Raw genomic sequence first — 54,172 nt, forward strand, 5'->3', positions numbered from 1 at the left:
CAGCGGCGGTGCAGATGCCCCTGGTAGGGGGCGAGGATGCCGATCCGGCGGGGCCAGAGCGGGGCGACCTGCTGCCAGGTGGCGGCGCGGGCGTAGCGGCGGACCGCGTTGCGGTCCAGGTCGAGGTGGCGTCCGATCGCGCGCAGGGCCATCCCTTCCTGGAGCAGGGCGTGGACGGTGGTGTGAAGGCGGCGGGTGCGGGCGGCCGTGAGGCCGCCGGGGGTTCGGGGCGCGGTCGTCTCGTCGTCGGGTTCGGGCAGGCAGTCGCGGTGCGCGGCGACCACTTCGTAGATCTTGCGGCCGAGATTCTGCCACAGGTGGAAGCGGTCGCTGACCTGGACGGCCTGTGGCGCGCCGGTGGTGATGGCACTGCGGTAGGTCATCGAGCCGTCGCGGCAGACCACCTCGATGTCCGGGTGGGCGCGCAGCCAGGCGGCGGTGGATTCGGCGTCGCGGGTGTCCCAGGCGTCGACCGGCAGGCGGGTCTCCGCGTCGATGATGAGGGTGGCGTAGCGGCGGGAGCGGCGCAAAGCGAAGTCGTCCACGGCGATCACCCGCAACGTCGGTGTCGGCGGGTCGGGGATCTTCATCAGGCAGGTGAGCAGGCTTGCCCAGCTCAGGGCGTGGTGCAGGTGGAGCAGCAGTCGCGAACCCGCCTTCCCGGCCAGTGCCGTGGCAACCGCCGCCACGATCGCCTGCAGCCCGGCGGTGCGGCGCTGGTAACGCACCGTCAGCCCCGCGATCTGCTCGGCGAAAGTGACCTTCGCGCAAGCAGGGTTCTCGCAGTACAGGCGGCGAACCGACAGATCGATCCGCACCGGACGGCCGCCGACCGCCTCGTCGGCGACATGCCGCTCGTACCGGCTGTGCTCCCAGGCGGAAGAGCGGCCACAGCCCGTGCACACGGCCGGTCCCGCCCGGGACCGCGCGGAGATCACCACCACCGCCCCGCAGTCCTCGACCGACCCGACCTCCACAGCCATGAGCTGCGGCAACAGCGTCAACACATCGTCACACATCGACAGCATCGCGCCGGAACAGGGAAATGTCACGGCTCAGCCGAATCGATCAACGACTACGAAAATCTTGTATGAGCCCGGAACCGCACCCACCGGGGGCTCGGCCCGACCGCCGCCGACACCATCACCGGGGTGCCGGATGATGAAGTTCCGTAGCCCGGAAATGGGTACCGGCCGTGTCGTATGGAGCGGGACTAGCGACGCTTGGGGTGGTCGCGGCCAGGACGTAGCCGATGCGCTCGGCTGTCGCGGCGAGATGGGTGACCTCGGTGATGGGTTCGTTCCATGACCACCAGAACAGCCATTGGTCGTGTTTCGGTGCTGCGGAGATGATTTCGGACATGGTGGTGGCTTCGGGGTTGATCACGCGCAGGCGCGGTAGCCGGTCGTCTTGGGTGAGCAGGCGAGTGTGCAGGCCGAGGTGTTGCAGCGCCTTTTGCAGGTTGTCGAGGTGAGTGGCGGCTTCGGCGGCCATAGCGGGATCGATGGGGTCGGGCATGGTGGACTCCGAAAGGTGGTGGATGGCGGCTGGGACCGTCGCTCACGGGCTGGGCGCGGAGGGCCGCTGCGGGTGTTCGGGATGTGGCCGGTTGCGGTGGGCGGCTCGCTGCTCCAGGGAAACCGCCCGCAGGGGGCCGCGAGGCCGGCGATCCAGCGGTCCCGCGACGCAGCCGGTTAGACCGGGGCGCTGAACAGCTCCTCCAGTTGCGCCGGGGTGGGCTGGCGGTCGAGGTGACACCAGACCAGGCGCAGCCCTCTTGGCGGTTTCTGGTGGCTTCCCCACCGTCCGCGCGATAGGCGTTCCACGATTGCCAGTCCGCGCCCATGCTCGGAGTACAAATTCGCGGTCTGAGGCGGAATGTTCGTCGGGACCGTGCACACCGATCCGGGATCGGTTACCGCTAGCCGGAGGTAGTTCGGTGCCTGCGACAGCTCGAGCGTGATCGCATCAGCATCGTCACCACTGCTGGAGACGTTGGAGTATCGGACGGCGTTGGTGACCAGCTCTGAGGCCGCCAGGGTCACGATCTCCAGGGCGGGATGTTCGGCGGTGAGCCGCTCGGTGATCGCTTCGCGAGCCAGATACGGGGCCCGGTCGCTGAGCGCGAGCCGGAAAGCGCCAAGTTCGTGCAGATCGACCCGTGGAGATGGGACGTAGATCACCGTATCCTCCTCGCTCGCAACGGGAGCGCGCAGCAGCTTCGACATTTCAGGTCTCCATCCGTGTGCATGGCACGGCGTATTCGTTCCAGGGATGCGCGAGCAAGATTCGCGGGACGTTTATGCCGTTCAGCAGTAGCGTGGCCAGCGCGGGGAGTCGAAGTCCATATTCCGCGTTGGACGCACGTTCCCCGCCATTTCCCCGGGCTGCGGGGAAAAGCAGGGAAAACTATCTCGGGCGCACGGAGGCGACGGTGGGCGAAGAGACCTTCGGGCAGGTCCTACGTGATCTACGCGGCAACCGCACCCTCGAAGCGGTGGCACATGCGGCGGGCATCTCCACCAGCTACGTCTACAAACTGGAAAACGATCAAAGGAAGCCAACCCGTACAGTGGTCGAAGCGCTGGAAGTCGCGACCAATGCACAAGGCGCGCTTATCGAGGCATCTGGCAGAAGTGGTAAGAAACACGCTCCAAATGCGGATACTTTCCCTCCTGTCGCCACCACGAGCCCAGTGCGTACTCTGGATATAAACGACCATTGCGGGGAAACCGGGGAGGACGCCACGGAACGCCGACGGCTGTTCGGACTGGCCGCCAGTGCGGGAATCGTCGGCTTCGACGAGATCGTCCGACAGGAACTCGACCACACGACCGATCGGCCTCGCAGTGCCGAGGACTGGGACATCACGCGGGCCGATCACCTGCACGCCCTGCGCACACGGCCACCCGCCCAGGTCATCAAGGACCTGTCGATCGACCTGTACGCCCTACGGCAGCAGATGCACATAACGTCTGGCGACGAGCTGACCGAGCTGTACCGAGTAGCGGCCTTGCTGGCCGTCATCCAGGCCAACGCGCTGACCCGAGTCAGCGACCACGGGGCTGCCATCCGCTGGTGGAGCACCGCCCGTAAGACCGCTGACGCTTCCAGAGACCTTGAGCTCCGTCTTCTGGTTCGCAGCGAAGAGGCAATTCACGGTCTGTACGGGCAGCGAGAACCTGAGACCGTCCTACGGCTGATCGAGAACGCTCGCCGGATCAGCCGTCGTCCATGGCCGCGGCTCATGACCGCCAGAGCAAAGGCGCTGGCGCTGCTGCATCGCTCCACGGAAGCGGCCGATACTCTGCGCGATCTCCATGATCACATGGACAAGGGGATCGTCGGAGATCGCTGGGACTTCTTCAAGCCGGATCAGATCCCGTTCGCCGAAAGCTGGGTAGCCGCCTACTCGCACAACGAGGCAGCGGCGGACGCTGCCCGCGACCGGGTTCTTCAGATCATTCCCGAGCGGTCCTACCAGTACCGCATGAACGCCGTACTCCATGAGGCGATCAGCACCGCGGCGCTTGGCGGCGCGGACGAGGGCGCCAGACTCGCAGCCGAGCTGATCGCCTCACTGCCCGCCGGCTTCCGGACCAACCACATCCGGGAGACGGCGCGCATGGTCTTGCGCGCGGTACCGCTTGAGCAGCGGGAACGTCCAGCAGTAGGGGAGTTGCGCTCACTGCTGACCATCGAGGCCTGACCGGCGGTGGCGTCGCGAAACCCTTCCCCAGACCGACTCGGCAGATCTCGCGCCGGGAAGATCGTCGCCCGTTACGGTGCTGGCATGCTGGTGCGTTTGCTGTGGGAGCCTCTGCCCGAGTCGTGGCCCGTTGCGGAGGCTCCGCGGCCAGCGGGGCTGCGAGGGATGATCGCTTGGGCGCGGAAGGTCGCTGAGGGCTTGCCGCAGCACGACGACCTTGAGCGGCGAGTGCGGCGGGCAGCGATACAGGCGATCGTCCGCGAGGCTTTCCAGCAGACGGTAGCTGAGCAAGATAGCGAGCATCGGGGCCCGGCCGAGTTCGCCGACGCCTGGAAAGTTCGTCTGGCCGCGCTCCTGGCGCAGACGAGCGTCGAGATAACGGGCTGGGGCGAGATCACCATCGCTGAGCTGGATATCAACCTGGGATGGAGTCTGCACGCCGCGGCCAGCCGCGCCCGAGCGGAAACGATCGCGCGGGCGGCTGCGACGCCCAGCCGCCTTCGCGGGGCAGATGACGGGTCAACCTCATCGTTTGATTTCTCAATCGCCGCCGATGGGGCAGGTTCGCTCGGGCGCGTCCAGTATGCGACCTGCGAACCCTGCTGTATCGGCCTGCTGAGGAAAATCAGCTTTTCGCCCGAGTGGCACTGCTGCGGGTTGGGCACGCTGGCCCTGCGCGAGTTGGAGACCCGTCACCCGGCCCTGACCTGGTACACCACCGGGCAGTACGCGCATGCCCGGGGCTTTTACGACCGCTACCGTGACGGCAGCAGCAGCCCGTGGACGGCGAGCCAGCACCCCTGTCCGCACTTTTGACTGCTCGATTCGGTGTGAGTCGGTGGGCCATACTCTGGCGGAAGCGTCCACCTCATCCTCACGGTCAATCGGTGCTCGTGGCCGCCGTGCGGGAGAAAGAGGGCTTATCCCAGGTAGCCGGAGCGGGATACCCATACGGAGGGACGGCAGGTGCCGAAGGTACGTCCCTGGCACAATTTGAAGACGGTGATACGGCTGATCATGGTGGAGTCGGTCCCGCAGCCCCAACGGGCTCCGTTGGTGTCAACAACGGTCCATTTCTGCAGGTAGTTGGTCGCGTACTCGACTCGCACGGCCTGCCCGTCATCATGCAAATCGCACACTTCGATGTGCTGACGATCGGCCGAGACGGTGACCGATCCCCAACCCGCGTCATCCTGCCAACCACCTGCTGGTTGCGCAGAAGCGGGTGAGGGGGCGACAGCGATGATGGCGAAGGCGACGGCCGCCAGGGAAAGGCGAGTGGACATGAGCGAACCGTTCCGGTGAAGAGGCTAGGCGACGGTGTCACTCTGGACCTCACGATGCGCTGAGATCTCGCACGTCGACCGGGCTGACGACATAGTTTGATCAACACTTGGTCGCCACCTCAACAATTGCGTGAGGCCGGCGGCGGACCTGGTCTTCCAGCTACTGCGGCGCCGACTCCCCGGTGCTCAGCGGGTGTTCTGTGAGCTGGGTTCAAGGTAAGTGCTCATGCCGGTTCGGCGATTCCAGCCTCGCTCATGCTCTCGATTGCGGTCAGCGCCTCCTCCACGTGTTCGTGGGTGCGGATGGCGACCATGGCGCCGGTGATCTCCAGGATGCGGGCCACCCTTGGTTGCAGTCCAGCCAGGTGTACGGCGCCGCCGCGGGCTTGGGCGAGCACCGCGGCGGCGAGCAGGACGGCCAGGCCGGAGCTGTCCAGGAAGGACAGGTTGCCGGCATCGATGATCAGATGGTCGTCCAGGCTGCGGCGTACCAGGTCGAGGTAGGTTTCCAGGTCACGCGAGGTGGTGACGTCCACCTCGCCGGCGATCGTGATCACGCACGCGCCGGACTGGTAGCGGTGGGTCAGTTTCATGGCAGCCTCCGCAGGTGCGGCGACGGTGCAGGGGGACGGAGCAGGGCCGTGATCGCGGCTTGCGCGCTGGGGTGGATGTCGAGCGCATCCCACACTTCGGTGATCTGTAGGAGGCGGGCGGGCAGATCTTGTACGGCGGCCAGGTGTAAGGTGCCGCCTTGCCGGCGTACGTCGCCGTGCACGCGGAGCAGGACGTGCAGGCCGGTGCTGTCCATGAAGGTGAGCTCGCCCAAGTCGAGGACAACGGGTCGGCCGGGCTGCCGTATCCGGCCGATGTAGGTTTCCAGGTCGTCAGAGTTGGTGGCGTCCAGTTCCCCGGCCACGATGATGACCACGCCTAGAGTGAATGGCTGGCAGTCAAGGCTCAAGGGCGGCATCATGGCCTCGCCGAAGTTCGGGGCGTAGAAGGCGGAGCGATGGAGATCATCACCGTCTTGGGGGAGTCGGCTGGAGTAATGCGGCGGCCACAGGCCGTCACCGTCGAGCCTAGAGCTGAACTCGGATGCAGGAAAGCCAGATCGCCACAGGGGCTTGGGGTAGGCAGTTGTATCCGAATCGACGGTGAGCGCATCGAGAGATCAGCCGCTTACGTAGATCTTCCTCACGCTCTTGGGTGCGGCCGTCTAATGCAGAAAAGTCCAGATAGAGGCGGGCAGTAGGTGAGCGGTGCCGCTTGTCTGCGTACACACACTTACCGATCACTGGTAGGCATTCATCCAAAGCCGGGCTGGATTGCCGGAGGTCTGCCAATTGCCCACGCTGAGATCACCGCAGGACTGCGGCGGGTATGAGGTTGTCGGATCAGGCCGGTGGGGCGTTACCGGTCGGACGGTCGGTGCCGGCAGCCAGGGCCAGGGCCGTCTTGCGTTCACGTTCGGCCGCCCGGCGGTGCCAGGCGGCCCGCCGGCGGTGCTTGTCGATGTCGCCGATGCCGCGCTCGGCGCAGGCGTCGTGCTGCCGGGCGGTGCTTTGGTGCGTGTCCGCGGCGGCCTCATGAGCCAGGGCCCGCCATCGGGCGGCCTCGGCGGCCCAGGCGGCGTCGTGCACGATGACGGGTGGTGATGTCAGGCCGGGAGCCGGGGTGTTGCTTGTGCGGCGGGCGAGGTGCTGCAGCCGGTCGCGGAGCTCGGCTAGGCATTCGGCCGCCAGCATGGCCCCCTGTCCGGCCGCGTGGGCGAGGAGACGGTGTCGATCGTCGGTGTCCATGCTGCACCCCGGTGCACGGTCAGGTTGAGGGTGGCTCTCACGCTAGCGCCGGGCAGGGCTCGACGGGAGGTCGCCCCTGCTCTGGTGTCATGGGTACGGTCAACTGGCCGCGGACCGGTGGATCACATCCTGCGGCGCGCTCGGCTTGGCGCTGCAGCTGGCTCCGCACCGGCTCGTACAACGATGACCGGCTGGACGGTTCGGCTGGGCCGTGCTGTGGTGCGGGCTGGATAAGCCGGGGTGCCGGGGGCCAGGGAACACGCAGCAGCGTCAGCAGCAGAACTTGAGGTAGTTCTGCAGGTCGCCGAGGATGTGGGCGACGCTGTCGCGGTCGCCGCGATACAGCACTTCCTTGCCGTCGCGGCGGGAGGTGACGATGCCGCCGCGGCGGAGCAGGGCGAGTTGCTGGGAGGCGGCGGACTGGCTGATGCCGGCATGTTCGGCGATCTGGTTGACCGACAGCTCGGCGCCCTGGGCGAACAGCAGCATGATCTGCTGGCGTCCCGGGTTGGCCAGGGCCTTGAGGAAGTCCTGGGCGGCCTGCGGCAGCTGTGGAACGCACGTGGCACCCGTCGTCGTGGTTGGCGGTGTCGTGGCCTCGGCCATGTTTGCTCCCTCCTGTCCCTGCACCTTACTCTCATACCAACTTATTGACATATTATAAAATGACGGTACGTTCTGCGACATGTCCATTGACAGCGACTCCGTCCTGATCGTCGGGGCCGGGCAGTCCGGCCTGGCCGCCGCGCACGCCTCCCTGCAGCAAGGGCTACGGCCTGTACTGCTGGAGGCTTCAGACCGGCCGGCCGGGTCTTGGCCGCGCTACTACGACAGCCTCGCCTTGTTCTCGCCCGCCTGCTACAGCAGCCTGCCCGGCATGCCCTTCGGTGGCGACCCTGAGCGCTACCCGCGCCGCGACGAGGTCGTCGCCTACCTCGAACGCTACGCCGCCGCCCTGATCGAGCGCGGCGCCGAACTGCGTAGCGACACCCGCGTCGAAGCTGTCCGCCCCGTCGGCGAGTCCGGCACGAGCGGCTTCCTTGTACGCCTGGCCGACGGGCGGGAACTGACCGCCTCGGCCGTTATCGCAGCCAGTGGCTCCTTCGACCTTCCGCACCGGCCCGCCCTACCTGGCCTGGACGCCTTCGCCGGCCCGGTGCTGCACGTCGCCGACTACCGCTCGCCGGACTCGCTGCCGGGCGAGCACGTTGTCGTGGTCGGGGCGGGCAACTCGGCGGTCCAGGTCGCGCACGAGCTGGCCGCCGAGCGGCGGGTGACGCTGGCCAGCCGGGCGCCGATCCGCTTCGTCGAGCAGCGCCCACTCGGCCGGGACCTGCACTTTTGGTTCCGCCTGACCGGGTTCGACCGGCTGCCGCTGGCCCGCGCGGAGACTCCGCCCGCCTCGCCGGTGCTCGATGACGGTCGCTACCGCCGGGCGCTGCGCGAGGGCCGCTACACGCGCAAGGCGATGTTCGCCCGGCTCGACGACGATCACGCGGTCTGGCCCGACGGCCGGAGCGAGCGCGTCGATGCGGTGTTGCTAGCCACCGGCTACCGGCCGAACCTGCCCTACCTTGCTGGCCTGGGCGCACTCGACGCTGATGGGCATCCTCGCCAGCGCCGTGGCCTGTCCGTGACCCATCCCGGTCTCGGCTACTTGGGCCTGGAGTGGCAGCGCACCCCGTCCTCCAACACGCTGCGCGGGGTCGGTGTCGACGCCCGCCGTGTTGTCGCCACACTCGCCCGCCACCTGCGCGGAAGTCGCCGGCATGCCCGCGTGTGATCGGCATCACCTCACACCCGGTGATTAGATACTGCTCTAATTTGACATGCCTCTAAGCTGTCGGGCATCCTGCCGACAAGGCTACTTAGATAGCCTTCAAAACAACGCGGGGCGGCACAGCTCCGCGCAACTACGAGGAGATGCGTCATGAGCGGATGCTGCGGTCCTACCGCCGTCGAACTGGAGCCCAGCCGCCAGGCCGCACAGCCCGGTGACCTGCCCGTCGTGGTCATCGGCGCCGGTCCGATCGGCCTGGCCGCCGCGGCCCACCTCGCGGAACGGGGTCTCGACTTCGCGGTACTCGAGGCCGGGGAACAGGCGGGCGCGTCGGTGGCCCAATGGGGCCACGTGCGGGTGTTCAGCCCGTGGAAGTACAACATCGACGCCGCCGCCCGCCGCCTGCTCGAAGCCGACGGCTGGAGCTCCCCCGATCCGGAGTGGCTGCCGACCGGCGCTGAGCTCATTGGCGATTACCTGGCGCCGCTGGCCAAGCTGTTCGGCGACCGGGTCCGCACCGGCACGAAGGTAAGCGCGATCAGCCGCCTCGGCTACGACCGGGTGCGCACCGCGGGCCGCGATGCGGCGCCGTTCCTGATCCGGCTGGCCGACGGGAGTGAGCTGCACGCCCGCGCGATCATCGATGCCTCCGGCACCTACACCACCCCGAACGTGCTCGGCGCGTCGGGTTTGCCCGCCCACGGCGAGGCCGATGCGGCGGAGCTGGTCGACCACGCGCTGCCCGATCTGCTCGGCGCCGACCGCGACCGTTACTCCGGCAAGCATGTGCTGGTCGTCGGCGCCGGTCACTCGGCCGCCACCACGCTGCTCGCCCTCGCCCAGCTCGAGGACACCCCGATCACCTGGGCGATTCGCGCGGGCAACGCCAGCCGCGCCTACGGCGGCGGTGAGGCGGACGCGCTGCCCGCGCGCGGCGCGCTTGGCACCCGTCTGCACGCCCACGTCGAAAGCGGCCGAATCCGCCTGGTGACCGGCTTCTTCACGCACGCCATCGAACGCGACGGCGAGCAGGTACGGGTGATCAGCCGCGACCCGTCCGGCCACGAGCAGAGCGTGACCGTGGACCAGATCGTCAGCGCGACCGGTTACCGCCCCGACCACTCCATCGCCGGCGAGCTGCGCCTCGACCTCGACCCGATCCTCGGCTCCACTCGCGCGCTGGCGCCGTTGATCGACCCGAACGCGCACTCCTGTGGCACCGTCCCGGCGCACGGCGCCGAGGAGCTCGCGCACCCCGAGGACGGCTACTACGCCGTCGGGGTCAAGAGCTACGGCCGCGCCCCGACCTTCCTGCTGGCCACCGGCTATGAGCAGGCCCGCTCGGTGGTCGCGGCGCTGGCCGGCGACTGGGAGGCCGCCCGCGACGTGCAACTGGACCTGCCGGAGACCGGCGTGTGCTCCTCCAGCCTGGCCGAGGCCCAGGAGCAGCGGGTCGGCCTGGCCACCGGCATCAGCGGCGGCCTGCTCGGCACCCCGCTGCCGCTGGCTACCGCCGGGGCCGCCCAGGGCGGCGGCTGCTGCGGCTGACCTGCGCACCCCTTGCCCGCCGCCTCATCCGCTTGAAGGAGCGCCTCATGCCCGCCGCCGATTCTCTCGCCGCCTCGATCGGCGGCGAGAGCGGCCCTCTTACCCTGCCGGGCCGCCCTTCAGACAGCGATTGGCGGCTGGTGACGGCGCTGGCCGTCACTCAGACCATCGGCTTCGGCGTGCTGTACTACAGCTTCTCGGTACTGCTCACGCCCATGAGCCGCGACCTGGGCGCGAGCGCCTCGCAGGTGTCGCTGGCGCTGACGACCTCGGTGCTCATCGCGGCGCTGGGCGCACCATTGGCGGGCCGCTGGCTGGACGCGCGCGGCGGGCGCGCCCTCATGACGGCGGGCTCGGTACTCGGCACGCTGGCGCTGCTGGCCTGGTCGCAGGTGCACACCGTGGCCCAGCTGTACGCGGTGTTCGTGGCCGTCGGCGTCGCGTCGGCGATGGTGCTGTACGAGGCGGCCTTCGCCGTCATCGTCGCCCGCTTCGCCGCCCCGACCCGCGCCACCGCGCTGCTCGCCCTCACCGCGGTGGCCGGGTTCGCCTCCACCATCTTCATGCCGCTGACCGGAGCGCTGACGGCGACGTACGGCTGGCGCCAGGCTCTGATCATCCTCGCCCTGCTCTACGGTACGGCCGCCATCCCGCTGCACGCCCTGGCCGTCCGCCGGCCCCTCGCGGGCCGGATCATGCCGTCGGCACCGACTCCTACCTCGGCCGCCACCTCCGTTCCCGCTCCACTCCGGAGTGGAGCGGGCGAGCGGGCGGCGCTGGTGCGCACCGCCACCCGCCAGGCGGCCTTCTGGCTGCTGGCCGCCGCCTTCACCCTGCACGGCATCGGCGTATCCACCATCTCGGTCCTGCTCATCACCTGCCTGATCCACCTCGGCCACCCGCCGCTGCTGGCTGCGAGCGTGGCCGGGCTGCTCGGCATACTGTCGGTCACCGGCCGGCTGATCACCACCGGCCTGCAGCGCCGCCTGCCCGCCGCGCTGCTCGCCGCCGCCATCTTCGCCCTGCAGGCCGTGGCCGCCGCCGCGCTGCCGCTGGTCGGGGCCACCACCACCGGCGCGGTCGCCGCGGTGCTGCTGTTCGGGCTCGGTTTCGGCGTGGGCACCATTACCAAGCCGCACCTGCTGACCGAACGCTGGGGTACCACCGCCTACGCCAGCCTGTCCGGCCGCCTGGCCCTGCCCGCCACCGTGGCCAAGGCCGTCAGCCCGGCCGCCGCGCTGGCCGTCGCGCAGGTGGCCGGGTACGGCTGGGTGATGGCCGCCGTCACGCTGGCCTGCCTGGTCGCCGCCGCCGCGCTGGTCGGCTACCACCGCCTATCATTTAGACGAACGTCGAATCATCCGTCAGTCTCGGAGGCTCCCGCATGACCGCCACCAGCCTGCCCCTCGTCCCGAAGAGCAAGGACGCGCAGGACGCGGTGTGCTGCGCGCCGATCACCCGCCAGCCGCTCGGCGAAGCTGAGGCGGCCGAACTGGCCGTGCTGCTCAAGGCGGTGGCCGACCCGGTCCGGCTGCGGCTGCTGTCCATGATCGGCTCCCATGCCGGTGGCGAGGTGTGCGTGTGCGACCTGACCGGCGCTTTCGACCTGACCGCCCCGACGATCTCCCATCACCTGAAGATCTTGCGCGCCGCCGGGCTGATCAACGGCGACCGCCGAGGCACCTGGGTCTACTACCGCATCATCCCGGAGACGGTGAACAAGCTCGGCGCTCTGTTCACGCCGCTGGCCGGGGCCGGTCCGACGCCTGCTCCCGGCCGGGGGACAGGGAGCTCATCACCACCTGAGGTGGGCCGGAGGTCGCGCGAGGATCACCGGTAGGAGATGCCGCGCTCCTGGAATAGCTGGAAGCCCCGCTCGATCACGAGCGTGGCCGCCACGGTGCACCAGAACAGGCTGCTGATCGAGCCGGTGACGCGCACGAGCGCGATGTCGTCGTTGCGGGCGACGATCTCCTTGTCCAGCATGGACATCGTGCCGAAGGTGTCGCCATGGGCCAGAGCGCTGCAGCCGCTCCACACCGCCTGCGCGACATCGCCGCCGAGCCGGGGAGTGAGCTCCCCGGCCTCGCGCACGATGGCTGTGTAGGTGGCCGCCACGGTCTTCAACGTCTTGGCGGCCTCCTCGGCCGGATGCCCGGCCGAGGCGAGCAGGTCGACCAGACGCTGCTGCCGCTCCTGCAGCGTCTTGGACGCCGGGTTGTTGAGCAGTTCGCGCATCCGCTCGGCGTCCTTGGTCTCCTTGAACTGCAGCGCCAGACGGCGCGTGACGCGGGTCAGCCTGTCTTTCGGCCCGAGCACCCAGACCGCCCGGGCACCGTTCTCAACGGCCCCGCGCAGCAGCGACGACTGGGCGTGCGTGTGGATGCGCACCTCCAGCCGGTCGCCGTCCAGCTGACCCACCAGGGACGAGCGCAGGCATCCGATATGGTCCATCGCCACGGTGAGGGCGTGCCAGGCGGAATGCGACACCTCGAAGGGGTGTGTCTTGGCGTCGTCTCCGGCCAGCGGGCTCCGCGGGTCAATCTGCCAACGGCCGGAGTCCTCCCCGGTCAGCTTCTGCCACGGCTCCAGGCGCTCCAGATGGTCCAGCAGACGGCGGAGGTCACGCTGCTCATCAGTGTTCACATCCTGAGACGCTACGGCGCAACCCGGGTCGAGCGCGAGACGTTTTCCACCTCTCGCCTCCCGGCCGACAGCGCCCGAGATCGCGCCTTTGTGGGCCGGTGATCGTCACAACGCCTGTAAGTGCGTTGCTGCGGTTCCGCAGCCGTGGCCATCATGGACAGCCACGGCCGTGAGAGCAGGGCCAGGAGAGGCTGGCGAGGAAGGGCTACACGATCACGATGGCGACCAACGACCACACCGTGCCGCGAATGTATCTGCGGCACTTCGCCCGCCAGAAGAAGAAGGCAAGCACCAACTGGTTCATCAGAGCCCGCGCTCTGACGGACCTCGATCGGACCTTCGAAGCGAACATCACGCACGTGGCGTCCGTCACCGACTTCTACGGAGCACGCGCGGAAGCGTTGCTGTCGGACATCGAGACCCGTGCCGCCCCGGTCTTTCGCGCCGTTCTGGACGACCCCTCAGGAGCGCTTCCCCGCACGTGGCCCTTGAAGAGGGAAGACAGGTCGTGGATGGCCTGGTGGATCGCCGCCCAGATGGTCCGCACCACCCGTCAACGCCGACGTCTGGCCTCCTTGGCCGCAGCGGCGGATGCCGGCCAACCGCCGCTGGAGATGCCGCACTCCCTCAAGTCCCTGGCCGGCCGAGACGCTCACCTGCGGTTCATGGCAGATCAGCTCGCCGTGCTGGCTCAGATCGTCTATAACCGTCCCTGGGGGCTCGGGTTCAGCGACGCGTGCCTGTGGACCAGCGACGTTCCCGTGGTGATCCTCAACGGCCACGACGACGAAGACCAGCTCCGTGCCGCGATCTACTGGGATGTGATCCTGCCGCTGGACCCTCACCGGTTCCTCATCCTCCCCGGCCTCGCCACGCTGGGTGACGACCCTGACAAGCAGCGGGACCACTTGACGAAGTTCCCCGGCGGCCTCGGCCTGTGGATCAACGGAGTCATCTACGACGCGGCCGACAGCCATCTCTACTGCCACCCCGATCATGACCCGCTGCCGTTCCTCGGCGCCCACCTGGGCCGCGGCCGGTTGCCTGCGCCGTGGAGCGGGGAAGAGCAGTCGGATCGCCCCTCCCCCTCCTACCTCGTCGAATACTCGGCTCTGGGCAAGAACCTCACCGTCGAAAGACGTTGGCTGAACGAGCACCCACCCGCTCCTCCGGCCGCGGCCGAGGAGGTCGCCGGGCCTGCGCCGGTCACGAGATGAGCTCGGCAATCAGCTTTTCCACCCGAGTACGGATCTCATCGCGGACCTGCCGCACCATCTCGATGCCCTGGCCCGCCGGATCATCGAGCTTCCAGTCCTCGTAGCGTTTACCAGGAAAGACGGGGCAGGCATCGCCGCAGCCCATGGTAATCACGGCGTCGGATGCCTCGACCGCGTCGACGGTGAGGACCTTGGGCTGCTCGCTGGTGATGTCGATGCCCACTTCGCGCATCGCCTCGATGGCGACGGGGTTGACCTGGTCGGCCGGAGCCGATCCTGCGGAGCGGACCACGATGCGGCCTGCGGCCAGGTGGGTGAGCCATCCGGCGGCCATCTGGGAGCGTCCGGCGTTGTGCACGCACACGAACAGCACGCTGGGCTTCTCAGCCATGGGACAAACCTTTCTTCAGGATGAGGACGGCGGGGGCGGCAGCGTGGCGGCGGAGACGGCGCCGAAGGCGGCACCGCACAGCAGAGCGATCACCATGTTGTCCACGAACAGGTAGACCAGCGCGGTCCACACCACGGCGGCCAGGACACCCCAGGCGATGCGATGCCCGGCCGCCCAGCTCCACACGCCGATCAGCACTCTCACCGCACCGGCTATGTGCTCGTGCCGAACAGGCGGCGGCCGGCCAGGCTGACGTAGACCAGGGCGACCAGGACGGGGACCTCGATGAGCGGGCCGACCACGCCGGCCAGGGCCTGGCCGGAGGTGACGCCGAAGACGCCGACTGCCACGGCGATGGCCAGCTCGAAGTTGTTGCCGGCGGCGGTGAAGGCCAGCGTGGTCGTCTTGTCGTACGGTAGGCCGATCGCCCGGCCGGTCAGGAAGCCGCCGCCCCACATGAGGGCGAAGTAGGCCAGCAGTGGCAGGGCGATGCGGGCCACGTCGCCGGGCTGGGAGGTGATGGTGTGGCCTTGCAGGGCGAACAGGATGGCGATGGTGAACAGTAGCCCGTACAGGGCGATGGGGCTGATGCGCGGCAGGAAGCGCTGCTCGTACCAGTCCCGGCCACGGGCGCGTTCGCCCAGCTTGCGTGAGGCGTAACCGGCGACCAGCGGGATGCCCAGGAAGACCAGCACGTAGAAGGCGATGTCGAAGGCCGACACCTCCAGCGCTGACTGCGGCAGGCCGAGCCAGCCGGGCAGCACCTGCAGGTAGAACCATCCCAGGGCGCCGAAAGTGATCACCTGGAAGAGGGAGTTGAGCGCGACCAGGACGGCGGCGGCCTCGCGGTTACCGCAGGCCAGGTCGTTCCAGATGAGCACCATGGCGATGCACCGGGCGAGCCCGACGATGATCAGGCCGGTGCGGTACTCGGGCAGATCCGGCAGGAAGATCCAGGCCAGGGCGAACATCAGGGCGGGGCCGAGCACCCAGTTGAGCAGCAGCGAGGAGACCAGCAGTCGGCGGTCGCCGGTGACGGCGCCAAGGCGGTCATAGCGGACCTTGGCCAGCACCGGGTACATCATCAGCAGCAGGCCGAGCGCGATCGGCAGCGAGATTTGCCCGATCTGGACGGCGTCCAGCGCGGCATCCAGGCCGGGCACCTGACGGCCGAGCAGCAGCCCGGCGGCCATGGCGACGATGATCCACACCGGCAGGAACCGATCCAGTACCGACAGAGCGCCGATCACCCCGGTTGGTGGCGCGGTGGCCTGTGCAGGTTGAGCCGACATCACTGCGCCGCCGCAGCGGCCGTCACGCGGGCGGGCCCGTCGGCAGGTCCGCTGGTGGGCAGGGTCAGCAGCGCCGACAGTTCGCCCAGCGTCTCGGGCACCAGTCGGTAGTACACCCAGGAGGCGCGCCGCTCGGAGGTCAGCAGCCCGACTTCCTTGAGGACTTTCAGGTGGTGGCTGATGGTCGGCTGGGATAGCTCGAACGCGCCGGTGATGTTGCACACGCACACCTCGCCGCCGGCGCGGCTGGCCACGATCGACAGGATGCGCAGCCGCACCGGATCGCCCAGTGCCTTGAACACCCGCGCCACCCCGGCCGCCTGCTTGACGTCGAGCGGCTCGCGGGTCAGCGGCGGGCTGCACTCCAAGATCCTCAGAGGTTCCACGGCTCTCCATATAGACATTCATCGAAATCGACTCATGCCTATATTGACACATATCGAAGTCAAGAGGAACGGGGGCGCCGCAGGAGAGAGCAAAGCCGACGATGGCAAAGGCCCCGCCGCGCGGCGGGACCTGCCCAGGATGAGTACCGGTGTGGGTAATCCCCCGTCAGGTTCCGGTCGCGCCGCTGCGCCGCTCGATCAGCAGCACGTCCCGCCATACGCCGTGGTGGCGGCCGAGCCGCTCGCGAGTGCCGACCACGCGGAAGCCGAGCGTCTCGTGCAGGGCCAGGCTGGCGGCGTTCTCGGGGAAGACGCCGGACTGGATCGTCCAGACGCCGGCGTCCTCGCCGGCCGCGATGAACGTGCTCAGCAGGGCGCGGCCGATGCCGTGCGCCTGGCAGCCGGGATGGACGTAGATGCTGTGCTCGACCACTCCCGTGTAGACGGGTCAGGACGACACCGGCGAGGCGCCACCCAGCCGACCACTTGCCCGGTGCCGGTGTCGGCGGCCACGTAGCGCAGGTGTGGCAGCCGGGCTGCGGTGAAGCCCTCCCAGCTCGGCGCGACGCTCTCGAAGCTGGCCTGCCCGGTGTCCAGGCCCGCCTGGTATATGGCCAGCACCTGGTCGGCGTCGGATGCGCGCATCGGCCGGATCTCCAGGCCCTGCCCGGCGGCGGGCTTGACCGCCTGCACGATCGCCGAGCGAATCCCGTCGCCGTGATCGGCGGTCGGCGCGATCCGCACGCCGACGAACCCGGCCGCCGCCAGCAGCTCGCGGTAGGCGGTGACCGGCAGCGCCCCGGCCGCGCAGCCGACGCGCTGCTCGGCCGCCCGGCGGCGCTCCGGATCGAGCTCGCCGTCCACCACCACGTCGCTGACGCCGAACCGGCCGCCCGGCCGCAGCACCCGGAACGCCTCGGCCAGGACCACCGCCTTGTCCTCGGACAGGTTGATCACGCAGTTGGAGATGACCACGTCCACTACCCGGCCCGGCAGCGGCACCCGCTCGATCGTGCCGTGCAGGAACTCGGCGTTGCTCACCCCCGCCTGCTCGGCGTTGCGACGGGCCAACGCCAGCATGTCGGGGCTGGCGTCCAACCCGTACACGGTGCCGGACGGGCCGACGCGGCGCGCCGACAGCAGTACGTCGATCCCGCCGCCCGAGCCAAGGTCCAGCACAGTCTCTCCGGCGCGCAGCTCGGCGACGGCCACCGGGTTGCCGCAGCCCAGGCTTGCCCGCACCGCCGTCACGGGCAGCGCGCTGGTGTCGTCGTAGCCGGCCGCGCCGAAACCGCCGCGCTCGAACTCGGCCGCCGAGCAGTCGGTGACGTCCTGGCCGTCCAGCGCGGCGCGCGCCAGAGCCGAATAGCGTGCCACGACCTCGTCCTGCGCCATGGGAGGCTCCTTCACTCACATGTGGGCGCGGCCGGAACCGGTTTGCCCATCACCACGTCGGCCGCCGTCGGAAAGCAGCTCACGCATGCCTCGTTGATCCGGTACAGGCTGGCGGTGCCCTGCCGCTCGACCAGCACGAACCGCACCTCGGCCAGGATCTTCAAATGGTGCGACACGGTGGACTGGCCCACCCCCGACACGGCCACGATCTCACCCACGCTCATCGGTGCCCGCCGCCGCGCCAGCAGCGACACGATCTGGATCCGCGTGGCATCGGCCAGGGCCTTGAACCAGCTCGCGTACTCCTCGGCCTCTGCCCTGTCCAGCGGCTGCATACTCTTCATCGTTAATCGACGATAGTGGATGAACGGAGATCGCGCCAGAACTTCACATACGTGTACGCTCGGACCCTATGTAGCGATCTTGAGTTAGGGTGATGACTGTGAGTATGACGATCAGCCCAGCCGTCGCGAAGGTCTTACAAGCCTTCCTGCGCGACCCCGACGAGCCGCAATACGGCTTCACCCTCATGACAGACACCGGCCTTGCCAGCGGATCCCTCTACCCAATCCTGGGCCGCCTGAAGAAGAACGGCTGGATCACCGCCTCCACCGAGGACATCGACCCCCGCGTCGAAGGCCGACCCGCCCGCCGCTACTACACCCTTACCTCCGACGGGCTCATTGCGGCCCGGCTGGAGATGGCGGCCGCCAGCGAACTGCTGCGCCCGCCCGGCTGGTTCCCCGCCCGCCCGCAGGTCGAGGGGCACTAGTGGCCACCATCATCGAGCACCTCATCCTGGCGATCATCGCCGCCGTCATTGTCGAGATCGTTAAAGCGCGGGCACGCAAGCACTATCAGAGCCTGCCGTTCCTGATTCTGCGCCTGGCCCGCCTAACGCTGCCACGCGATCTCCGTGTGGAGTTTTACGACGAGGTCTGGGCGCCGGACCTGTACTACCAGCTCACCGCCAGCGGCCAGAGGGTGCTGGTCCGCTTCGCCCGCAGCATGCGCTTCTCCCTCTCGCTGCTGCTGACCGCTCGTAGCATCGCCTTGGCCGATACTGGGAGGCCGACCTTACGCGCTCGGATGCTTGGCGGATACCAGCTTTTCCCGCGCAGGCTGCGCTGGATGTGCTGGCAACTCGTCGCCTTCGCCGTCGTGGGCACCCCCTTGATGATCATCGTTTTGTACTTCCCCGCGGAGATCTTCGACCTACCAACACGCATCGTGGGGGTGGTGGTAGTGCCGCTTTTCGTCCTCGTGCAGGCTCGGATGGTGATCCGCACGCTGCTTCGGGCCTATGAGCTTTCGGTTCAAGGCCGCAGCTTCGCGTTCGCCCCTGCACGTCCGCTGAACTTGTGGCCTCGTCGACGACGGCACACGTCTCCTCCGGCCCGCGAAAAGATCCTCGACTCCTACGGGTTCATCATCAGCAAGACCGACGAGGACCCGCCCCTTGTGTCGGAACACCTGCCGGAAAACGTTTGATCACCTATGTGCGCGATAATCCTTCCCCGCTTGATGCAGGGCTTGGCCAGCGCATGTATCGGTGCGTTGAGCCATGCAAGGTGGACGGTCGACGCGTCGACCGTGCGTGAACTCGGCCGAGAGCGGCTTGGTCACCGCTTGGGCGGGTCTGCGGTCAAGTCGGGCGTGTCCCGCCCACCAAGTCTCCCACCATGCCCTTCGGCTGGGCGTCACTCGGGTCTACCTTTACGACCGGCCCCGGCCACCCGATATCCGGCAGCGCAAACCGGCTCATTCCGATTACGCCATCGGTCCGCCGATGTGCCGGACGCGTGCCGAAGAGCATGTGACGAGCAAGAACTCGGCCGTCTCCGCCTCGAAAAAGAGGGCCGAGTATCGAGAAAGTGCAGGTCGGATGGGGTGTGGAGTGGTAGGGCGCCCGGGGCTCGAACCCGGAACCTACGGATTAAAAGTCCGCAGCTCTGCCAATTGAGCTAACGCCCCTCGCAACAGCAAGGGTACAGAGATTACCGCCACCCTCGCGACGCCGAAGTCACCGGTAAGCGGCCAGTCCGGTCAGCGCCTCCCCCAGCACCAGAGTGTGGATCTCCTGCGTCCCCTCGTACGTCAGCACACTCTCAAGATTGTTCATGTGCCTGATCACAGGGTACTCCAGGGTGATCCCGTTGCCACCCAGGATTGTGCGGGCTTGGCGGGCGATGTCCAGGGCGGCGCGTACGTTGGCCAGCTTGCCGAAGCTGATCTGCCGTGGCTCCAGTCGTCCAGAGTCCTTCAGTTCGCCGAGGTGCAGGGCCGTGAGGCCGGCCTGGGCGGCGCCGACGTACATCCAGGCGAGTTTCTCCTGGGTCAGCTGGAACGCCCCGATCGGCTTGTCGAACTGGATCCGCGTCTTCGCGTAGTCCACCGCGGCCTCGAGGCAGGCGCGGGCGGCGCCCACGACGCCCCAGATGATGCCGAAGCGGGCCTCCGAGAGGCAGGAGAGGGGGCCCTTCAGACCGGTGACGCCGGGCAGGACGGCGGAGGCGGGGAGGCGGAGGTCGTCGAAATAGAGGGATGAGGTGACCGATGCCCTAAGGGAGAGCTTCTTGTGGATCTCAGGGGCGGAGAAGCCGGGGGTGGAGGTAGGTACGACGAAGCCGCGGACGCCTTCGTCGGTCTGGGCCCACACCACGGCGACGTCGGCGATCGAGCCGTTCGTGATCCACATCTTGGCGCCGTTCAGGATCCAGTCGGATCCGTCCTTCTTGGCGTATGTCCGCATGCTTGCGGGGTCGGAGCCGTGGTCCGGTTCCGTCAGGCCGAAGCAGCCGATCGCCTCGCCGGCGGCCATCCGCGGCAGCCACTCCTCTTTCTGCTCATCGGAGCCATATCGCCAGATGGGGAACATCGCCAGCGAACCCTGGACGGACACGAACGAACGCAGCCCCGAGTCGCCCGCCTCCAGCTCGCGGCACGCCACGCCGTACGACACCGCGTCCGTCCCCGCGCAGCCGTATCCCTCCAGGTGCATGCCGAGCAGGCCGAGCGAGCCCAGCGCGGGGGCGAGTTCGCGCGCCGGGAAGGTGGCCTCCTCGAACCAGTCGCCGACGTGGGGAAGGACGCGGTCGGCGACGAAGGACCTGACCGTGTCGCGGATCAGCCGCTGGTCGACGTTGAGCCGGTCGTCCAGGCGTAGCAGGTCGTCCATCGCGGGTCCTCTCCTCATATAAGGGGTTACCAGGGTTCTACCAGGGGGAATCCTGATGTGCGAACACCGGGCGCCAGGGCAGTCTTGAGGCATGAGCGAATACAACGTCAAGAAACTTCGTCGGACGCACAAAGGCAGGATCGTCGCGGGTGTCTGCTCCGGCATCGGAGAGTACGCCGGGATCGACGCGAACATGGTGCGGATCGCGCTGGCGATCACCACGTTGTTCGGCGGTCTGGGCGTCGGTGTCTACCTGATCGGCTGGCTGCTCCTGCCCGAAGAGGGCCGGGACACCTCGATCGTACAGGACCTCATCAGCAAGCAGCAGAACCGCGACACGGACTGGAGCGGCGAGCAGAAGCAGCAGCACTGATCATGCTGTGGCTGTGGCGCGCATCCGTTCCCGAGGCTCGGCCCAGCTCATGGTCAGCACGGCCGCGCAGGTCAGGCCCATGATGCCGGCCGCCGCCACCACCGGCTCAGGGCCGAGTCTCTCCGCCGCGAACCCGCCCGCCAAGATCCCGATCCCCTGTACGGCCATCAGCCCTGACTGTACGAGGCCGAACGCCTGAGCACGACGCTCGGCCGGCACACTCTGGACGAAGGCGGCATTGGCCGCGAGCTGGTACGCCCCGCCGACCCCCGACAGGAACCACGCCCCCAGCACCACGGCCAGCGGCGGCTGCACGGCCGTCACGATCAGCGGCGCGCAGCTCAGCATGGCCAGCCACCCCATGAGTCGCAACCGCCGAGGCGGGGCCACGAACCTGCTGAAAAGGAACGCGCCAACCACCGTCCCGGTCGGCATGGCCGCCATCAGCAGCCCGGTGATGACCGGAATCGGCAGCGTGCCCGTGTAGAGCTTGGCCGCGTATGGAACGGCGATGCCCTCGGGCAGGATGTAGAAGCCGCACAACCACGCGAACAGGACAAGCGTCCGCAGCTTCCGCGACCCGAACACGAGCCCGGCTCCGGCCCGGGTCATGGCCCACATGGAAGGCTTCGCGCCGGCGTGGTCGGTGGCCGGGCGGCGGCGTACGCCGGAAATAAGGATCAACGCGGACGCGAGGAACGTCGCGGCGTCCAGCGCGAGCGCCCGGTAGGGGCCCATGGTGGCGATGGCCGCTCCGCCCGCGGCGAAACCGAGCATCTGTACGGCCTGGTTCGTCATGTTCTGCAGCGCCGAGCCGATGACGTACATGTCGCCTTCGAGCACTTCGGGGAGCAGCGCCGCCCGCGCGGCCGAGAACGGGGCGCTGAGCAGCACCACGAAGAAGACCAGGGCGCAGAGCGCCCAGAACGGCACGCCCGGCACCGCCATCGCGCCCACCAGCACGGCCCTGACGAGGTCGCAGGCCAGCATGACGCCGCGCCGGGCGAACCGGTCCGCCAGCCCCGCGAGCAGCGGCCCCCCGACGATCGACGGGAGGTACGTCAGCGCGTAGACGGCGGCCGTGGCGAGCGGCGAGCCCGTGCGGTCGTAGACGAGGACGGCGAGGGCCACCTGCGCGAGTTGGTCGCCGAGGAGGGAAAAGCCCTGGGCGTACCAGAGTGCCCGGAACTCCCGGATGGCGATGACCTGCCGGTAGGTGACTTGTTGTGCTTCGGCACGGCGATGCCGTCCCGAAGGCCGTCGCGCTCGCATGGCCCCCATTGGACTCCGCTGTGCCTGACTGAGAGTGTTCGGTATGTCACCTAAGGTGCCCGATCATGGGCGGAGTCGCAACCGGAAGCGCTCAACCAAAAGCAAAGGGTTACCAGCCCAGCTCGTGAAGCCTCGCGTCATCGATTCCGAAATGATGACCAACTTCATGGACGACCGTGATGCGGACCTCGGCGATCACGTCCTCCTCTGTATCGCAAATCTGGCATATCGGATTGCGGTAGATCTCGATGCGGTCGGGCAGAACTGCTGAGTACCAGTCGCCGCGTTCGGTGAGGGGGACACCGGTGTACAAGCCGAGCAGGTGGGGCTCAGGCGCGTCATCGACGACCGTGACGACGACATTGCTCATGACGCGCGTGAGGTCAGGGGGGATCGTGTCCAATGCCTCGGCCACGAGTTCCTCGAACTTCTCCCGCGATACCTCAATCACGCTTGCCATTCTGCCCCGCCCGTCCGGTAAGCAAGAAACTGTATGAAGTTCGTTCAGTGGTCAAAGACTGTCATCCAGTCGCGGACCGCGAGGGTCATGGCGGTGCTCCTCGTGGCCGCGGCCGGCGCCTGGCTGGGCATCATCCTCAGCGGCACCGTACGCGCCCAGGTCGGTCCCGTGGAGACCGGCATGTCCCTCCGTCCTGCCTGGAACGGCCAGACGGTCGTCGACGCCAGCCCGCTCGGCACGCTCACGTTTCGGACGCATGACGCGCCGCTCAGGCTGCGCATCGCCCTCGAGAACATCGACCAGGAACGCGCCAGAGCCCTCCTCGAGGACCCGCGCCTGACCGACCGCCTGCCGGGGGTCATCGAGAGCGATCTGATCGACGGCGTGCGCGCCCTCGTCATCCGCTCGCTGCTGTGTGCTGGGGCGGGGGCGCTGATCGCCGTTCTGATGGTCTTCAGACGTCCCAGAGTGGCTCTGCTGGGGCTCCTGGCCGCTTCTGTGGCCCTCGCCGGCACGGGCGTGCTCGCCGTCGCCACCTTCCGCCCGAACTCGCTCGTCGAGCCTCGCTACTCGGGCCTGGTCGCCGCCGCGCCCTCCCTGGTGGGCAGCGCGGAGTCGATCGTGACGCGCTTCGAGTCGTACCGGTCGCAGCTCACAAAACTCGTCACAAACGTCTCCAAGCTGTACGACACCGTCTCGACCCTCCCCTTGTACGACGCCGATCCCAATTCCATCCGAGTCCTCCATGTCTCGGACATCCACATCAATCCCATCGCCTGGAACGTCATCCGCTCACTCAAGGATCAGTTCGCCGTGGACCTGATCGTCGACACAGGCGACATTTCCGACCACGGCACCAAGGCCGAGAACAAGTTCGTGGACGAAATCGGCCGCCTCGACGTCCCGTACGTGTACGTACGCGGCAACCACGACTCCATGACCACCCAGCGAGCGGTCGAAAGGCAGAAGAACGCCATAGTCCTGGACGACAAGACGCGCTCGGTGGCCGGGCTGACCATCTACGGCCTCGGCGATCCCCGCTTCACTCCGGACAAATCGGTCGCGGTCAACTCGGACTCCGCCACCCTGGCCGAGTTCGCCCGAGCCCGCCTTGGTCACGTCGACAAGCCGGACCTGATCGCCGTACACGATCCGGACGTCGGCAAGGGCTTCTCCGGCGCGGCCGCCATGATCCTCGCCGGCCACACCCACGACCGCAAGACGACCATGCTCCCCACGGGCACCCGCATGCTCGTCCAGGGCTCCACGGGAGGCGCCGGGCTGCGCGCACTCGAACACGCCCAGCCCACCCCCGTACAGGCTTCGGTTCTGTACTTCGACAAGGAGACGAAGCGCCTGCGGGCCTGGGACGACATCACACTGGGCGGGCTGGGGGAGCAGTCGGTGTACATCCAGCGTCACGTGGAGCCCAACCCGCAACGTATGATTTCCCCGGAGCCAACGAACGCCCCGTCGCCAACGGGATCGGTCAGCGGCACCGCGTCGCCGAAAGCCGGTTCGCCACTTTGGCATCAAGGGCAATCGTCCCCTATGCTTCAGAGGTCTCCGACGGAAGGCGACAGGGAATCCTGAGCCCCCATCGTCTAGCGGCCTAGGACACCGCCCTTTCAAGGCGGCGGCACGGGTTCGAATCCCGTTGGGGGCACCGCGAGCGCCTGGCGCACCGCAAAACGGCTGGTCCAAGACCACCGCGGAGCTGGTAAGCTAAGCGAGCGCAAACAGCAAGAAACGCAAGGTCCTGTAGAGCAGTTTGGAGTGCTCGCCACCCTGTCAAGGTGGAGGTCGCGGGTTCAAGTCCCGTCAGGACCGCTCTGGGTCAGGTAGCTCAGTTGGTACGAGCGTCCGCCTGAAAAGCGGAAGGTCGGCGGTTCGACCCCGCCCCTGACCACCAGTATTGACCTGCAAGGATGCCCCGAAGCGAAGATCGCTCCGGGGTTCTTTTGTGTCTGCTGACGGCAACGCCAGGCGGACGGTCGCTCCAAGGCCGTCCGGAGTCGGCTCTCACGCGAGGCGCCGATTGCGGTTCACAGCGATCACCTAGCCCGCTGATGGTGCGACCGGCGGAAAATCAGACTTGGTGAACCGGCGGAGCGCGAGCAAGTTACGCGTTCGCGGTACGCCGAATATCGGTGAAGAGGTGGATGTCTTGGGCGTTGAGGTTCCCCAGGTGCTTCTTGCCCAGGCCGGGAATGAGGTGGAGGCGGACGATGCCCTCGTATCCCTGGAAGGTCTTGGGGCGGCGTTCCCGAATAACGATGTTCTTCAGCCAGTAGTCCAGGAAGTCGGCGGCTTGGCGGAGAAGTTCGGTCAGCTTCTTGCGGGCGTCCTCTTGCGTACGTGCGGAGCCTTGAACGCGCTTCACGGTTCCAGCGGTGGTCTGGACGAAGGCGGTGTACCCGTAGCGGCCATCCTTCCGTGGCCAAGGCCGTCTACCCGCTGGAGGAACTCGGCCGAGATCTTCAGTTGGTCGAGACCCGGCCACGCGAGAGGCAAACGGGTGATCAGAGTCATGACCGGTTCTTGACCAGGTTGAATCCAGAACTGCCGCGTGTTGCGGTCACCGTTGCCTCCACCACAGCCCCGGGTTTGCTCGGAGGGGATGACACTCTGTCGAACGTGACCTTGACAACTTCCATGCTAATTTGATCTCTTACATTCGCACTAGTGAGCGATTAGAAGGGATGTGTCGTTGTCCCAACGTCCAGGTTTCCGATTAACCCGCCGCCTCCTCGCCCTCAGCAGTGCGCTGATCGCTGCCGCCGGCCTCGTCGTGGCGAATCCCTCGGCCGCCATGGCCGTCGACTCCATGACCGGCCTCGGTGTCACCTGGGGGCCGCTGGCATCGCGGTGGTCGATGACAAGGTCTTCGTGGCGGCCAACGACCGCATCGTGGTCACGGACACCCAGGGCACGATTAGGGATTCGCTGACCGGGCTGCCCCGGCCATCGGGTCTCGCGCCGGCGGCTGATGGCAGCCGACTGTACGTCGCGTTCAGCGGTTCACACCAGGTGGCCGAGATCGATACGGTGTCCCTTGAGATCATCCGGCGGATCGACGTGGCCGCGTACCCATGTCCGACGAGCCCGGCGCTGTCCGGCAGCCGGCTGTGGATCGGTTATGGCTGCGACTATTCCAGCAATAACGGTCTCGTCGGCCTCGACGTGTCGGCGACGGTTCCGGAGCCGTATCGGTTCCCGATCACCCCGTACGCGGCTCCTCTGGTGGTGGCCGCGGGAAATACGCTGATTATCGGCGAGAAGGGCGTCAGCCCAGCGGATCTGCTGCTCTATGACGTGTCCGGCGCCGTTCCCACTGCACGTGGGATCATCGACGGCCAGACGCACGGCCTCGGGAATCTGCAGGACCTTGCCATCACGACGGACGGCACGGAGGTCATCTCGGCGTTCGGGGCTCCTCGTCGCCTGGAGCGGTGGGATACCACCACTCTGGCGCGAGTCCGTACGTATGAGGGAGGGCCGGAGTTGCCAGGAGGTCTGGCCGCTGTCGAGGTGAGCCCGGATGGTGCGCGCGTCGTGGCTGGCTGGGCCAATATCAGCACGTCATCAGAAGCCAAGCGCATCGCCGTGTACGACGCGGCAACGGCGGAGATCACGTACACGAACGACACCTCGATCGGCGAACTGCTCCCGGGAACCCTGGCCTTTTCTGGCAATGACATCTTCGGCGTCGTCAGGGAGAAGTACACCGATCAGCTTCATCTGTGGCGGATGGATGGAACGACTCTTCCGGTGTCCACGCTCGCCGTGACGGCTCCTTCGCCGGTGCTGACGCTCGAGCCGTTCTCTCTGACAGGCAGACTCGGCTTGGGCGAATCCGATGCGGGTGCCCAGCGTATCACGGTGACCCGCCGACTGTCCGATGGCACCACCAAGGAGCTTCCAGGTGTGACGACAGAGGCGGACGGCACATTCACGGTAACGGACAGCCCACCGGTCCCAGGTCAGATCAAGTACGACATGACCTGGGGCGGGAACTCGGAATTCCGCTGGAGCACGGCCTCGGCGACGACCACGGTACGCAAGCGTGGGTCCTCGATCACGGTGACGGCTCCCCAGCAGCAGATACAGGCGCTCGAACCGGTCACTGTGACCGGCCAGCTCACTCTGTCGGATGGATCGGTTCCTGGCGCGAAGTCGCTGGTGCCTATCCGCTACCCGGTGCCATATCCCGGTGAGGGGCGTGAGGTCCTCCCAGCCGTGATGACGCAGGCGGACGGTACGTTCACCATCACCGACACACCGCCCTTCAGCGGGAGCGTGGTGTACGAGGTGCATTGGGGAGGCGACGAGAAGTTCTACACGAGCATGGACTCGGCGTCGGTTTACGTGACCAAGCGGGACGTGTCGCTGACGCTGTCCGGACCGGCTGCGGAGACCTTGGGCAGGCAGGTCCAGTTCGCCGGAGTGCTGGACGGCGGCGGTCGGCTTCCCGCGGCGGGTTCCCCGATCAAGATCAACCGCGCCGTCACTGACCGCGATGGAACCGTCACCACTACCACGCTGCCATCGGTGCCCATCGCCGACAACGGGTCATTCACCTTCGCCGACACCCCTCCTGCGCGTGGTGAATACGTCTATACCGTCAGATGGCCAGGAGACTGGGCGTTCCTCCCGGCCGAGACGATCACACAAGTCCTTCGGAGGGGTGGGGCCGTTTCTGCTGGAGTGGAGTCGGTCGTGCTTCAGCGGGGAATGCCCATCCGCGCCGCCAGGCCGCGAAGCTCCCGCCCGACCGCCGCCGCCGCCCTGAGCTGGTTAATGAGGACGGCTACCGTTTCGTGGAGCCGGACGTTGTTGCGGGTCAGTTGAACCTACCCCTGCCTACCAGCACTGAACAGCCAAGATGCCCCGAAGTGAAGATCGCTCCGGGGCGTTTTCGTGTCCGCTGACGGCAACAAACGCGGCGGACGATCATCCAGATGAGACTGGATCAGATAATCTGATTTCATGAAGGTGATGACTGCCACCGAAGCGTCTCGCAGCTTCGCGACCGTCCTCGACGAGGCCGAGCGTGGGGAGACGATCGTAGTGACTCGCGGTGGGAAGCAAATCGCCGTGATCGGCCCCGCGCCCACCGCGCCAGGGCGTATGGTCAAGGCGTTTCTGGCCAGAAGCGCGGGGAGACTGGACGCGGACTTCGAGGCTGATGTCGCGGCGGCCCGTGAGGCGATCGACGATGAGATGAGGGGCACGTGGCCCGACGCCTGATCCTGGACACGGGCGTGCTCATCGCCGCCGAGCGAGGCAAGGCACCCGTGGACGCCATGATCGAAGACGCCGATGACGTGGCCATTGCGGCGATCACTGTGGCCGAACTGCTCGTCGGTGTGGAGATGGCCGATGCGGCCCGGCGACCCAATCGGCAGGCCTTCGTGGACGAAGTCCTGGCGTTGATTCCCGTCGAGGAGTACACAACGGACGTCGCCAGAGTCCATGCTCGTCTCATGGCGCATGTCCGACGAGAAGGTAAATCTCGGGGAGCGTACGATCTGCTGATCGCAGCGACGGCCGCGGCCACTGCGAGAACAGTGATCACAATGGACGCCTCGGCCGCCTTCGATGATCTTCCAGGCGTCCGCGCACAGGTGGTTCCTCGCTGAGTGACGACGGCAACCCTGACGGCAACGTCGGCCACCAACACCACACCTAGGGCACTCTTGGCCACCCGTCGGCACCTGGTCGAGGCGGCCCATCAGCCTGATCGCCACACCTGAAAAGCGGAAGGTCGGCAGTTCAACCCGGCCCCTGACCACCAGCTTTGAACAGCAAGAATGCACCGAATGAAGTGTTGTTCGGGGCTCTTTGATCTCTACTGGGCCCCCATGGTCTGCATCCACGCTGCCCTGGGATCATGGATATCGCCCAGGGCAGCACTTTCCATAGGGTCAGGGATCTCCTTGCCCATAGGATTACGGGCGCCCTCGGACCGTGACGTTGTGCGTGCCGCGCGTGTACATGAACACGTTCGTGCCATTCCACCGGACCTCGTACATGTGCTCACCGCCCACTGTGGGGGTGTCGACGAAGCCGAACGATCCGTCGCTGTTCGTGTTCACCGTCCCCACCAACTGCAGGTCTCCGTCAGGGACGGTCCGATACACCACGAGAAAGGCGCCCGGTGGAGGAGTTTGATCGCCTGCGTCCAGTACGCCGCTGAACGAAAGTTGTTTGCCGACCGTCCCTGTCTTGGGTCCGGACAAGGTGATCGAGGATGGGTGCCTGGCCACGGTGACGGTGGTAGAGGTCCGGCTCCATCGGAAGTCCGCGTTGCCGTCCCAGAGCGCCTCGTACGTGATCGACCCGGAGATCGGCGGGGTGTCGGTGAAGGTGACCGCGCCGTCCGCGGTGGTTGTCACGCCCGGAATCGTGGTACTGGTGCCGTCGGAAAGTTTCCGGGTCACCACGAGTGGTTGCGGCCCGGGAGCCGAGCCGTCCGCCAGCGTGAGCGTACCGGTCGCGGTGATCGGAACGAGGGCGGTTCCTGTGGATGGAGCCGTCAACTCCAGCGTGGATCCAGGGAGTGTGGCGCCTTCCGCTCGCCACAGGCGCAGTCGCCGTTGGGACGTCGTCTCCTCCAGCACGGCGAAGACGTCGGTGCCTGAGAAGGCGAGCGTACCGGTGACTGGCGAGGCGTAGGAGGAGAAGACCCGGTAGGTCTGCGCCGTCGTCCCCATGTCGTACATGGTGATGCCCGTGCCGGTCGTCTGGGTGGTCGCCAGGTGAGTGCCGTCCGGGCTGATCGCGACGGAGTTGGCACCGCCTTCGAAGGACAGGGTCTTGGTCAGGCTGGTGGTGTCCCATCCGTCAAGATTGTTCAGAATGACCATCGAGCCGTCGGAGGTGATCGCCAGGTCGGACATGACCAAGGAATTTTCGAAGCCGTTGACGATGCCTCGCTGGACGGGATTCGTACCGCTCACGTCGTACATCATGAGGTCGCACGCGCTGAGGCCGGTCTCGCCGACGGCGAGGGTGCCCCCGGCGGCGGCGACGAGCGGGGCGTTGTAGATGTTGCCCACAACCGGCGTCGGCCCCGGTGCGGCAGCCGACAGATCGAGGCCGAAAGCGCCGCCGTTGAACGTGTTGCCGCAGCCGTAGCCGACCCACAGCCGATCACCGGACAACGTCAGGTTCGACGGACACGGGTGAGGAGCCACGTCTATCCGCCGGATGACGGCGAGGGAGTCCGTGTCGATCTCGGCCACCTGTTGTGCGCCGCTCAGCGCCACGAACATGCGCGTGTTGTCCGGCGTCATCGCTAGGCCGGACGCGCCGGGCAGGTCGTTGATCGTGTTAGTGATGGTGCCGCGGGAGTCGGCGACGATGATCTGGTCATCCCCGGAGACGAAGACCTTGCCACCGCCTGCGGCCACATCGCGGGCCTTTGTCATCCCGTCGAGGTAGGTCATGGAGTCGGCGGCCGACACCGGTGGGGCGACGGCGACGGTCAGGCCGGCGGCGATGGCCAGGGCACTGCTGAGAGCGATCAACCGGGTGATCAACGAGGTGCCGGCACGAGCTGGCTCTGGAGGTAATGGACGCACATGAACTCCACTTTGAGAAACGAAATTACGGCTTACAGGACCGAGCCGGTCCACAGCTTGCGCGCGGCGTCGTAGATCTCCCGTACGTCACCGTCGAAGTACGGGAGAAGGCACTCGTGTCGTCCGGAGCACAGCCGGCCTGCGGCTGACACTCCTGATCCACGCTTCATACGCCGTCTCCCGATCTGGTCAAGATCTCCAAGCTGAGCCACCCCGCAATGACGCCATGGCCTGGCATATCAGTCAAGGAACACAAAGTGACCTTCCTCTAGATTCGAACACGCGCTCTAAGACTCCAGGCAAGTGCCCTCCGCTGCGGAGATCCGCTTGGTGTCGATCATTGAGCCACGCCCGGCGATGATTACATTCCGTGATAACGGCAGGTCGCAGACGATGATGTGTGGCCCTATTGTTACTTGATCATCGTAGAAGCGAGATCGATGTCCCCGGCGCGGACAATCATTGCGAGATGCCGGGCGACATGAGCGCCGGATTAAGGAGCTTGACAGGTGACCATGGCCCAGGTGACAGCAGTGCTGCCAGCAACGTCCACACGCGTCGGCAAATCTGTGGCACCGTCCACGTGTGCCTGACCCGGTCTTTATCAGCTGAGCACTGTGATTGCTCCGCCTGAAAAGCTGGCGACCTAGAAAGCTATCTCCGCATGAACGGGATGTCGTAGGCAGGCGGTTGGCCGTTCATCAGCTCGCTCAGGTCCTCATCGGTGAGTGCAAGATCGAAGGCGTTGCCTGCTTGCCGCGGATCCCAGCCCTGATCGAGCGCCATACGTATGGTGGCCGTCACAAGCGCCGGCCGTATGGCCATCGTCCGTTCTCCCCACCACGCGTCTGGCCGTGAGCAGGGAAGTGACACCAGAAGGACGCGACCCGACGCGCTGGCCAGTTCCACCGCGAACGTCATCGGGCTCCAGCTGTTCCCCTGGCAATACGTGGGCTTACGACGGACGTGCCAGCGGAATGCGGTGCCGTCAATGGTGATGAGCCGTGAGCCCTTCTTCGGGATCGCTATGAGCAACCTCCTGCTCTGTTCCGTCGTTGTTCCGTGGGATGGCCGAGAACAGTGAGAAACGAAGAGAGTCAGCCGCAACAGTAACCCCTGGTCATGCTCCTGATCGACAGGTTTCCGCAGCTGGCTACGGAGATCACCCAATTCTGCGAGGGCGGAACGCAATGAGGGCTCAGAGAGGGTATGAGATGGCCGGACCGCAGGTCAGACGCCCTCTGGCGACGCCAACCCTGGTCTCGGCCGATGCCTTTGTTGAAGTGCTGAACGCAGGGAGATGTCGCTGGCATCCGATTGGATGAGGCTCATGACTGCTCACGATGTGGCGCGTCTGCTTCCCGGGATCCCGAAGCTCCGTGATCTGTGCCGGTCCATGGCAGTGCTGGAGGCCATCCTGAGCCCGGAATGGTCCATCCGCTACCACTCCTACGACGCCGACTGGGGGCCTGGGGAGGAGATGGCCTCGATGAGTAACGGCTCGGGAGACGAACACTCCATTGTCTTCGCTGCGGCGGGTGCGTACATCCGCGGCTTCGCCCACGAGGCGGTGATGAGCCCGTACGGCAATGACGGGCCGTGGCCGGGGGTGCTCGACTCCGTCCCTGAGGTGTTCCGCCGGTGTGTGCAGGAGCCGGCGTTCTGTGACGAGGACGGTATGTCGGTCGTGACCGCTTGCCTGTGGCGTGAGGCCGGTGATAACTGCTGGCGGGTGGGTGCGATTGACTATCCGGACGGCGTGAGCGATCCCGATGGGGCGGCGTATCTGTTCGCACGGCTCGTCGATCCGTCTCCGGAGGCGTTCCGGCGGTTCGCGGAGGACTACTACGAAGTACCTGTGGATCTCGATGCGGTGCGGCACGTCTATGCCCTCCGTCCGCTGACGCAGGCGGTGGTCACTGCGCTGAACGCTGGCCTTCCCGTGGAGGACGTCGCCGACGACCTTGCGGCAGCCCGGTATCCGTCCGTTGTCGGCTGACAAGCTGGAAGACCCGCTTGCCCCGTGCTGAGCTGGGCGACAACAGCGCCGAAGTGCGTTGGGCAGAGTGCTACAGATGCCTGGCTCACCGGTGTGGCTAGGGCGATCGACGGCGGGGCCCGACGGAGGGTCCGGCACGGGTGACCTGCCGGCCTCGTCGCCGGCGCTTCCATCCTCGATGCAGGTTGTGGGTGGGCTGTCTTCGCGACGGAGGCCTCCTGCTGTTGGACGTCCGCGAAGAGCAAGGGTCTCGCGAACGAGCGGATGGAGTGCCACGTGAGCATCGAGCAAGCGAGCTACGAATTCACAATGCGGCCATGGAGCGCGACGGAGCTCCGGCGCCGGCTAGGGGCTGCAGGCTAGATGAAAGAGCTGAGGGTCTGTAAGTTTGGCGTAGACGTAAGAATGAATGGGAGTTACTGTTAGGGCGACAGATGATGGGTCCCTGGTTGCACGTTCTTGCCTTATTGACTGGGTTTGGTCAGTACGCCGGCTCTGGCGACGGTGAATGTGGAGCGTAATGCGTAGCAAGAGGGTTCTGCGCCGCCCATTGGACGATCTTCTCACGAGGCGCGCATCTCGCCTTCTAGATTTGGCTGGACAAATAGCGCTGAGTCGTGGTTCTGTCGAGGTGGAGCCGGAGCACATCTTCTCCGCGCTGGTTGCGCTCAACTCCGGAGTGGCCGTGCGCGCGTTGTCCATGCTCTCGGTCGAGATACGAGAAGTCGGTGGCTCGACAGAATCGATGCCGACCGGTCAGCCGTCAGAAGCCCCGGAGATGACCGTGGATTCTGAGAAGGTGCTGCAACTGGCCCGCAAGGAAGCGTACGAATTCGGCCACCACTACATCGGAACCGAGCACGTTCTCCTCGGGCTGTTGCGCCATGAACAGAATCTCTCCACACAACTCCTGAGTAGGGTAGGGGCGGACCTGCCTGCTCTTCGTCGTTGCGTCATCAAAGTTCTGCACAGTTAGCTGATTGAGCTACTCAGATCCGCAACAAAGACAAGAGGGTGGACGAACATGCGGTCTTCCCACTACTTATGACGAGCTATGCAAATATAGCATTGCTTATCGCAAGGCGATTTATGCTGAGCTGGATCCGACGGTTCGCTCCACCCTCTGGGTTCGGCATCTTCGCCAGTATCGACGGGATCACCCTGACATGTCTGTTGAGCAACGCAGAGTCCATGGGGAGATCGAAAGAATGGTGGCGGATGTGCGGACGTTCCGCGCCGACCCCAAAGAGAGCATCGGAGGGTATGAAGCGCTTACTGCTGAGTTGATCGCCGCCTTTGGCAAGGAAGAGGCGCGTGCTCTGGTCGCCACGCTGGGTCCCGTAGAGTCGCCCGCCAATTCAACTCGGGCCGAGTTGATGGTCGCCTGTGAATGTCAGTCTATCCGTCCGCACGACTTCTGTTTCTTTGGGCAATGCAGTGGCCTGCCGAGCTGCACTTGGCAGTCGGGTGGCTGCGGCTGGCTTTATCAGTATCCATGTGACGGCATGTGTACATAACAGTCCGAGATGGAATTCCGCCGGCCGTGGCTATTGAACGAGGTGTTCGACCGGCTGGCGGAGGATGGTCTTCAGCTTCTCTGGGGCGGTCTTGCGGGGCTGGTTGAGGTAGATCTCGTGGTGCCTGCCCGTTGGCCGCAGGCCGTTGGCGTCGAGGTAGGTGTGGTGAAGCTCGTCCAGCACGAGGGTCTCGTCGTCGTAGGGGCCGATGTGCAGCACCTGGGCGCTGGGGCCTTCGTGGAGGGTCAGGTGCCGGAGCCGGGAGATCTCGGGGAGCTTCTTCTTGGCCAGCGCGGTCTGCTTGGCGTCCTCGATCATCTCCTTGGTGATCCGGGAGGGCATGCTGATGAGCATGGTCCAGTTCCAGGCGTCCTTGGCGCGGGTGACGAAGGCGTCGGGCTGGTCCGACCACCACAGCCCTTCCAGCGGGGCGACGACGAAGTCGGCGCCGGTCGTGCGCTTGCCGGCGAACTTGAGGGTGTAGGCGACCGTATAGAGGGCCTCGACGGCGCCGGCGTAGGCGGGTGAGGTGTTCGGATTCCCGGTGCCGTCGATGCCGATGAACTGCTGCTCGGGAACGTCCACGATGGCCCACGCCCTGTTCTTGGGCGCGTAGAGCTCCTTCTGCTCCCGCTTGACGTCGTACGGCGCCATGGGTGTCTCTCTTCCTGGAAGGTGCGCATCGTCCAGCGATGCTCGGTATTGGGCCAGCCACACCTGTTCGGCTGACAGCTGGCTGAGGGTGTGGTCGAAGATCGCGCGTACGAACTCCGGGACGTGCTGCTCCTCGGACGCTGCTCGGCGTACGTGTTCGATGCGCTCGGCGAGCGCATCGGAACGCCGGCCGAGCGCGTCCAGCAGGCGCCCGTGGTCGATGGCCGGCTGGTTGGCCAGCCCGACCAGGACGCGCGGGAAGAGGGGATGGAGCTCCGCGATCGCCTCCTCGGCCGCGATCGCACAAGCCCTGCGGCCCTCGGCGGTCGCGGCGTACACCTTGCGCCCCTTGCCGCTCCCGGGCTGGGATGCGTCGGTCTGGGTGATCAGGCCTCGCTCTCGGAGCTTCGTCAGCAGGTAGTAGATCGAGCTGAACCCGATCTCCGTCCACTCGCGCATTCCTCGCTCATTGATCACTCCCTCCAGCTCATATCCGTGTCGCGGTTGCTCCACCAGCAGGCCGAGCAGCGTCAGCTCGGCCGCGGACAGGCCTGAGTTCATGGAAGTATCCTAGCGCTAGAATAGAGCGGCAGCTCGGCACTTGATCGCCGGGGACATGAAGCTGAAGCTCCCGGATTCGGGGTCAGGCCGGCCGGATCGTTCAGCCGTGCAGCGTGGCGAGGCGATCGGAACGTGGTCTCGGCCGTGGCGCTGTCGAGCGCCCCGGCCAGTTCGAGGTCACGAGTCCGTGCAGGGTCACCGCCGGTACGCGACGGCGAGCGCGTGGAGGCAGGCGCGGAAGCCTGGTCTCAGGCGGGTGCGTCGGTGTCGACGCGGTAGAGGGAATTGAGGAGTGGCCAGGTCAGAGCCGCCATCTGGGCCGGGGTCTGCGGGCATCCGCGCTGGAGCCAGTCGGCGGCCACGCCGATGAGCGCGCCGGCGGCGAAGGCGGAGAGGACGTCGTGCGGCATGTCCGGCGTCGAGCCGGAGGGCTGCGGGAGCTCGCCGGTGGCGGCCTGGTGTACGCGGTTGTGGATGGCCGCGGTGATGCGGCGGCGGATGTGGTCGGCGACGCGTGCGCTGCCCTGCGGTCCGAGCAGGCTGCGGTAGAGGCCCGTGTGCTGGGCCAGGCTGGCGAAGAAGGCCGTGAGCGACTGGGTCCCCTCCCGCGTCGGGTCCGGCGAGCCGGGTCCGGGAGAGGGCAGGGACTCGATCAGGTTGTCGATCATCGCGGTGCAGGCGGCCTCGGCCAGCGCGTGGACGTCCCGGTAGTGATCGTAGAAGGCCGTGCGGCTCACTCCGGCGTGTTCGGCGACGTCGGACACGCTGATCTGGGACAGGTCCTGCTTCTCGGCGAGGTCGAGCAGCGCGCGTGCGAGGGCCGTGCGGGTGCGGCGGACACGCCGGTCGCGGGATGGGGTGTTGCTGTCTCTGCTCGTGGCCACACCGGCAAGTTTACCGTCTGCTTACACATGTTAGTTATCTTGCATGTGTAAGCTAACGTGTCAGAATGAAACGCTGGAAAGGACGACATATGCGGATATATGCGGGCCGGGCTGTCGCATCCCATCAGAGCGACGCCGCGTGACCCCACCAGGAAGCGTCCTGATCGTCGGTGCCTCGGCCGCCGGGTTGAGCACGGCGGAGGCGCTGCGGCGGCACGGCTACCAGGGTCCGCTCATGCTGCTGGACGCCGAGACCCATTGCCCTTATGACCGGCCGCCGCTGTCGAAGCAGGTCCTGGCCGGCTCCTGGGAACCGGCCCGCACCCAGCTCCGCACCCAGACGCAGTTGGAGTCCCTCGGCGCGGAGTTCGTACGAGGTGAGAGCGCCGTCGCGCTGGATGCGGCCGGACGCGCTGTCACCACCGCCTCCGGCCGCGTGCTCCACAGCGATGCCCTGGTCATCGCCACCGGCCTGACCTCGCGTCGCCTCCCCGGACAGGACGGCCAGGACGGGCTGGCGGGCGTGCACGTGCTGCGCAGTCTGGACGACGCGCTCACCCTGCGCACCCACCTGACCGCCGCCAAGCGGCTCGTGGTCGTGGGCGAAGGCGTGCTGGGCGCGGAGATCGCCGCCACCGCCCGCACCATGGGGCGTGACGTCACGCTCGCCGGGATGGGGCATGCCCTTCTGGGGGACCAGCTCGGCGACGTGGTCGGCGCGATGCTCGGTCGGCTGCACGTCGAGCGCGGGGTACGGCTGCGGCTCGGCGTCGCCGTCGACGGACTGACCGGCACCGAGGGACGCGTCACGGCGGTGCGGCTGGCCACCGGCGAGCTCCTGCCCGCCGACGCCGTCGTGGTGGCCATCGGATCCCGCCCGGCGACCGGCTGGCTGGCGGGCAGCGGGCTCGCCTTGGGCGACGGGGTGGAGTGCGACTCGCGCTGCCGCGCCGCCGCGGGCGTCTACGCCGTCGGCGACGTGGCCTCCTTCGAACACGAAGGGCTCGGCAGGCGGCTGCGCCTGGAGAATCGCACCAACGCCACCGAACAGGCGCAGGTCGTGGCGGCCAACATCCTCGGCGCCGATCACCCGTACACGCCTATCCCGTATTTCTGGACCGACCAGTACGACGTCAAGATCCAGGCGCACGGTCTCCCGGCGCCCGCGGCCGAGGTGAGCATCGCCGAAGGCGACCCGGCACAGCACCGCTTCACCGCCGTCTACCGCGAGGGCGGCCAGGTCACCGGCGTACTCGGCTGGAACATGCCCAAGCAGGCCCGCCTGCTGAGGCAACAGGCCCTCGCTCCCCGGCACGGAGCCCAGCCGCTCGCGCCCGCGTAAGAAGCGGCGGGGAGCAGCACCGGCACCCGACGATCAACCAACCTTTGAAGGAGATGCCGCATGAGTGTCAACGACCAGGTTCTGAACTACCCCATCCCGAACGACGCGGCCATCGACCCGCCCGCGGAATGGGCCGAACTGCGCAGCAAGTGCCCGGTGGCCCACGTCACGCTGCCCAGCGGCGACCGGGCGACCCTGCTGACCCGCTACGACGACGTCAAGGAGGTGCTGGCGGACCCGCGCTTCACCCGCCGGCTCAACGCTCCCGACGCGGCCCGGCTGTCAGCCGAGGGCGGAGGGGTGTTCAGCAGTGAGATGGCGTCGATCATCCCTGACGGAGGTGAGGAACACCAGCACTGGCGGCGCCTGGTCGCCAAGTGGTTCACCGCCAAGCGCATGGCCGCCATGCGGCCCGCGATGGCCCAGATCGCCGAAGACCTGATCGACGGCATGGTCGAGCGCGGCGCCCCTGGTGACCTCAAGGCCGGCCTGGGCTTCCCGCTGCCGGTGTTCGTCATCTGCGACATGCTCGGTGTCCCGGCCTCCGACCGCGACCGCTTCTCCTACTGGTCGGACGCCCTGCTCAACCTCACCCGCTACAGCGAGGCCGAGATTGAAGCCGCCCAGGGCGAGTTCTTCCAGTACATGTCCGACCTCGTCGCCGCCAAGCGCGCGGAGCCCGGTGAGGACCTGCTGAGCGAGCTGATCGCGGTCGGCGGTCCCGAGGACGGCGGCCTGTCCGACATCCAGATCCTGGTCACCGGTATGGCGCTGCTGGTCGCCGGACACGAGACCACCGCCAACATGATCGGGAAGATGGTCTCCATGCTGCTGGCCGACCGCAGCCGGTGGGAGCGGCTGCTGGCCGACCCGTCGCTGATCCGTACGACGGTGGAGGAGTCGCTGCGGTACGACGCCAACTCCGGCTTCGGCCTGCCCCGCTACCTGCCTGAGGAGACCGAGGTCAGCGGCACCGTCCTGCCCCGCGGCACCACCGTGGTGTGCAGCATGGCCGCCGCCAACCGCGACGAGAACGCCTTCGCTGCCGCCGCGGAGATGGACCTGACGCGCAGCCCGAACCCGCACCTGGCCTTCGGCGCCGGCGCCCACTCCTGCCTGGGGCAGGCGCTGGCCCGCACCGAGCTGCAGGTCGTGCTGGAGGTGCTGCTGCGCAGGCTCCCGACGCTGGAACTGGCCGTGCCCGTGGAAGAGCTGGAGCGCGTGGAGGGGCTCGCCGTGGGCGGCCTGCGTACGGTGCCGGTCAGCTGGTGACCCGCCGATCAACAAGGAGGAACTCACGATGAAAGTCACCGTCGACGACGTCAAGTGCTGCGGTGCCGGCCAGTGTGTGCTGATCGCGCCGGAGGTGTTCGACCAGCGCGACGAGGACGGCATCGTCATCCTGCTCGAGCCCGAACCCGCCCAGGACCGGCACGTCGCCGTCCGCGAGGCCGCCGCCGTCTGCCCCGCGGCCGCCATCGAGGTGAGCGAATAGCCGTGATCGTCGGGCGCCCGCGGCGTTTCCGGACACGTGACGCCGCGGCGCCGGGCTCATGTCGGTCCGCTTGATCAGTTGATCCGGCGCACCGGCTGGATGGTCGAGAAGTCGATCTCACCCTCCGCGACCATCGACTGGCACGGCAAGAGCAGGGATGCGTGCCAGGCGACCGAGGTAGTGGGCGGCTAGTCGAGCCAGATCACGATGCCGGTCAGGCCGGTGAGCACGGCGGCGACGCCGGCACGGACGGCGCGGGCGGCGCGTTCCGGGGTGAAGGTGGCGGGGTCGTACGTCGAGGACATGCCCAGTCCCTCGCCGCGGAACGAGGCGCCGGTCCAGTCGGCGGCGGTGACGTTCTCCGTGGGCTCGGCCAGTTCGGCGCCGACCACGAGGAACTGCTGGCCGAGGTGGTTCGGAGTGACCATGGACAGGGGGTCGACGAGGTCGTTGCCGGCGCTGATGACGAGGTCGGGCGCCAGGTCCATCGCGTGGCTGATGCGTGGAATGTACTGGTCCGGCTTCGCGGCCGTGACGGTCTTGAGGCTGACGTCGTTCTGCTCGGCCCACTCCGTCACGGAGTTCACCAACGTTCTGGTCTGGGGGTCTTGTCCCGCGGTGAGCAGGACGACGCGGTAGCCCTCCGGCGGGCGGACCCCGTTCCAGGAGCCGGGGCGCGGGGTGATCGTCGCCTCCGGGGTGGGCGGTGTGTCCGGGTCGGAGAACCCCGGGGCGAGGGCGCCGATGGCGGTGGGCTTCACGCGCGGCCGCGACCAGTCGTCGCCCGGACCGCACCCGCCGGCCAGTACGGCGGCCACCACCGCCGCGGCCAGCGCGCCGGCGGGCAGGAGTCGGGAGCGCATGAGGATCGTCCTTCTGAGGTCGGGCCGGCGTGAGGTCACGGGACCGGCGTCTTCGGGCCCGCGTGACGCCTACTTCTTATCCCATTGCAGATGTTTTTCGACGTGGTGGGAGGTTTCCGCCTGATTGGGTTCGTCGTCGGTTTGCGCGTGAGCCGCCGTTCGTTCATCTGAGCCGAGCAGATTGCGTTCGCCAGCCGAAGAGGAGTCAACCGAAGAGGAGCCACATGTCCCGCGCCGCCCGGCGTCGTGCCTGTGCCGTCGTCGCCGCGGTAGCCGTGGCCGTGCTGTTCGGTGCTGTGCCCGCTCTCGCCCACGGGTTCACCTCGACCGTGTACGCCGACCTCACCTCGCCCGAGGCCGGGCACGTCCGCTCCGAACTCGGGCTGGAGTACGACCTGCTCGTCGTCTCGGCCGCCGACTCCGAGAAGGACGATCCGCTCTTCCTGGCCGGCACCGCGGCGTTCGAGGCCGGCGACGCGGCGGAGCAGGCCGCCGCGCTCGACGCCCACGCCGCCTCGGTCCTCGCGTACGTGACCAGGCGCTTCGGCGTCACGGCCGAGGGCGACGCGTGCACCCCGGTCCAGGACGGCGACTTCACGATCGAGGAACGCGAGGGCGTCCCGTACGCGCTGCTGGTCCTCGACCACCGGTGTCCGGAACGGGCTGAAGCGCACGAGGTGCGCAGCGGGCTGTTCCCGGGCTCCGAGGGTTATGTGCGCGACAGCAAGACGGTGGTCACGTACGACCTGGACCTGACGTCGGGAAGCGCCGCCCTCGACGCCGGGCATCCGTCGTTCTCCACGCGGCAGTCCTGGACCGAGCGGTTCTGGGAGTTCTTCAGGCTCGGGGCCGAGCACCTGCTCACCGGGCTCGACCACATCCTGTTCCTGCTGGCGCTCATCGCGGGGTCACGCCGCCTGCGCGAGATCGTGCTGGCGGCGACGACCTTCACGCTGGCACACTCGGTGACCTTCGTCCTCGCCGCCCTCGGCCTCGTGCAGGTGCCCGCGTCGTTCGTGGAGCCCGTCATCGCCCTCTCGATCGCGGTCGTCGCGGGCTGGCACCTGTGGCGGATCCGGCAACGCCGATCGCGCGCCACAGATCTCGAGAACGTCGGTCACGGCCACCTCAGCCTGGACCGCGCGGGCTGGACGCGGCTCGCGGTGGTGTTCTGCTTCGGTCTGGTGCACGGGCTCGGCTTCGCGGCGGCGCTGGGCATCGACCAGGCCCTGTCGTGGCGGCTTCTGTGGTCGCTGCTCGTCTTCAACGTGGGCATCGAAGCCGTCCAGCTGGCGATCATCATGGTCGTGTTCCCGCTGCTCGCCCTGCTGCGCCACCGCCGGCCGGCCGCCGGGCTGTGGACGACCGGGGCGATCGCGGCGGGGGTGTCCGTGATGGGCCTGGTGTGGTTCGTGCAGCGAGTGCTCGGAATCTGAGACGACGTCACAGTTTCCGGCAAGTGCAACAGTCCGCCCGCCCGAAATTCACCTTTAAGACACCAATGTCCGAAACCTTGGCGAGGCTCTTCAGTGCTCTCATTCTCGAACGGACAAAAACCTATGAAGCTGGACAATCGCCCACAGGGGTCCCGGGAGGTTCTCCGCCGGGTCGCTGTGGGCGCCACCGCGGCGGTCATGAGCGTCACCGCGGCGCTCGGCAGCGGACTGACGGTCGCCGCCCACGCCGCCGACGACGCGACGCTCACCGGCATCGTCCTCGGCGTGGGCGCCAACGAGTCGCAGCGCGTCGTGTCCTGGTACTCATCGGCGGACACCGCGCAGGTGGTCCAGGTCGCGCCGACCTCCCGGATCGTCAACGGCGAGTTCCCCAAGGACGCCGTCACCATTCCCGCCACGGTCACCGCGAACGTCGTCAACGGCGGCTACAACGCCCACACCACGATCGACGGCCTGAAGGAGGACACCGCGTACTCCTACCGCGTCGGCGCCGAGGGCGGCTGGTCCCCGGCGTACTCCTTCAAGACCCAGGACTTCGAGGGCGACTTCGACTTCCTGTTCTTCGGCGACCCGCAGATCGGCGCGTCCGGCGACGTGGCGAAGGACGGCGCCGGGTGGCAGGACACGCTGAACGTCGCCCTCGCCGCCAACCCGGACACCGAACTGCTGGTCTCGGGCGGTGACCAGGTCGAAAGCGCCAACACCGAGAAGCAGTGGGACGCGTTCCTCGCGCCCGACAAGCTGCGCCAGTACCCGTGGGCCGCCACGATCGGCAACCACGACGTCGGCGGCAAGGCGTACGAACAGCACTTCTGGACCCCGAACACCGACCGCTCCGCGCCGTACTACAACGGCAGCGCGGCGACCCGGTCGGGCGGTGACTACTGGTACGTCTACAAGGACGTCCTGTTCATCGACCTCAACAGCAACGCCTACGCCTCCGGCTCGGACGAGGCGCACATCGGCTACGTCACCGACGTGGTCAAGAACCACGGCGCCGACGCCAAGTACACGGTGCTCGTCTACCACCACTCGATCTACTCGCCCGCCAGCCACGCGAACGACGGCGACAACCAGCAGCGCCGCAAGGACTTCCCGACCGCCTTCTCGAACCTCGGCGTCGACCTGGTCCTGCAGGGTCACGACCACAGCTACACCCGCAGCTACGTGATCAAGAACGGGAAGAAGGCGCACGAGGACGAGCAGCCGGGTGCCGCCCAGGTGGCCTCCGGTCCGGGTGGCGTCATCTACGTGACGGCGAACTCCGCGTCGGGCTCGAAGTACTACGACATCACCGCTCCTGACCCGGCCAAGGACCCGAACTACGGCCCCGACCCGCTCAACCCCAAGAGCCACTGGGCCAACTCAGTGGAGAACCAGGAGCACGTCCGTACGTACGTGAAGGTCAAGGTGACCAAGAACAAGCTCACCGTCGAGAACGTCCGCAGCGGCACCTGCGCCGCACCCAACGCCGCGGTCGAGCTGGGCCAGGAGTCGTGGTGCGGCCCGGACAGCGGCGCCGGCGCCGCCCAGCCGGTCGGCTCCACCGTCGACAAGGTGGTGATCAACCCCTACCGCGGCAACGGCCACCGGCCTGACAAGGTCAAGACGGCCGCGGCCGAGTCCGCCTGGCTTCAGTAGCCGACTCCGCTTCGGTAGCCGACTCCCTGGTGAGGTGGGCGCCGCCGGTGCCCGCCTCACCATCCCGCCACTCCCAGACCGCCCGAGGACCACAGATGCACCCGCGTACGACCACAGCCCTCGCCCAGGCCACCGTCGTGGTGCTGCTCGCCGCGCTCGGCCTCCTCGGGCTGGGAGCCGGACCCGCCGCGGCGGCGGACGGCGACGCCTCCTGGACTGTCAGCACGGCCGCCGACGACTTCGGCTCCGGGCGGCCGAACTACAGCTACACGCTCAACCCGGGCGGGCGGCTCGAGGACGGTCTCGTGGTCGTCAACCGGGGCACCACACCGCTCCACCTGGCCGTGTACGCCGCCGACGCGTTCACCGACGAGAGGGGGCGGCTCGACCTGGTCACCAAGGAGGCGAAGCCGGCCCGGGTCGGCGCGTGGGTCCACCCGGACCGGCCTGACGTGACGGTCCGGCCCGGCGAGTCGGCCGAGGTGCCGTTCACGGTCGCTCTTCCCAAGGACGCCGCGCCCGGCGAGTACATGGGCGGCATCGTCACCTCGCTGACGCCGGAGCGGCGTCTCGGCATCCGGATCCGGCTGCGCGTGGGCGGAGAGCTCAGGCCGAGCCTGTCGGTCGAGGACCTGCGCGTGCGGTACGCGGGCACGTCCAATCCGTTCGGGAAGGGCGACGTCACCGTCACCTACACGATCCACAACACGGGCAACGCCATCCTCACGGGTCGGCAGGCGGTGTCCCTGTCGGGCCCCTTCGGCCGCCTGGGCGCCGGTCGGCAGATCGGCGACTCGCCCCAGCTGCTCCCCGGCGACACCTGGAAGGTGTCCGTGCCGGTCCACGGAGTGGCTCCCGCGCTGAGGCTGACGGGGACGGTCACCCTCGTCCCGCTGCTCACCGACGCGTCAGGCTCGATCGCCCCGCTCGCCGCCGCCGAGGCCACGACGCACGCCTGGACCATCCCCTGGGCTCTGCTGCTTCTCCTCGTCGTCGTCTGCGGGCTCGTCGTCGCGGGTCTGGCCTTCCTGCGCCGCCGCCGCGCGAGGTGAGGCAGGGTGTTTGCCGTGATGGTCGCCGAACTCGGTCACAGACTCACCGTCCTCCAAGCCGCGCCGACCCGTACTCGATCGGCGCGGGGATCCCACTCCTGCCAGGTGATGTGCTCGTAGCCGGTGAGGTCGGCCGGGCCTGTCACGAGTTGACCCTCGCGTTCTGAGGAAGCTGAGAGGCGATCTCAGCTTGCTGTAGCAGTTCTCGGACAAGTGCGGAGTCATCGTCACCGCTCATTGTCTGGGCCATCCCGGCGTTGAGTTGAGCATCGCGCCTACTTCCCGCGGACCGGACCATCGTCCAGGCCGGCGCGGAGGTTTAAGCCAACAACTCACCAAGATAGCCTCGCTTAGCTTTATACCTTGCCGCACAAGGTATCGGGTCGTACTGTGGTCTTATGTCTGAGGGCACCGAGGCGACGCCGGAATCGGGAAGCATCGCCCGTCTGCGTCGCGAGCTGGCACGTGGCACGACCGAGCTGGCCGTGCTGTCCGTCCTCAGCGTCCGCCGCCGATACGGCTACGAGCTGCTGAAAGTGCTGCGGCAGACGGGCGAGGGTGTCCTGGAGGTCAAGGAGGGCACGCTCTATCCGCTGCTGCACCGGCTGGAGGATTCCGGACACATCCTTGCGACCTGGGAGGCGGAAGGACGCACCAGGCCGCGCAAGTACTACGTCATCACGCCGGATGGCCGCACCTACCTCGGCATGCTGCGCACCGAGTGGAGCGGCCTGGTCGACGGGATGCGACAGCTACTCGACACTCTTGGTGAGGTGCGGGAATGAGCAACGAGCGGCAGATCATCGACGATTACCTGGAAAGGGTCGGACGCCATCTGACGGGCCCGGCCAGGGACAGGGCGAAAGCGGAGGTCGGCGAGCACCTGTCGGACGCGGCGGAGGCGGGGGAGTTGACCGAGGCCCTGAGCCGCCTCGGCGCCCCGCACGAGGCGGCTGCCACCTTCGCCGAGTTACGGTCCGCACCGCCCGCTCCCATGGACGCCCGGTTGACCGCGGTGGTGATCGACAATCTGCCGCTTGCCGGCGTCACGATCGCGCTGCTCGTTCAGGGGATCGTGGGGACCGTGGAGAGGAGCGGCTTCGCGCTGGCGTTCCCGCCGTTCGTCTACGCCAAGATCGGTGACGGCTGCGTGGCCATCGGGCCGCCCCCGCAGTGCGGCGCCTACGACGACGCCGGGCTGCTCTACAGCCTGGGCGTTCCGCTGGCCCTGCTCTGGTCGATCGCCGGACTAGGACTGCTGGAGGCATGGACAGGAACGACTCCGGGCAAGCGCCTCATGAAGTTGTGCGTCGTGACCGAGGCCGGGCTGCGCATCCACCCGGTCGCCGGTGTCGTACGGCGGCTCAGCCTGCTGCTGGGACCGCTCGCCTGGCTGGACTGGCTGCCCGTCGTCTGGGGCGACCGCCGGAGGGTGCTCGACCGCCTGACCGAGGTCAAGGTCGTGAGCGTTCGGGAGGCGAAGTGAAGACCGCCGTCCGTGTCCCGCCTCTCGCGGCGCTGGCCGTCGGCGTGGCGCTGTGGTACTTCCCCACGCTCGTGGAGCGCGCGTCCCGGCTGCTGGGCGACGACGATCGCGCGCTGAACTTCGACCTCGTCCTGTTGTCGCGCTGGATCGCCGTCGCGCTGCTGCTGGGCTTCGTACTGGCCGTGGAGCGGCGGCCGCTGTCGTCGGTGGGCCTGCAGGTCCCTCGCCGGCGGGACGTCCTGATCACCGTCGGGCTGGCCGTCCTGGCACCGGTGGTCGGCTTCTCCCTGTACGCGCTCGTCGCGGGCCCCGGCCCCGACCAGCAGGCGCAGTCCGGGCAGATCATAGCGAGCATGTCGGTCGCCGGGGCGGTCCACCTGATCGTCAACGCCGCCGTCGTCGAGGAGCTCTTCTACCGCGGCTTCCTCATGGAGCGGCTCATCGACCTCACCGGGCGGCCCTGGCTGGCCGCCCTCGTGTCCTATGTGGTGTTCGTCGGCGGGCATCTGCCCGGCTCGGGAGCGGCCACCACGCTGACCGTCGTCGCCGTGGGAGCGCTGCTTCTCGTCGGCCTCTACTGGGTGCGCCGCAACCTGCTGCTGTGCATGGGCGCACACGCCATCGGCAACCTTCCCATCCTGGCCGCCGCCCTCGCCTGAACCTCAGCGGGTGGTGCAGAGGGTGCCGTTGAGGGTGAACGTGGTGGGCAGGACGTTCGGGCCGCTGTAGGTGCCGACGAAGCCGATCGTGGTCGACGCCCCCGTGGCGAGCGAGGCGTTGGAGGAGTCGTTGACGGCCTTGACGTCCGAGCCGGTCTGCGTCCAGACGGCGCTCCAGCCGCTGTCGAAGCCCTGCCAGGTCCTGGGCCAGCTGAAGTTCAGGGTCCAGCCGTTGATCGGGGCGCCCTGGTTGGTGATGTCGATGGCGCCGACGTAGCCGTTCCCCCAGTCGTTCTGGTCGGTCACTCGTACGGTGCAGGAGGCGGCGGCGGGTGTGCCGGTCGTGAACGTCAGCGGCGGGGAGGACCAGGAGAGGCCGCCTCCGGTGTCCCTGGTGATCACGTTGATCGTGTAGCGGGTGCCGGGTTTGAGGTTGTTCACGGTGAGCGAGGTGCCCGGGGTCTCGCCGAGTTGCTCGCTGACGGCGCCGTACTGGTGGTGGACCTCGTACTTGGCGATGGGACGCGCGCCGGGGGAGGCGGCGGGCCAGGAGATCGTGGCGGTCTTGTCCGTCAGGCCGGAGACGGTGGGACGGCCTGGCGCGCCGGGCAGGCCGGTCTGGGGCGCGGAGGGACGCAGGACGAGCGTGGTGAGGGAGAGCGGCGGCAGTGTCTGTCCGGTGGCGGTTCCCGTGGTCGAGCGGGTGATGCCGGTGGCGCCGTTGGTGTGGGTCAGGACGGTGGGCGCGCCGGACGCGGGGGAGAAGCCGGCGTAGTCGATCGCGACGGGGTACGACGTGCCGGACGACCTGTTGATCAGCATGACGGCCAGGTCGCCGTTGGCGCGGCGGACGGCGTGCGCGGTGACCTGCGCCTCGTCGGTCGCGGCCCGGATGAACCGGTCGCCGGGATGCGCGAACTCACTCACCATCCGCAGCGCGTGGTACGGCGCGAAGGGGGTGTTCAGCGGCGGCTCGCAGACGCTGCCGTCGGAGGTGCACCCCCCGCTCGACAGCAGGCCGAAGTCACCGTAGTCGGTGTGCCCCTCGACCTCGGTGACGGCGCCGATGCCGTTGTGGACGTTCCACCAGTTGACGGTGAACACCCCGTTCGCCAGCAGTGTCGCGTACGCGTCGGCGGCGGCCAGCGCGCCCGGCTGGGTGTTGGTGCCGTTGCTGCTCGACCCGGTGTTGAACTCGGTCATCGCGATGCCGATCCGCTCGGCGGCGCCCGGCCCCGCGTGCTTCGCGATCTGCTCACGGGTGAGGTGGATCATGTCGGGCACGTGGGCTGTCCTGTCGAGGGCGCCGGGGTACCAGTGCAGGATGACGAAGTCGATCTTCGGTCCGGCCGCCGACAGGACGACCTGGTTCCAGGTTCCCTCGTCGCCCTCGGCGGTGATGCCGTCGGGCCAGTTGGCCGGCGTGGTGAGCACCGCGCCGATCTTGATGGTCGGGTCGGCGGCCTTCATCGCGTCGGCGTAGGCGACGACGTGGCGGGCGTACTCGGCCGGGCTCTTGTCGGCGTGGTCGTCGGCCTCCCAGGCCGAGCCGTAGCGGCCGTTGCCGTAGTTCTCGTTGCCGATCTCCCAGAGCTTGACGCCGTAGCCCTTGGTGACGTTGGCGTGGCGTACCCAGGCGGCGGCTTCCTCGGCGGTGCCGGTGCCGTAGTTGGCGGTCACCATCACCTGCGCCCCGGTGCGCCGCGCCCCGCTCATGAAGGTGTCGAAGTCGGTGTCGGGTGCCACGTAACCGCCGGGCGCGGTGTGGTCGGCCCAGTGGTAGATGTCGGAGTACGACCCGCCGGGATAGCGCAGCAGCTTCACGCCCGCGTCCTTGAGCAGGCCGGCGGTCTCGTCGGTGCCCAGATTGCTGTCCCAGATCGCGTGGTTGGCGCCGATGCCTGTCTCGGGTACGGAGGCCAGCGCGGCACGGGCGTTCACGGTCACCGCGACGGGGGCGACCTCGTCGGCGTGCGCCGCGGGGACGCTCAGCGCGGCCAGCGCCAGCACGACGGCGGACGCGGCTCGTAAGAGGGATTTCGGCATCGGCGCACCTTGCCATGGGCAGGGGATTCACGAAGGGCATCATGATCATGCGGTGTGTCCTCATGCCCGTCAACCAGCGCTGAAACTTTCACGAAATGGTCAGAGTGACATCATGGGGTCATGCTGGAAGCCGCTGGATTGGCTGAGGTGGAGGAACGGGCCTACCGGTTACTCGTACGCGCCGGCGAGGCGGACGTGCGCGATCTCGCCGAGGAGCTGGGCATCACACCGGACGCCGCCACCACCGCCCTGTCGGCCATGCTGGACAAGGGCCTCGCGCGCGAGGTGGTGGAGAGCAGGTTCGCGCCGGTGGCGCCGGAGGTGGCGCTCGGGCCACGGCTGGTGCGGCAGCAGGAGACGATCGACTGGGCGCGGCAGGCGGTGGAGCAGCTCGCCGAGGAATACCGTTCGAGCCTGCGCCGCAGGGACGCCGACCGGCTGATCGAGGTGCTGCCGAGCCGGGCGGCGCTGCGCGAGCAGGTACGCCACCTCCAGGACAGCGCCCGCGAGGAGGTCATGTACTTCTGCCGGGCCGGGCACGTGGTGATGCCGTCCACGGACAACACCGAGGAGCTGGAGGCGCTCGGCCGCGGCGTGGACTACCGGGTCATCTACGAGCGGGCCCTGCTGGAGGAGCCCGGGATGGTGGCCAACGTGGCGTTCGGCATCAAGCTGGGCGAGCGGGCGCGCGCCGTACGCGTGCTGCCGGTGCGGATGATGATCGCGGACCGGTCCACCGCGCTGCTGCCGCTGGTGCAGCACGCGGGCCGGGCGACCGAGCCCACCGCCGCGCTGGTGCGCGGGAGCAGCCTGCTGGAGGCGCTGATCGGGCTGTTCGAGACCCAGTGGGAGCGGGCCACGCCGATCAGGTTCCTGGAGGACGGGCAGGTCACCGACGGCGCGCCGACCTGCCCGCTGGACGCGGACGAGCTCTACCTGCTCTCGCTGCTGGTCGCCGGGGTGCCGGACAAGTCGATCGCCACCCAGCTCGGGCTGAGCCAGCGTACGGTGCAGCGCCGCGTCTACCACCTGATGCGGCTCGCGGGCGCGCAGACCAGGATGCAACTTGCCTGGCATGCGGCCCGCGAGCGCTGGTTGTGAGCCCCCGGATCACCCCACCCCGTACGCCCGGGTGATCGTCTGCTCGAACCGGTTGCCCGCCGCGCCGGTCGCGGTGACCCGCATGGACACCCCGGTGCCGGTCGCCCGGTGGGAGGCCAACGTGGTGTACCTGCCGCGGCCCAGCGGGATCAGCGGCAGTCGTCGCCAGGTGGCCCCGTCGTCGTACGACATCTCCGCCGTCAGCGTCCGCGCACCAGGGGCGGTGAAACCCAGCTTGACCGGGAGCGTCCTGCGTACCTTCCCTTCCAGGTCAGCGGGCACGTCGTAGTCCACGCCCAGCATCGCCAGCGGTTGCGTCCCCTCGGCGGGGGCGGATCTGAAGGTCCACGCGCTCTCGGTGGCCGTGGCGTAGCGCCACTCCGCCGAGGTCCGCGTCGTGGACAGCTCAAGCCGGTACTCGGCGTCCTGCGGCACGGCCGGGAAGGCGCCCCGCAGGTTCGCCCGCTCCTCCACCAGTTGCCCGTCACGGTAGAACCGGGCCGAGGCGGTGTCCTTGTCGCCGCTGCCGCCGGAGTAGCCGTAGTGCCCGTCGGCGTCCACGAACTCGGGCACCTGGACCGACATGACGTCACCGGTCCGCGTGGCCGTCTGCGCCGCCGGCCGTACGACGGGGCCGAACCACCGCTCCTTGACGATCTCGCCCGCCCGGTACGTCCTTGGCTGGTCGGTGATGCCGCCGCGCAGCCGGCTCTGCGACTCCCAGGTCTGCATGTGCTGGACGACGTGCTGCCACTGGGTGTCGCCCGAGCTGACGTACTCGGCCCGGCGCAGCGGGGTGCGTACGTTCCGCTGGGTCTCCATCTGCAGGTCCAGGTCGTACTGCTGCCAGGGCCGCCAGCCGAACCGCTGGTCCTTGCCGTACGAGCCGCCGCCGGACTCCTGGTAGCCCGTGTCGACCAGCGCCGTGTTACGCCAGTTCACGTCGTGTACGACCCGTTCGGGCACCCGCCCGGAGGAGACCTGCATGACCTCGTACAGGTACGGCGTCGCGAACGCGCCGGTCGCCTCCAGCACCGCGCCGCCGGCCCGCGCCTTCTCCAGCAGCACCTGGCCGCGGTCATGCGTGATCATCAGCGTGGGGAGCGGGTCACGGGCGCCCACCGGCGTCCACGGCTGCCACATGGCCCGGCCGTCAGGACCGACCACGACCACCGCCGCCGCGCCTGCCTCTGCGATGGCCTTCAGCTTGGCCGTCGTCCAGTCGCCGAACGACTTGCTGGTGATGACGACCGCCTTGCCGGTCACGTCGAGCCCGGTCACGTCCCCGGAGCCGCCGTCGACCAGCGGCCACCGCTTCCTGCCGGTGAACTCGGGGCTCCTGATGGTGGGGCGTACCACCAGCGCCTCGCGGCCCAGCCTGGTCGTCACCCGCGGCGCGGCGAGCTGCCAGCGCGAGGCGAACTCGAATGTGCCGTCGGCGACCGGCGCGGTCGGGGTCACCGCGAGCCCCTCGACCGACGGGAAGTTCATCGCAGTGAGGGTGATCTTGCGCGAGCCGTACGTGCGGTGGGTGTAGTAGGTGGAGATGCCCTCCTGGATCACCGGCTGCGACGTCCTGATCTCGACGGGGACGGCTGTCCTGGCGTCGAGCACGACCTCCATGTCTCCGGTGACCGCCAGCTCCGGGATGACGACGAGGGAGTCGATCGGCAGCTCGTCCGACGTCTCACCCATGATCGCCTGGGTGTGGTAGGTGCCCGCTGGCACCTCCACCGTCCAGCCCTCGAGCTCCCGCATGATGTAGCCGTGGACGTCGTCGCGGCTGGCGGCGCCGTACATGGAGATCAGCGGCACGCGGGCGGGGCTGCCGTCCCGCTCGATTCCGGTGAAGTGGACCTTGTGCGTCTTGCCGCGCCTGGTCAGCGCGAGCGTGGTGTGCGCGACGACCGAGCCGTCCGCCGTGCCGGCGGTGAGGTAGCCGGCGTGCCTGCCGTGCGTCAGCTTGGCGACGTCCACGCCGACCTGGACGGTCGCGCTCGCCCCCGCGTCCACCGTGAGCGTCGTCGTGGACAGGCTCACCGCTCCCTCTGCCGGGGCGTCGCCGTCCAGGTTGTTCAGGGTGGGGGTGAGGGTCAGGGAGACGGGCGCCTGGCCGGTGTTGGTGTAGGTGACGGTCCCGCCGGGGGTTTCCGTGTCGCCGTCCTCCAGCACGCCGAGGCCGAGCGAGGCGGTGGCCGTGACGGTCTGCCGTACGGCCCGCGCCACGTCCAGCCGCCCGCCGCCCTGCTCGTACGGCGTCTGCCCGTCGATCGTCTTCGCGGTGGACACCAGGGCGTCCTTGAGCTGCCCGGCCTTCCACTCGGGGTGGCGCTGGGCCAGGACCGCCGCCGCGCCGGCCACGTGCGGGGTGGCCATGGACGTGCCGGAGAGCCTGGTGTGCAGGTCGTCGACGGGCGTGCCCAGGCCGGTGCCCGCCGCGCGGGCGGCCGTGATGTTCACGCCAGGCGCGGTGATGTCCGGCTTGGGCGCCTCGTCCAGGCGGGGGCCGCGGCTGGAGAAGGGCGCGAGCGCGTCGTTCGCGTCCACCGCGCCGACGGTCAGCGCGGAGGTGGCCGCTCCGGGCGAGCCGACCGTGTACTCGCCGCCGTCGTTGCCCGCCGCGATGACGAACAGGGTGCCGGTCTCCTCCGTCAGCGTGTCGACTGCGGTGCTGAGCGGGTCGGTGCCGTCCGTGGGACCGCCGCCGAGGCTCATGTTGACGACGTCGGCGCCTGAGTCCCTGGCCGCCCACTCCATGCCCGCGAGCACCTCGGACTCCGTGCCGTTGCCCCGCGAGTCGAGCACCTTGCCGATCGCCAGCTCCGCGCCGGGCGCGACGCCCTTGCGCAGCCCGTTCGACGCGGTGCCCGAGCCCGCCACGGTGGCGGCGACGTGGGTGCCGTGCCCGTGCCCGTCCTTGGCCGACTCCTCGTCGGTGAAGTTGCGTACCTCGGTGATCTTGCCGGCGACGTCGGGGTGGGCCTCGTCGATCCCGGTGTCCAGGACGGCGACCTTGACGCCCTTGCCGTCGTAGCCGTCCTGCCATGCCTGCGGAGCGCCCACCTGCGGGACGCTGTGCTCCAGCGTCGCGGACACCTTGCCGTCGAGCCAGACCCTGGCCAGCCCGTCGCGTAACTGCGGCTCGTCACCGGCGCGGGCGATGCCCCACAGCACGGGCAGGTCGTCCTTGTCCGCCTTCATGGCCCGCGCGTTGACGCTGCGCAGCGTGACGGCCTTCGCGCCGCTCTCCTTGTACGACAGGATGAGCGGCAGTACGTCGCTGCTCGCGTCGTCATAGCCCTGCTCGATCAGGTCGCCGACGGAGAACAACCGCTCGTCCACGAGCTTCCTGGACAGGTAGGGCACCATGTCGGCGGGGGTGACGACGAGGTCGCCGTCCTCCTCCCTGGTGAAGAACCTGATGTCCTCCCTGCCCTTGCCGGGTGCCACGGTCGCGGCGCGCTTCCCGCCGGCGAACTCCTGGACCGTCACCACGTCACCGGTGATCAGCGTGACCCGGTGCAGGTCTCCGGGTATCGAGGGCTCGGGTTCCGCGGCCTGTGCGGGCGCCGGTACGGCGAGCATGGCCAGGCCCACGCCGGCGACGGCGAGGCGGGTGATCCATCGCATGAACGAACCGATCTGTTGTGCTTTAGATGCGCTTTACTCGTTCATGAGGATGAGGGATCATCCGAGCACTCGGGACGTATTGGCCTGGCCAAACGGCGACATGTCGCGAATATGACATCACTTCCGCCGCTCTGGGTGGAGTGATCGTAGGCCCTCAGGCGCACTTCGTGCCGCGGGGCGGTAGCTCGCGGGTGGTGACGTACCTGCTGACGTGGTCGATGACGCAGGGGTTGGCCATCGCGGCGAAGAGATTGTGCCCCGGGCTGTCATGCTCGATGGTCCGGCTGCCCGGTACCTGGGCGATGACCCGCGACGTGGCCGCGAAGTCCAGCCATGTCCCGGCGCCCAGCATCGGCGGCAACTTGCGCGGCCGCGGAGCTGGCGGGCACACCGGTGGTGATGCTCACGGCGTTCGGCGACGAGGAGAACGTACGGCTGGCGCTCCAGCAGGGCGTTTCCGGATTCGTCCTGAAGAGCTGTGAACCTGACGAGCTGATCCGGGCGGTCCGCGCAGCGCACGCGGGCCAGGCGTACCTGTCGCCCGCCGTGACGCGGCACGTGCTGGGCATGGTCTCGTTCGACACGGGCGAGCGCGGCCGTGACGCCGCTCGGCGGCTGGCCGCGCTCACCCCTCGCGAACTCGACGTTCTCCGCGAGGTGGCCGAAGGGCTGTCCAACGTCGAGGTGGGCAGGCGGCTCCACATGAGCGAGGCCACCGTCAAGACGTACGTGAGCCGCATCCTGACCAAGCTGGGCTGCGCCAACCGGGTGCAGGCAGCCCTCCTACTGCGCGACGCCGGACCCCAGGGCTGAGGGCGCCGCCCCCAGAGCAGAGAACGCGGGTCCGGAGGCTGAGGGCGTCGGCCTCCGGGAATGAGGGGCCCCGGGCTGAGGGCGTCGATCTCCGGGACAGAGGACGCTGAGTTCAGGGACAGAGGACATCGGCCCTCGGGGATGAGGGGTTCCGTTTCATCCTGGGCGCAGGGCGAGATGGAGGAGGGCGTCGGCCAGGAGAAGGGTCTGCCGCTCGCAACCCGCCTCGTCCGCCGTCTCCGCGTACTCGAAGACCAGTCCGTCCATCCGGTGGATGAGGAAGCGGGTGAGCTCGCGGACGGGAACGGCCGTCCGGAGGCCGTCCGCCTCGGCGGCGGCGGTGAGGCGGGCTTCGATGAGATCGCCGCCGAACGGGGCGTTCACCGCGGCCCAGAGGTCGGCCTCCTTCGGGATCAGGGTCTCCTTGTTGCGGATCGCCCACATGAGCAGCTCCACCAGCGCCAGATGGAGCCCGAGGTGGTCCCGGATCCACCGCCAGTACATGGCGACGATCTCGCGCAGGGTCGCCTCGAACCCGCCTTCGCGCAGATCCTCGAACGCGGTCCGCATGGTGGCCTGGCCGCGTTCGAGGATCAGCAGGTTGAGCTCGTCCTTGTTGCGGAAGCAGTAGTGGAGGCTGCCGAGCGGCACCTG

At 68.0% G+C, this 54,172-nt stretch carries 57 protein-coding genes and 4 tRNA genes (1 of these 61 cut by a window edge); 31 read left to right on the forward strand and 30 right to left on the reverse strand.

The genetic code is table 11. The features are described 5' to 3' along the window. The 3 genes from ITP53_RS03355 to ITP53_RS03365 all read right to left on the reverse strand — a co-directional run. The coding region (locus ITP53_RS03355) for an ISL3 family transposase (RefSeq protein WP_195893785.1) at positions 1–1,019 on the reverse strand (1,019 nt) is incomplete at its 3' end. A gap of 124 nt (positions 1,020–1,143) precedes the next feature. After that, on the reverse strand, positions 1,144–1,518 hold the full coding sequence (locus tag ITP53_RS03360; protein ID WP_195893786.1) for a hypothetical protein: 375 nt from the start codon (positions 1,516–1,518) through the stop codon (positions 1,144–1,146). Positions 1,519–1,694: 176 nt separating this feature from the next. Beyond that, entirely contained in the window at positions 1,695–2,228 is a 534-nt protein-coding gene (locus tag ITP53_RS03365; protein ID WP_195893787.1) for an ATP-binding protein, read from the reverse strand. Between the two features lie 206 nt (positions 2,229–2,434). Between ITP53_RS03365 and ITP53_RS03370 the strand changes: the two genes are divergently transcribed. After that, positions 2,435–3,709, forward strand: coding sequence for a helix-turn-helix domain-containing protein (locus ITP53_RS03370; RefSeq protein ID WP_195893788.1), 1,275 nt, complete (start codon positions 2,435–2,437; stop codon positions 3,707–3,709). An 84-nt stretch (positions 3,710–3,793) separates the two neighbouring features. After that, positions 3,794–4,525 carry a GNAT family protein gene (locus tag ITP53_RS03375; protein WP_195893789.1) on the forward strand — a complete coding sequence of 244 codons (732 nt, stop codon included), beginning with the start codon at positions 3,794–3,796 and terminating at the stop codon, positions 4,523–4,525. 104 nt (positions 4,526–4,629) lie between these two features. Here the strand turns inward: ITP53_RS03375 and ITP53_RS03380 are convergent, their stop codons facing one another. From ITP53_RS03380 to ITP53_RS03400, 5 genes are all read right to left on the reverse strand, one after another. Further along, a complete protein-coding gene (locus ITP53_RS03380) occupies positions 4,630–4,995 on the reverse strand; it encodes a hypothetical protein (RefSeq protein ID WP_195893790.1) in 366 nt (121 codons plus the stop codon). A 224-nt stretch (positions 4,996–5,219) separates the two neighbouring features. Continuing rightward, positions 5,220–5,588 (reverse strand): STAS domain-containing protein, encoded by a 369-nt coding sequence (locus ITP53_RS03385; protein ID WP_195893791.1) that lies wholly within the window; start codon positions 5,586–5,588, stop codon positions 5,220–5,222. After that, positions 5,585–5,923 carry an STAS domain-containing protein gene (locus ITP53_RS03390; RefSeq protein WP_195893792.1) on the reverse strand — a complete coding sequence of 113 codons (339 nt, stop codon included), beginning with the start codon at positions 5,921–5,923 and terminating at the stop codon, positions 5,585–5,587. The genes ITP53_RS03385 and ITP53_RS03390 overlap by 4 nt, the downstream gene beginning before the upstream one ends. A gap of 466 nt (positions 5,924–6,389) precedes the next feature. Next, positions 6,390–6,794 carry a hypothetical protein gene (locus tag ITP53_RS03395; protein ID WP_195893793.1) on the reverse strand — a complete coding sequence of 135 codons (405 nt, stop codon included), beginning with the start codon at positions 6,792–6,794 and terminating at the stop codon, positions 6,390–6,392. 270 nt (positions 6,795–7,064) lie between these two features. Next, the gene (locus tag ITP53_RS03400; protein WP_195893794.1) at positions 7,065–7,400 is read right to left on the reverse strand and encodes an ArsR/SmtB family transcription factor; all 336 of its coding nucleotides are present in this window, start codon (positions 7,398–7,400) and stop codon (positions 7,065–7,067) included. A gap of 79 nt (positions 7,401–7,479) precedes the next feature. On the opposite strand from ITP53_RS03400, the gene ITP53_RS03405 reads away from it, so the two are divergent. From ITP53_RS03405 to ITP53_RS03420, 4 genes are all read left to right on the forward strand, one after another. Further along, entirely contained in the window at positions 7,480–8,577 is a 1,098-nt protein-coding gene (locus ITP53_RS03405; protein ID WP_195893795.1) for a flavin-containing monooxygenase, read from the forward strand. A 147-nt stretch (positions 8,578–8,724) separates the two neighbouring features. Then, positions 8,725–10,122 (forward strand): FAD-dependent oxidoreductase, encoded by a 1,398-nt coding sequence (locus ITP53_RS03410; RefSeq protein ID WP_195893796.1) that lies wholly within the window; start codon positions 8,725–8,727, stop codon positions 10,120–10,122. Between the two features lie 47 nt (positions 10,123–10,169). Further along, the gene (locus tag ITP53_RS03415; RefSeq protein ID WP_195893797.1) at positions 10,170–11,510 is read left to right on the forward strand and encodes an MFS transporter; all 1,341 of its coding nucleotides are present in this window, start codon (positions 10,170–10,172) and stop codon (positions 11,508–11,510) included. After that, complete coding sequence (locus ITP53_RS03420) at positions 11,507–11,962, forward strand: ArsR/SmtB family transcription factor (RefSeq protein ID WP_195893798.1); 456 nt, start codon at positions 11,507–11,509, stop codon at positions 11,960–11,962. Before ITP53_RS03415 ends, ITP53_RS03420 begins: the two co-directional genes overlap by 4 nt. Here ITP53_RS03420 and ITP53_RS03425 read toward each other — a convergent pair. Then, positions 11,953–12,768: a hypothetical protein gene (locus ITP53_RS03425; protein WP_195893799.1), complete on the reverse strand. Its 816-nt coding sequence runs from the start codon at positions 12,766–12,768 to the stop codon at positions 11,953–11,955. The genes ITP53_RS03420 and ITP53_RS03425 overlap by 10 nt on opposite strands. 218 nt (positions 12,769–12,986) lie before the next feature. On the opposite strand from ITP53_RS03425, the gene ITP53_RS03430 reads away from it, so the two are divergent. Next, positions 12,987–13,985, forward strand: coding sequence for a DUF4238 domain-containing protein (locus ITP53_RS03430; RefSeq protein ID WP_195893800.1), 999 nt, complete (start codon positions 12,987–12,989; stop codon positions 13,983–13,985). On the opposite strand, the gene ITP53_RS03435 is transcribed toward ITP53_RS03430, so the two are convergent. The 7 genes from ITP53_RS03435 to ITP53_RS03465 all read right to left on the reverse strand — a co-directional run bounded on the left by ITP53_RS03435 (position 13,975) and on the right by ITP53_RS03465 (position 17,793). Beyond that, complete coding sequence (locus ITP53_RS03435) at positions 13,975–14,376, reverse strand: arsenate reductase ArsC (RefSeq protein ID WP_195893801.1); 402 nt, start codon at positions 14,374–14,376, stop codon at positions 13,975–13,977. The genes ITP53_RS03430 and ITP53_RS03435 overlap by 11 nt on opposite strands. Positions 14,377–14,391: 15 nt before the next feature. Beyond that, positions 14,392–14,580: a hypothetical protein gene (locus ITP53_RS03440; protein ID WP_195893802.1), complete on the reverse strand. Its 189-nt coding sequence runs from the start codon at positions 14,578–14,580 to the stop codon at positions 14,392–14,394. Between the two features lie 8 nt (positions 14,581–14,588). Beyond that, entirely contained in the window at positions 14,589–15,668 is a 1,080-nt protein-coding gene (arsB, locus tag ITP53_RS03445; protein ID WP_207755490.1) for an ACR3 family arsenite efflux transporter, read from the reverse strand. Next, positions 15,668–16,054 carry an ArsR/SmtB family transcription factor gene (locus tag ITP53_RS03450; protein WP_195893803.1) on the reverse strand — a complete coding sequence of 129 codons (387 nt, stop codon included), beginning with the start codon at positions 16,052–16,054 and terminating at the stop codon, positions 15,668–15,670. Before ITP53_RS03450 ends, arsB begins: the two co-directional genes overlap by 1 nt. 166 nt (positions 16,055–16,220) lie before the next feature. Beyond that, positions 16,221–16,487 carry a GNAT family N-acetyltransferase gene (locus ITP53_RS56950; RefSeq protein ID WP_195893804.1) on the reverse strand — a complete coding sequence of 89 codons (267 nt, stop codon included), beginning with the start codon at positions 16,485–16,487 and terminating at the stop codon, positions 16,221–16,223. Continuing rightward, on the reverse strand, positions 16,421–17,449 hold the full coding sequence (locus tag ITP53_RS56955) for a methyltransferase domain-containing protein (RefSeq protein WP_195893805.1): 1,029 nt from the start codon (positions 17,447–17,449) through the stop codon (positions 16,421–16,423). Before ITP53_RS56955 ends, ITP53_RS56950 begins: the two co-directional genes overlap by 67 nt. 11 nt (positions 17,450–17,460) lie before the next feature. Beyond that, the gene (locus ITP53_RS03465; RefSeq protein ID WP_207755492.1) at positions 17,461–17,793 is read right to left on the reverse strand and encodes an ArsR/SmtB family transcription factor; all 333 of its coding nucleotides are present in this window, start codon (positions 17,791–17,793) and stop codon (positions 17,461–17,463) included. Between the two features lie 104 nt (positions 17,794–17,897). Between ITP53_RS03465 and ITP53_RS03470 the strand changes: the two genes are divergently transcribed. Both ITP53_RS03470 and ITP53_RS03475 read left to right on the forward strand, forming a co-directional pair. After that, positions 17,898–18,221, forward strand: a complete 324-nt coding sequence (locus tag ITP53_RS03470; protein ID WP_236050411.1) for a PadR family transcriptional regulator — start codon at positions 17,898–17,900, stop codon at positions 18,219–18,221. Beyond that, on the forward strand, positions 18,221–18,940 hold the full coding sequence (locus ITP53_RS03475) for a hypothetical protein (protein WP_195893807.1): 720 nt from the start codon (positions 18,221–18,223) through the stop codon (positions 18,938–18,940). The genes ITP53_RS03470 and ITP53_RS03475 overlap by 1 nt, the downstream gene beginning before the upstream one ends. A 407-nt stretch (positions 18,941–19,347) precedes the next feature. On the opposite strand, the gene ITP53_RS03480 is transcribed toward ITP53_RS03475, so the two are convergent. Then, a tRNA-Lys gene (locus ITP53_RS03480) sits at positions 19,348–19,423 on the reverse strand. A gap of 49 nt (positions 19,424–19,472) precedes the next feature. After that, the gene (locus ITP53_RS03485) at positions 19,473–20,627 is read right to left on the reverse strand and encodes an acyl-CoA dehydrogenase family protein (protein WP_195893808.1); all 1,155 of its coding nucleotides are present in this window, start codon (positions 20,625–20,627) and stop codon (positions 19,473–19,475) included. A 91-nt stretch (positions 20,628–20,718) separates the two neighbouring features. Between ITP53_RS03485 and ITP53_RS03490 the strand changes: the two genes are divergently transcribed. Next, complete coding sequence (locus tag ITP53_RS03490) at positions 20,719–21,000, forward strand: PspC domain-containing protein (RefSeq protein WP_195893809.1); 282 nt, start codon at positions 20,719–20,721, stop codon at positions 20,998–21,000. Here the strand turns inward: ITP53_RS03490 and ITP53_RS03495 are convergent, their stop codons facing one another. Both ITP53_RS03495 and ITP53_RS03500 read right to left on the reverse strand, forming a co-directional pair. After that, positions 21,001–22,272 carry an MFS transporter gene (locus ITP53_RS03495; protein WP_236050401.1) on the reverse strand — a complete coding sequence of 424 codons (1,272 nt, stop codon included), beginning with the start codon at positions 22,270–22,272 and terminating at the stop codon, positions 21,001–21,003. Positions 22,273–22,381: 109 nt separating this feature from the next. Further along, on the reverse strand, positions 22,382–22,732 hold the full coding sequence (locus ITP53_RS03500; RefSeq protein ID WP_207755493.1) for a metallopeptidase family protein: 351 nt from the start codon (positions 22,730–22,732) through the stop codon (positions 22,382–22,384). 87 nt (positions 22,733–22,819) lie between these two features. Here ITP53_RS03500 and ITP53_RS03505 point away from each other — a divergent pair, with 87 nt between their 5' ends. From ITP53_RS03505 to ITP53_RS03520, 4 genes are all read left to right on the forward strand, one after another. Next, positions 22,820–24,325, forward strand: a complete 1,506-nt coding sequence (locus ITP53_RS03505) for a metallophosphoesterase family protein (RefSeq protein WP_236050402.1) — start codon at positions 22,820–22,822, stop codon at positions 24,323–24,325. Then, positions 24,326–24,398 (forward strand) — tRNA-Glu (locus ITP53_RS03510). Positions 24,399–24,487: 89 nt separating this feature from the next. After that, positions 24,488–24,562 (forward strand) — tRNA-Asp (locus ITP53_RS03515). A gap of 5 nt (positions 24,563–24,567) precedes the next feature. Continuing rightward, positions 24,568–24,644 (forward strand) — tRNA-Phe (locus ITP53_RS03520). A gap of 210 nt (positions 24,645–24,854) precedes the next feature. Here the strand turns inward: ITP53_RS03520 and ITP53_RS56960 are convergent. After that, positions 24,855–25,115 (reverse strand): tyrosine-type recombinase/integrase, encoded by a 261-nt coding sequence (locus ITP53_RS56960; protein ID WP_195893813.1) that lies wholly within the window; start codon positions 25,113–25,115, stop codon positions 24,855–24,857. 485 nt (positions 25,116–25,600) lie between these two features. On the opposite strand from ITP53_RS56960, the gene ITP53_RS03530 reads away from it, so the two are divergent. The 3 genes from ITP53_RS03530 to ITP53_RS03540 all read left to right on the forward strand — a co-directional run bounded on the left by ITP53_RS03530 (position 25,601) and on the right by ITP53_RS03540 (position 28,374). Further along, positions 25,601–27,583, forward strand: coding sequence for a YncE family protein (locus tag ITP53_RS03530; RefSeq protein ID WP_195893814.1), 1,983 nt, complete (start codon positions 25,601–25,603; stop codon positions 27,581–27,583). Between the two features lie 138 nt (positions 27,584–27,721). Further along, the gene (locus ITP53_RS03535; protein ID WP_195893815.1) at positions 27,722–27,982 is read left to right on the forward strand and encodes a type II toxin-antitoxin system Phd/YefM family antitoxin; all 261 of its coding nucleotides are present in this window, start codon (positions 27,722–27,724) and stop codon (positions 27,980–27,982) included. After that, the gene (locus ITP53_RS03540) at positions 27,967–28,374 is read left to right on the forward strand and encodes a PIN domain-containing protein (protein WP_195893816.1); all 408 of its coding nucleotides are present in this window, start codon (positions 27,967–27,969) and stop codon (positions 28,372–28,374) included. The genes ITP53_RS03535 and ITP53_RS03540 overlap by 16 nt, the downstream gene beginning before the upstream one ends. A 309-nt stretch (positions 28,375–28,683) precedes the next feature. On the opposite strand, the gene ITP53_RS03545 is transcribed toward ITP53_RS03540, so the two are convergent. Together ITP53_RS03545 and ITP53_RS03550 are read right to left on the reverse strand one after the other, a co-directional pair. Further along, positions 28,684–30,264 carry a hypothetical protein gene (locus ITP53_RS03545; RefSeq protein WP_195893817.1) on the reverse strand — a complete coding sequence of 527 codons (1,581 nt, stop codon included), beginning with the start codon at positions 30,262–30,264 and terminating at the stop codon, positions 28,684–28,686. 708 nt (positions 30,265–30,972) lie between these two features. Further along, positions 30,973–31,239 carry a hypothetical protein gene (locus ITP53_RS03550; RefSeq protein ID WP_207755494.1) on the reverse strand — a complete coding sequence of 89 codons (267 nt, stop codon included), beginning with the start codon at positions 31,237–31,239 and terminating at the stop codon, positions 30,973–30,975. A gap of 475 nt (positions 31,240–31,714) precedes the next feature. On the opposite strand from ITP53_RS03550, the gene ITP53_RS03555 reads away from it, so the two are divergent. From ITP53_RS03555 to ITP53_RS03565, 3 genes are all read left to right on the forward strand, one after another. Then, on the forward strand, positions 31,715–32,317 hold the full coding sequence (locus ITP53_RS03555; RefSeq protein WP_236050403.1) for a hypothetical protein: 603 nt from the start codon (positions 31,715–31,717) through the stop codon (positions 32,315–32,317). Positions 32,318–32,837: 520 nt separating this feature from the next. Then, positions 32,838–33,293, forward strand: a complete 456-nt coding sequence (locus tag ITP53_RS03560) for a Clp protease N-terminal domain-containing protein (protein ID WP_236050404.1) — start codon at positions 32,838–32,840, stop codon at positions 33,291–33,293. A 4-nt stretch (positions 33,294–33,297) separates the two neighbouring features. After that, positions 33,298–33,834, forward strand: coding sequence for a bacteriocin fulvocin C-related protein (locus ITP53_RS03565; RefSeq protein WP_195893820.1), 537 nt, complete (start codon positions 33,298–33,300; stop codon positions 33,832–33,834). Between the two features lie 30 nt (positions 33,835–33,864). On the opposite strand, the gene ITP53_RS03570 is transcribed toward ITP53_RS03565, so the two are convergent. After that, a complete protein-coding gene (locus ITP53_RS03570) occupies positions 33,865–35,049 on the reverse strand; it encodes a GyrI-like domain-containing protein (RefSeq protein ID WP_195893821.1) in 1,185 nt (394 codons plus the stop codon). A gap of 248 nt (positions 35,050–35,297) precedes the next feature. Beyond that, positions 35,298–35,933 (reverse strand): TetR/AcrR family transcriptional regulator, encoded by a 636-nt coding sequence (locus tag ITP53_RS03575; RefSeq protein ID WP_195893822.1) that lies wholly within the window; start codon positions 35,931–35,933, stop codon positions 35,298–35,300. 139 nt (positions 35,934–36,072) lie between these two features. On the opposite strand from ITP53_RS03575, the gene ITP53_RS03580 reads away from it, so the two are divergent. From ITP53_RS03580 to ITP53_RS03590, 3 genes are read left to right on the forward strand one after another with little or no spacing between them, the layout of a single operon-like run. Continuing rightward, positions 36,073–37,275, forward strand: a complete 1,203-nt coding sequence (locus ITP53_RS03580) for an NAD(P)/FAD-dependent oxidoreductase (protein WP_328813856.1) — start codon at positions 36,073–36,075, stop codon at positions 37,273–37,275. Positions 37,276–37,335: 60 nt separating this feature from the next. Continuing rightward, positions 37,336–38,547, forward strand: coding sequence for a cytochrome P450 (locus tag ITP53_RS03585; protein ID WP_195893824.1), 1,212 nt, complete (start codon positions 37,336–37,338; stop codon positions 38,545–38,547). A gap of 28 nt (positions 38,548–38,575) precedes the next feature. Next, a complete protein-coding gene (locus ITP53_RS03590) occupies positions 38,576–38,770 on the forward strand; it encodes a ferredoxin (RefSeq protein ID WP_195893825.1) in 195 nt (64 codons plus the stop codon). Positions 38,771–38,958: 188 nt separating this feature from the next. Here the strand turns inward: ITP53_RS03590 and ITP53_RS03595 are convergent, their stop codons facing one another. Beyond that, complete coding sequence (locus tag ITP53_RS03595; protein WP_195893826.1) at positions 38,959–39,633, reverse strand: type 1 periplasmic-binding domain-containing protein; 675 nt, start codon at positions 39,631–39,633, stop codon at positions 38,959–38,961. A 224-nt stretch (positions 39,634–39,857) separates the two neighbouring features. On the opposite strand from ITP53_RS03595, the gene ITP53_RS03600 reads away from it, so the two are divergent. The 6 genes from ITP53_RS03600 (at position 39,858) to ITP53_RS60060 (ending at position 45,928) form a co-directional block, all read left to right on the forward strand. Beyond that, entirely contained in the window at positions 39,858–41,069 is a 1,212-nt protein-coding gene (locus ITP53_RS03600; RefSeq protein WP_195893827.1) for a HupE/UreJ family protein, read from the forward strand. Between the two features lie 198 nt (positions 41,070–41,267). After that, a complete protein-coding gene (locus tag ITP53_RS03605) occupies positions 41,268–42,731 on the forward strand; it encodes a purple acid phosphatase family protein (protein ID WP_207755495.1) in 1,464 nt (487 codons plus the stop codon). Between the two features lie 95 nt (positions 42,732–42,826). Further along, a complete protein-coding gene (locus ITP53_RS03610) occupies positions 42,827–43,783 on the forward strand; it encodes a WxL protein peptidoglycan domain-containing protein (protein WP_195893829.1) in 957 nt (318 codons plus the stop codon). 398 nt (positions 43,784–44,181) lie between these two features. Next, on the forward strand, positions 44,182–44,568 hold the full coding sequence (locus ITP53_RS03615; protein WP_195893830.1) for a PadR family transcriptional regulator: 387 nt from the start codon (positions 44,182–44,184) through the stop codon (positions 44,566–44,568). Beyond that, positions 44,565–45,269, forward strand: a complete 705-nt coding sequence (locus tag ITP53_RS03620; RefSeq protein ID WP_195893831.1) for an RDD family protein — start codon at positions 44,565–44,567, stop codon at positions 45,267–45,269. The genes ITP53_RS03615 and ITP53_RS03620 overlap by 4 nt, the downstream gene beginning before the upstream one ends. After that, positions 45,266–45,928 (forward strand): CPBP family intramembrane glutamic endopeptidase, encoded by a 663-nt coding sequence (locus tag ITP53_RS60060; RefSeq protein ID WP_195893832.1) that lies wholly within the window; start codon positions 45,266–45,268, stop codon positions 45,926–45,928. Before ITP53_RS03620 ends, ITP53_RS60060 begins: the two co-directional genes overlap by 4 nt. 3 nt (positions 45,929–45,931) lie before the next feature. Here the strand turns inward: ITP53_RS60060 and ITP53_RS03630 are convergent, their stop codons facing one another. Continuing rightward, on the reverse strand, positions 45,932–47,974 hold the full coding sequence (locus ITP53_RS03630; RefSeq protein WP_195893833.1) for a cellulose binding domain-containing protein: 2,043 nt from the start codon (positions 47,972–47,974) through the stop codon (positions 45,932–45,934). Positions 47,975–48,094: 120 nt separating this feature from the next. Here ITP53_RS03630 and ITP53_RS03635 point away from each other — a divergent pair, with 120 nt between their 5' ends. After that, positions 48,095–49,075: a helix-turn-helix transcriptional regulator gene (locus ITP53_RS03635; protein WP_195893834.1), complete on the forward strand. Its 981-nt coding sequence runs from the start codon at positions 48,095–48,097 to the stop codon at positions 49,073–49,075. 9 nt (positions 49,076–49,084) lie between these two features. Here the strand turns inward: ITP53_RS03635 and ITP53_RS03640 are convergent, their stop codons facing one another. Together ITP53_RS03640 and ITP53_RS03645 are read right to left on the reverse strand one after the other, a co-directional pair. Continuing rightward, complete coding sequence (locus tag ITP53_RS03640; RefSeq protein WP_195893835.1) at positions 49,085–52,705, reverse strand: S8 family peptidase; 3,621 nt, start codon at positions 52,703–52,705, stop codon at positions 49,085–49,087. A gap of 154 nt (positions 52,706–52,859) precedes the next feature. Then, entirely contained in the window at positions 52,860–53,057 is a 198-nt protein-coding gene (locus tag ITP53_RS03645) for an alpha/beta hydrolase (RefSeq protein WP_195893836.1), read from the reverse strand. A gap of 47 nt (positions 53,058–53,104) precedes the next feature. On the opposite strand from ITP53_RS03645, the gene ITP53_RS03650 reads away from it, so the two are divergent. After that, on the forward strand, positions 53,105–53,518 hold the full coding sequence (locus ITP53_RS03650; protein WP_236050405.1) for a LuxR C-terminal-related transcriptional regulator: 414 nt from the start codon (positions 53,105–53,107) through the stop codon (positions 53,516–53,518). 156 nt (positions 53,519–53,674) lie between these two features. Here the strand turns inward: ITP53_RS03650 and ITP53_RS03655 are convergent, their stop codons facing one another. Beyond that, a protein-coding gene (locus tag ITP53_RS03655; protein ID WP_195893838.1) for a TetR/AcrR family transcriptional regulator crosses the window boundary here: on the reverse strand, positions 53,675–54,172 show its 3' portion. The gene runs 114 nt beyond the window's last position; the window shows 498 of its 612 coding nt (coding positions 115–612); the start codon falls outside the window, past its right edge — the gene reads right to left on this strand; it ends in the stop codon at positions 53,675–53,677.

The organism is Nonomuraea cypriaca, assembly GCF_015645445.1.
Classification (GTDB): Bacteria; Actinomycetota; Actinomycetes; order Streptosporangiales; family Streptosporangiaceae; genus Nonomuraea; species Nonomuraea cypriaca.

Coding starts and splice junctions, on each gene's coding strand:
- ITP53_RS03375 (WP_195893789.1), top strand. CDS start 3,794: ATGCTGGTGCGTTTGCTGTGGGAGCCTCTGCCCGAGTCGTGGCCCGTT.
- ITP53_RS03470 (WP_236050411.1), top strand. CDS start 17,898: ATGACGATCAGCCCAGCCGTCGCGAAGGTCTTACAAGCCTTCCTGCGC.
- ITP53_RS03400 (WP_195893794.1), bottom strand. CDS start 7,400: ATGGCCGAGGCCACGACACCGCCAACCACGACGACGGGTGCCACGTGC.
- arsB (WP_207755490.1), bottom strand. CDS start 15,668: ATGTCGGCTCAACCTGCACAGGCCACCGCGCCACCAACCGGGGTGATC.
- ITP53_RS03590 (WP_195893825.1), top strand. CDS start 38,576: ATGAAAGTCACCGTCGACGACGTCAAGTGCTGCGGTGCCGGCCAGTGT.
- ITP53_RS03365 (WP_195893787.1), bottom strand. CDS start 2,228: ATGTCGAAGCTGCTGCGCGCTCCCGTTGCGAGCGAGGAGGATACGGTG.
- ITP53_RS03635 (WP_195893834.1), top strand. CDS start 48,095: ATGCTGGAAGCCGCTGGATTGGCTGAGGTGGAGGAACGGGCCTACCGG.
- ITP53_RS03550 (WP_207755494.1), bottom strand. CDS start 31,239: ATGACGTTCGCGGTGGAACTGGCCAGCGCGTCGGGTCGCGTCCTTCTG.
- ITP53_RS03385 (WP_195893791.1), bottom strand. CDS start 5,588: ATGAAACTGACCCACCGCTACCAGTCCGGCGCGTGCGTGATCACGATC.
- ITP53_RS03595 (WP_195893826.1), bottom strand. CDS start 39,633: ATGCGCTCCCGACTCCTGCCCGCCGGCGCGCTGGCCGCGGCGGTGGTG.
- ITP53_RS03605 (WP_207755495.1), top strand. CDS start 41,268: ATGAGCGTCACCGCGGCGCTCGGCAGCGGACTGACGGTCGCCGCCCAC.
- ITP53_RS03465 (WP_207755492.1), bottom strand. CDS start 17,793: ATGAAGAGTATGCAGCCGCTGGACAGGGCAGAGGCCGAGGAGTACGCG.
- ITP53_RS03500 (WP_207755493.1), bottom strand. CDS start 22,732: ATGGCAAGCGTGATTGAGGTATCGCGGGAGAAGTTCGAGGAACTCGTG.
- ITP53_RS03410 (WP_195893796.1), top strand. CDS start 8,725: ATGAGCGGATGCTGCGGTCCTACCGCCGTCGAACTGGAGCCCAGCCGC.
- ITP53_RS03495 (WP_236050401.1), bottom strand. CDS start 22,272: ATGCGAGCGCGACGGCCTTCGGGACGGCATCGCCGTGCCGAAGCACAA.
- ITP53_RS03395 (WP_195893793.1), bottom strand. CDS start 6,794: ATGGACACCGACGATCGACACCGTCTCCTCGCCCACGCGGCCGGACAG.
- ITP53_RS03435 (WP_195893801.1), bottom strand. CDS start 14,376: ATGGCTGAGAAGCCCAGCGTGCTGTTCGTGTGCGTGCACAACGCCGGA.
- ITP53_RS03640 (WP_195893835.1), bottom strand. CDS start 52,705: ATGCGATGGATCACCCGCCTCGCCGTCGCCGGCGTGGGCCTGGCCATG.
- ITP53_RS03630 (WP_195893833.1), bottom strand. CDS start 47,974: ATGCCGAAATCCCTCTTACGAGCCGCGTCCGCCGTCGTGCTGGCGCTG.
- ITP53_RS03600 (WP_195893827.1), top strand. CDS start 39,858: ATGTCCCGCGCCGCCCGGCGTCGTGCCTGTGCCGTCGTCGCCGCGGTA.
- ITP53_RS03505 (WP_236050402.1), top strand. CDS start 22,820: ATGGCGGTGCTCCTCGTGGCCGCGGCCGGCGCCTGGCTGGGCATCATC.
- ITP53_RS03615 (WP_195893830.1), top strand. CDS start 44,182: ATGTCTGAGGGCACCGAGGCGACGCCGGAATCGGGAAGCATCGCCCGT.
- ITP53_RS03485 (WP_195893808.1), bottom strand. CDS start 20,627: ATGGACGACCTGCTACGCCTGGACGACCGGCTCAACGTCGACCAGCGG.
- ITP53_RS03555 (WP_236050403.1), top strand. CDS start 31,715: ATGGCAGTGCTGGAGGCCATCCTGAGCCCGGAATGGTCCATCCGCTAC.
- ITP53_RS03560 (WP_236050404.1), top strand. CDS start 32,838: ATGCGTAGCAAGAGGGTTCTGCGCCGCCCATTGGACGATCTTCTCACG.
- ITP53_RS03420 (WP_195893798.1), top strand. CDS start 11,507: ATGACCGCCACCAGCCTGCCCCTCGTCCCGAAGAGCAAGGACGCGCAG.
- ITP53_RS03650 (WP_236050405.1), top strand. CDS start 53,105: ATGCTCACGGCGTTCGGCGACGAGGAGAACGTACGGCTGGCGCTCCAG.
- ITP53_RS03645 (WP_195893836.1), bottom strand. CDS start 53,057: ATGCTGGGCGCCGGGACATGGCTGGACTTCGCGGCCACGTCGCGGGTC.
- ITP53_RS56955 (WP_195893805.1), bottom strand. CDS start 17,449: ATGGCGCAGGACGAGGTCGTGGCACGCTATTCGGCTCTGGCGCGCGCC.
- ITP53_RS03620 (WP_195893831.1), top strand. CDS start 44,565: ATGAGCAACGAGCGGCAGATCATCGACGATTACCTGGAAAGGGTCGGA.
- ITP53_RS03610 (WP_195893829.1), top strand. CDS start 42,827: ATGCACCCGCGTACGACCACAGCCCTCGCCCAGGCCACCGTCGTGGTG.
- ITP53_RS03430 (WP_195893800.1), top strand. CDS start 12,987: ATGGCGACCAACGACCACACCGTGCCGCGAATGTATCTGCGGCACTTC.
- ITP53_RS03570 (WP_195893821.1), bottom strand. CDS start 35,049: ATGAACTCAGGCCTGTCCGCGGCCGAGCTGACGCTGCTCGGCCTGCTG.
- ITP53_RS03415 (WP_195893797.1), top strand. CDS start 10,170: ATGCCCGCCGCCGATTCTCTCGCCGCCTCGATCGGCGGCGAGAGCGGC.
- ITP53_RS03490 (WP_195893809.1), top strand. CDS start 20,719: ATGAGCGAATACAACGTCAAGAAACTTCGTCGGACGCACAAAGGCAGG.
- ITP53_RS03535 (WP_195893815.1), top strand. CDS start 27,722: ATGAAGGTGATGACTGCCACCGAAGCGTCTCGCAGCTTCGCGACCGTC.
- ITP53_RS03360 (WP_195893786.1), bottom strand. CDS start 1,518: ATGCCCGACCCCATCGATCCCGCTATGGCCGCCGAAGCCGCCACTCAC.
- ITP53_RS03585 (WP_195893824.1), top strand. CDS start 37,336: ATGAGTGTCAACGACCAGGTTCTGAACTACCCCATCCCGAACGACGCG.
- ITP53_RS03380 (WP_195893790.1), bottom strand. CDS start 4,995: ATGTCCACTCGCCTTTCCCTGGCGGCCGTCGCCTTCGCCATCATCGCT.
- ITP53_RS03405 (WP_195893795.1), top strand. CDS start 7,480: ATGTCCATTGACAGCGACTCCGTCCTGATCGTCGGGGCCGGGCAGTCC.